The organism is Methylocystis sp. IM3 (genome assembly GCF_038070105.1).
In the GTDB taxonomy this organism is placed as follows: domain Bacteria; phylum Pseudomonadota; class Alphaproteobacteria; order Rhizobiales; family Beijerinckiaceae; genus Methylocystis.
Genome location: NZ_JBBPBZ010000002.1, coordinates 1,370,707 through 1,425,977, shown reverse-complemented (window position 1 = coordinate 1,425,977; position 55,271 = coordinate 1,370,707). Strand labels below are relative to the sequence as shown.

The following is a 55,271-nucleotide window of genomic DNA, read 5'->3' as shown; positions in this document are numbered from 1 at the left end:
CCTATGTCGACGGAACGCCCGTCGTCGTCGCCGGTCCCGGCGCGCTCGCCTCTGCGGGCGAGCTCCTGGCCGGCGGCGCTCTGCCCGGCGCGCACGTCTCAACATAAGAAGATCGTTTCATGAGCAAGAAGAACGTCGTCACGCCGCGCTGGGGATGGGCGCTCACGGGCTCCGGGCATTTCTTTACCGAATGTCTAGAGATGATCCGCTCGCTCGACCATTGCGACCTCTTCGTCAGCAAGGCGGCGGCCGAAGTCGTGCGGATGTACAAGCACGACCTCGATCTCCCCGACACGATCCGCATCTTCAAGGACACGACCGCGAGCGCGGCGCCGGTCGGCGGCTTCTACTACAACGTCTATCACACGCTGGTGGTGGCGCCGGCGACATCGAACACGGTCGCCAAGGCCGTCGTCGGCATTTCCGACAATCTGGCGACCAATGTCTTCGCCCAGGCCGGCAAATGCCGCGTGCCGACCATCGTTTTCGCCTGCGACACCGCCCCCGAACTCGAAACGCGCGCGCCAAAAGGCATGGTGATGGTCTATCCCCGTCGGATCGACCTCGAAAACACCGACAAGCTCAAATCCTTCGAGGCCACGCAGGTGGTCGAGAGCCTCGCGGCCCTTCAGGAGGCCGTGGAGCGGCGCAAGCGCGAACTGGCGGAGCACGTCTGAGCCGGGCGCCCGATGCGCCTGTCACATTTGACTAAGCTTTCCGCCGTCCCCTAGAGGGGTGGGCCGGCCACGGGCCGACACTTAAGTCACGTCATCCGGCCCTTTCACGAAAGCCCGAGCATGAGCGAGCGCCTTCTATTCCTCACCGGACATCTCGCCTATCCGCGGCTGGAGCGGATGGTGGCGAGCTTCGGCGAGGCGGCGCGCGACTGGCGCATCTTCGACATTGGCGTGAAGGTCGCGGCGCTGATGACGCAGGACATCATCCTGCGCCGCCTGCCCCGCCCGGTTGAAGCCGACCGCGTCATTCTGCCGGGCCGCTGCCGCGCCGATCTCGAAACGCTCAGCGATGAATTCGGCGTGCGCTTCGAGCGCGGACCGGAGGAGATCGCCGACCTTCCGGCCTATCTCGGACGCGGCGGCGTCGCGCCCGATCTCTCCCGCTACGACATGCGCATTTTCGCCGAGATCGTCGACGCCTCGAAGATGAGCGTGGCGGCGGTTCTGGACAAGGCGCGCGAACTGACCCGCGCCGGCGCCGATGTGATCGATTTGGGCTGCCTGCCCGACACGCCCTTCGAGCACATGGAAGAAACGATCGCCGCGCTGAAGGCGGAGGGGCTGAAGGTTTCGGTCGATTCGGCCAATGTCGAGGAATTGAAACGCGCGGTCGCGGCCGGCGCCGATCATCTCCTGAGCCTCGACGAAGATACGCTTGCGATATTGCCCGACAATTCGGCCCTCGTTCCGGTGCTGGTGCCCCGCCCGCATGGCGATCTCGACTCCCTCCAGCGCGCCGCCAGCATCGCCCGCGCGCGGGGAATCGACTTCATTCTCGATCCCATTCTCGACCCCATCCACTTTGGATTCGCGGCCTCCGTTGCGCGTTACGTGGAGCTGCGCGCGCGGGAGCCCGAGGCCGAGATCATGATGGGCACGGGCAATCTCACCGAACTCACGGACGCGGACACAGCCGGCATAACGGCGGCGATGCTCGGGATATGTTCGGAGCTTCATATCCGCCATCTGCTCACCGTGCAGGTCAGCCCGCACACCCGGCGCACGCTTCAGGAGCACGACGCCGCGCGACGTCTGATGTACGCCGCGCGCGCCGACCGCGCGCTGCCGAAGGGCTATAGCGACGCGCTGTTGCAGGTGCACGACAAGCGACCCTATGCCGCGACCCCGGCGGAAATCGCCGAGCTCGCCCGCGAATTGCGCGACGCCAATTTCCGCATCGAGACGACGCAGGACGGCGTGCACATTTTCGCCAAGCACTTCCACGCGGTGGAAAAGGACGCGATGGCTCTCTTTCCGCATCTCAATGTCGAGCAGGACGGCGCGCACGCCTTCTATCTCGGCGCGGAGCTGATGAAGGCCGAGCTCGCCTTCAAGCTCGGCAAGCGTTACCGCCAGGACGAACCGCTCGGCTTTGGCGTCGCCATGGACATCGACGAGGAAGAAGCGACCCGCTTCAAGGAAGCGGGGCACACCATGCGCAAGGCGGGCGAGGGAAAAGGAAATGCCTCTGATTCATGAGTGCGTCGTCACGACGCTGTCCCCGGACGGGCGCCCGCATGTGGCGCCGCTCGGCCTCATCGAGGAGGGCGCGCATTGGATCGCCGCCCCCTTCCGGCCCTCGACCACCCTGTTCAATCTCGAACATGGCAAGAAATTCACGGCGAGCTTTACGGATGATGCGCGCGTCTTCGCGGGCCTGGTGACGGGCGTGCGCAGCTTCCCGCTCACCGACATCGAAGGCTGGCCTGCGCCCCGCCTCTCCGGCGCCCTCGCCCATGCGGAGCTGGAAATCATCCGCGTCGAGGAGGACGAGACTCGCCCGCGCTTCTTCTGCCGCGTGAGACACACGGAATCGCACCGGCCGTTTCTCGGCATGAACCGCGCCCGCGCCGCCGTGCTGGAGGCGGCCATTCTCGCGACGCGGCTTGGGCGCCTGTCCCGCGAGAAGATCGAAAGCGAGCTCGCCTATCTCCAGATCGCAATCGAGAAGACCGCCGGCGACGCAGAGCGCGAAGCATGGGACGTGGTGATGAAGAAGATCGAATCTCATCTCGATAAAGAGGCGGGCTGACGTTTCACACTACGGCTCCGCCAGCTCCTGTGGAGAGGGGGCGCGAAGCCAGATGCGATTCTCGGGTTTGAGCCAGTTGAAAAGCTTCTCCCCATATATCCGATCGGGCCAGCACAGACGCGTTTCGACTTCGAGAGCCGCTTTTTGTGGACCGGCAGGGAAAAGCCAGGACGGGAAGGACTCCACGGCGGCGATATATGTCGGCAAATAGCGATCGTGGTTATGCTTGCGGTAAACGGTCAGCAAGTTGCAGTCGCTGATGGAGAATCGAGGCGTCGTCAGCGTGTCGTAGAGTTCGAGCGCGGGCGATATGGCGCTGATCAGGACAACGAGCGCGCCCGAGGCCAACGCCAGCCAAGCCCGCGACAAGAAACATTCAATCAGCAGCGCATTGTAGCCGAAGGCCAGGAGCGCCCGCGGCGCGATCGAAACCCGCTGCGTGACGTCATTCATATAGCCCATGCTGAAGAGCGGAATCAGCAACAGGAGAATGACCGAGATCGCAAGGACCGGCCGAAACCAGGCTCCGATCCTTTTCCAGAACAAGAAGACGACCGCGATCTGCGTCAGGCCGAAAATCACGAGCAGAAGATATTGATCCAGAAATCCTTCATCGAAGACCTGGAGGCGATGCGGCACATCCTCTGCGCCGGCCCGAAGATAGGCGAGGACCGGTAGAAACCCGGCCGCGCACATACAGGCGAGCGCGACTCGCGGCCGCGCGATCTCGCGAGGCGAGAGCAGCGCAAGGGGGATAAAGATCAGGACGCCGCCCATAAGGGCGAGCGGCGACCACAACAAAAGCGGCAAGCTCGCCGCCGCGAGAGCGGCGAGGTCGATCTCCCGGCGGACATAGAGTCCGGCGAGCGCCGCAAACCACCAGCCTGGCAACGCATGGGGCGGCGCCCAAAAAAACTGCGCGAGATTGGGCGGAAAATAGCCGATGTCGACCCAGAAGGCGGGGACACGCAAGAGCGACGCAGCCCCGGTTTTCAAGAGAACGGGAATGCTGTCGAGCCCGCTGAAACAGACAAACAAAAAGATGAAGGCCAGCCGGCCGCGCGGCCAGACGAGCGTGACGGCGTAAAAGAAAGTCGAGAGCAGGCCCGTGGTCTGCGCCGCCATCGCGAGATGCGCGGCCGGAAGGCCCGCGATCCTGCCGATTGCGGCTGGAAAGAGATACATGCCGAGCGGCGCGCGGAGTATGAAATCGCCGCCTTCGTGATGATAGAGGACAGGCATGGAACGGCCGACGAGGTCGGCGAGCACGGCGTCGCGCCCGAGCCAATCATCTTTCGAGAAGAACAGATGCCCCTCGCCGCCCAGCAGCGTCAGCAAGAGCGCGACGGCCGCGCAGGTCGCCAGCCAACGCCACTCCACCGGCCGTTGCAGCGCGGCCCCGAAATTGCCGCCGGCGAAGAGAATATTTACGGCGGCGACGCCTCCGAGAACGAGAAGCGCCGGCAAAAGCGAGAAGCTCGATGCGAGCAGCACAGAACTTGCCGAGGTGAAACAGACGGCGCTCGCGACGACATGCCAATTTTTCAACCGTTCCTCCACGAATCCGCGGAGAAACCTATGGCTTAGCCTTTAATGATCCGTTCAGGCGGCAAGAGAGCGAGCGACGCAGCCGCGGCGCAATTGCCGCTCGCCGCCGCCAAGGCATTCGGCGCCTCGAGGAAGTCAGCGAAATCGAGATATGCGCGATTTTGCAGATTTGCGAGCCGCGCAACGAGGGCGCGGCCAATCCCCGCGCCGACAAAGGGCGCTCCCGCAAAAACAGCGCCCTGCGACGCCTGTAGGGCGATCTGATCTTCGATCGCGCGTAATTGCGCTCGCGCGAAATAGTCGGCCAGGGCCTCGATCTGCGCCGACGACAGATCGAGCCCATCGCGGCCGACGAGACGGGCGAGTCGCGCGCGCGACGCGGCAATGGTCTTCGGCCGCCCGTCGGCGGTCGGCGACATGTCCGCGTCGCTCTCCCCTTCGGGCAGATCGCCGAGAACCCGCCGCACGTCCGCCATGGAGGCGAAGGCCTCGTTTACGAGCGGCGTCCAACACCCGTCGACGGGAGCGTGCTTCACATAGGCTTGCGGCGCGCCTCGCGAAAAGCCCGCATAGGCCAATTCGCCATGACAAAGCCGCTCGGCGTCGGAGTCGCCCAACGCGCTGACGCGGCCGTTGTGAATCGGAACGAGGTCCGTGGTCGTCGAGCCGATGTCGATGAACAGCGCCTCGCCGCACTGCCGCGCTACGAGTTCGGCGCTTGCCCGCCAATTGGCGGAAGCGATGGATCTGGCCGCGTCCGCGACGCGGGCTCGCGGCACCAATCCAAGGGCGCCAGCGTAGAAGAGTATATCGCCGCCTATTTCATGTGCGGCGATGGCGGCGACCGAGACGACCCCATGCGTTCGATCTTCGAAGGCGTCGGAAAGCTCCGCCGTCATGGTGATACGGTGCTGCGCCGCCGGGCCCAGGCTCGCGAGCGTCTCACGTATCGGCGCTTCCAGATGCGCAAGGCCGAGATGCGGCGCGCAGGCGCGCTGCGTGATGGCGACCAGCCGCCCGTTTTCCGCCCGCGCCGCTTTTACATGGGCGCCGCCAATGTCCCATCCGATGATCGCAGTCATGCGTCGATCTATGCCATTGAGCGCGACAAAACAAAAAGGGGAGCCGCAAGGGCTCCCCTTCGAATCGAGGCCTGCTCAACCCTTGGCCCGAAATCAGTTCGGAGCGAAGGGGTGCTTGGCTTCGTTGCGCTTGGCGACGACTTCGGAGGCCTTCGGCTCGCCGCGAACGGCGCGAGCGATGGCTTCCTTCGTGGCCTGATAGTTGTAGTCCTGGATCTTCTTGTCGTCGCTGGCGTCCCAGTGGATGAACACGCCGACCGAGATGAACAGGTCGTCGGCTTCCGAAACCGGGATCACGCCCTCGGCGACCGAATCCGCAACGGCCTTGGCGACGCCGTGCTGGGCCGGGCCGAACATCTGGACGGCCTGCTTGGCGCCCTTGATGGTGACCTTGTTGAAGAGGATCGTGTTCGGCTTGCAGAGCAGGTTCGGCGCAACGACCGCGAGCAGCGTCGTGAAGCCGTCCTTGTTGTTGACGAGCGCATTGGCGAAAGCCAGCTCGGCGGCCGAGCCGCGCGGACCCATGATGAGGTCGATGTGAGCGACTTCGTTGCCCTCGCCGACGAGCGACTCGCCGACCAGCATCTTGTTGATCAAAGCCATGTGCGTTTCCTTTCAGAGAAACCTGACAACCCCGCCGCAGGGCGGGCGTTTTTGGAAGAAACCGTGCGCGTGAGGCGCCGGCCTTGAGAAGCGCCGCAGTCTCTCCCGCGGCGCGCACTCAACCAGTTTCGTGCGCCGGCGCCAAGCTTGGCCGACGGCACGCGAGAATCAGACGAGCTGACGCGCCAACGCGAAGGCGTGGCGGAAATCGAGGCAGAGCGGCTTGTCCGAAGTGACCATCTGTTTGAAGAGGCCGGACTCCGTGCCGTATTTCACATTGCCGATCGCGAGCGCGCCAATGCCCAGCGCGCCATGCGCGGAGACGACGACGCCATTGTCGTGCAGGCCACAGCCCTCGACGCCGAGCGGCGGCACGGCGTTCACGTCGGCGGCGATCAGCAGGTCCTTGGCCGCCGAGAGGTCATCCTTTGAAAGCACCTGCACGCCCGCGCGGGCGGCGCAGAGCGCGATCTCATGCTTCATCAGCAACTCGCGCACCATTTCGTGGCTGCTGCCGTCCGCCGGCGTCACCTTGATGTTGAAACGCTTGTTCATTTCGTCGGCCTGCTTGGCGACGCGGTCGAGGCCGCTGTAGCCGACGATCGTCACCTCGGCGCCTTCCAGCGCCGCGATGACCGCAGAGGAATAGCCCACGACGCCGGTCGCGCCGTAAATGACGATCCGGGCTCCCTTCAGCTCGCGGTTCTTCTTCTCGCGCAGCACCTTCTCGGTGCAGGCGACCATCGCGCCGGCGGTGGTGAAGGAGCCATAGGGGTCGGCAAAGAGCGACACTTCGAAGGGCTTCAGCAGCGCCTTCTTGGCCGCCTCGAGCATGTCGAGGGCGAGCACCGCGTCGCGGCCCGCAAAGAAGATGCCGGTCTTGAGGGCGGCGGAGGGCGCGCGGGAGAACATGGCGTCCTGCACCAGCGCGGTGACCTCGTCGAGCGTCACATTTGTATAGGGAATCGCGGCGTCGTAGCCGGCGTCCAGGGCCATGTTCACGTCGAAGGGGCTCATATGCTTCAACGTGCTCAGCATATGGAGAATTGCTTTGGCCATAGGAATTTCCCCAACCTTTGTCATTTCGGCGCAGCGCCCCGGGCAATGTGGGAGCGTGGCGGGAGGACAGGCTTCGGCTCTGTCGATTTTCGATGATTCCGGGCGACTGAACGACGCGGGCGCGCCTGGACCCGCCCGGAGCGACGATGAGGCTTAGAGCCCAGAACGCCGCCAATGTCCAGAGGCCATCGCGCCGCAGCCCCGCTTTACCCCCGGCTCGCGTCAGTTCGGCCTTTCCGCCCGGTTGACGCTCGCGGCGCTTTGCTCTTATAAGGCTCGCGAACAGGGCTCGGCGCAGGACGGCGGGCCTTTTCTTGTCGTTTCCACCCATCCGCCGGCGACGTGCGGGCATTATGCTCTCCCGGCGTTTGGAAGCGCTACACTGGTTTGAAAGGAAGTTCCATGTCCCGGCGTTGCGAGCTGACTGGCAAGGGCGTGCAGACGGGCAATCTCGTCAGCCACTCCAATCGCAAGACGCGCACGCGTTTCCTGCCCAACCTCGTCAATGTGACGCTGGCCTCTGAGGCTCTGGCCCGCTCGGTGCGTCTGCGCATCTCGGCCGCCGCGCTGCGGTCGGTCGAGCATCGCGGCGGCCTCGACGCCTTCCTGGCCAAGGCCCGCGTCGATGAGCTGTCGCAGGGCGCTCGCGCGCTCAAGCGCGAGATCGAGAAGAAGCAGGCCGGCGCGACCGCCTGAGTCTCGTCTTCCGCACATAACGGTTGCAGCTCGCCCCGTCGCCAGTCTGGCGGCGGGGCTTTCTGCATTCACCCCCTGCGCCGCGACGCCGCCTGTTCATGAGCGCGCAGCCCCTTAGCTATCCGCGTGAGCGGCGGAGCGAGGAGCCTGCGATGGCCCATTTCATGTTCAGCACGGGGATAGAGAACAGCTGTCCGACGATCCAGCACGGCCGAAAGCGAATCGACGAGATGGAGCTTTGCGGGCATTACCGGCGCTGGCGCGAGGACTTCGAGCTGGTGCAGGACCTCGGCGTCAGAACGCTGCGCTACGGCCTGCCGCTGTGCCTCACCTGGCTCGGTCCCGACCGTTATGACTGGGAATTCGCCGATCTGACCTTCGGCGATCTCGAGCGGCGGGGAATCATTCCGATCGCGGACCTTTGCCATTTCGGCGTCCCGGACTTCATCGGCAATTTCCAGAACCCCGACTTCCCGCGTCTCTTCGCGCGCTACGCGCACGCCTTCGCCAAACGCTTTCCCGCGGTGCAGCTCTATACGCCGATCAACGAGATGTTCGTTTGCGCGACCTTCTCCGCCGCCTATGGCTGGTGGAACGAGCAGATGACGACCGACCGGGGCTTCGTCACGGCGCTCAAACACATCGTGAAGGCCAATGTACAGGCGATGCACACGATCCTCGCCGCGCGGCCCGACGCCATCTTCGTTCAAAGCGAATCGACGGAATATTTCCACGCCGAAAACCCCGCTGCGATCGGTCCGTCGGAGACGCTCAACGAGCGGCGATTCCTCTCGCTCGATCTCAACTATGGCCGTCCGGTCAATTCCGAGATGTTCCGGTTCCTGATGGACAACGGCATGAAGCTCGAGGAATACAAGTTCTTCATGCAGCGGCATCTCAAGAGCCATTGCATCATGGGCAATGATTACTACGGCGCCAATGAGCACAATGTCTCGGCGGATGGAAAGACGACGTCGTCCGGCGAGATTTTCGGCTACAACGAAATCACCCGCCAATATTACGAACGCTACCGCCTGCCGGTGATGCATACGGAGACGAATACGGCCGAGGGTCCGCGCGGCGACGAGGCGGTGCGCTGGCTACGCAAGGAATGGGCGAATGTGCTGCGCGTCAGAAACAGCGGCATGCCCATCGTCGGCTTCACCTGGTATTCGCTCACGGATCAGATCGACTGGGACGTTGCGCTTCGGGAGGCGCGCGGCAAGGTGTGCCCGCTCGGTCTTTACGATCTCGACCGCAAACCGCGCGCCGTCGGCCTCGCCTACAAGCAGCTCATCAAGGACTGGCGCGAGGTGCTGCCCGCGCAAAGCGTCTGTCTCACCGTGCCGCTCGCGCCCTATGGCCACAGGCAAGCGCCATGCCCCGCGCCCGCGCAGGCAACGGAACAGGCCCAGCCCCATTAAAATCGACCGGCTCCGGTTGCCCGCCGCCTGCCGCTTCTCGAATTAAAAGGCGGGCTGACTCTGTCTCCCGCAAACGAAGAGGGCGCGGATGCCGGCTTCCCTCGCACAACATGGCGAACCAGTCGTCGTCGTCACCGGCGCCTCCGCCGGCGTCGGACGCGCCGTCGCCGTCGCTTTCGCCCGGCGCGGCTGTCGCGTCGCCTTGCTCGCGCGGAGTCCCGAGGGCCTCGACGGAGCGGCGAAGGACGTCGCGGCGGCAGGCGGCGAAGCCTTCGAGCTTGTCGCCGACGTCTCCAATCCCGACGACGTTTTCGCGGCTGCCGACGCCGTCGTCGCCCGCTGGGGACGCATTCATGTGTGGGTGAACGACGCCATGGAGACGGTCGTCGGACCTGTGGACACGATCACGCCGCAGGAATTCCGACGGGTGACCGAAGTGACCTATCTCGGCGCGGTGCATGGCGCGCTCGCGGCTCTGCGTCACATGCGCGGGCGCGACGAGGGCCATATCATCCAGATCGGTTCGGCGCTTTCCTATCGCGCGATTCCGCTGCAATCGGCCTATTGCGCGGCGAAGTTCGCCATCCGGGGCTTTACGGATTCGCTGCGTGCCGAACTCCTGCACGACAGGAGCGGCATTCGCCTCACCATGGTTCAGCTGCCGGGCGTCAACACGCCGCAATTCGACTGGTCGCACATGCATTTCTCGCATCGTCACCAGCCGATCGGCTCCGTCTATGAGCCTGAGGCGGTGGCCGAGGCGGTCGTCGGCGCCGTCGAGGCGCGGCGCGCGCCGCGCGAACTCTGGCTCGGGGCGCCGACGGTCCAATCCATCATCGGACAAATGATCGCGCCCGGCTTTCTCGATCGCTATCTCGCGCGCAACGCCTATGAAAAGCAGATTTCCATCGACCCGGTGCGTCCCGGCGATCCCGACGAGCTCATCGCGCCCGACGACAGGGACCATGGCGCGCGCGGTCGCTTCACATGGCGGGCGAAAGATAGCCTGATCGCCGTCGACCCGGCTTATTTGCGTGGTGGCGGATTGCTTGCGGCGCTCGGCCTGCTGGCCGGCGCCTTTTTCTGGGGGAGGAAGACGGGCGGCTCAGCGAGAACGCGCCCCGCCCTCTCCCCATCCCTCCCCCGCATGGCGGGAGAGGGCTCGCGGTCGCGGGGGTTTTGAACTCACCCCCTGACGTCGGGCGGCGTGGCCTCTTGCGCGAGAAGTGTCAGCGCCTCGTCGATGCCGAGCTGGGTCTGCTGCTGCGAGCCGAGGCGGCGCATGGAAATCGTGCGCTCGGCCGCCTCCTTCTTGCCCGCGACGAGAAGCACCGGGACCTTGGCGTGCGAGTGTTCGCGCACCTTGTAGGTGATCTTCTCGTTGCGCGCGTCCACGTCGACATTCATCCCGAGCTTGCGCGCGGCGGCCGCCACCTCATAGGCGTAGTCGTCGGCCTCCTGCGTGATCGTGCAGACGACGATCTGGAGGGGCGACAGCCACAGCGGCAGATGGCCGGCGAAATGCTCGATCAATATGCCCGTAAAGCGTTCCAGCGAGCCGAACATGGCGCGGTGGATCATCACCGGCGTCTTCTTCTCGCTGTCCGCGCCGATGTAGAACGCGCCGAAACGGACCGGCAGGTTGAAGTCGACCTGGGTCGTGCCGCACTGCCACTCGCGGCCGATGGCGTCGCGCAATGTGTATTCGAGCTTCGGCCCGTAGAAGGCGCCCTCGCCTTCCTGCACGCTGGTCTTGAGCCCGCGCCGCGCGAGTTCCTCCAGAACGCGCCCGAGGGCGGCTTCCGCCTTGTCCCAGGCTTCGTCCGAGCCGACGCGCTTCTCGGGGCGCGTCGAGAGCTTCACGACGACATCCTCGAATCCGAAGTCCCTGTAGATCGTCAGGATGAGGTCGTTGATCTTCAGCGCCTCGTCCATGATCTGGTCTTCCGAACAGAAGATGTGCGCGTCGTCCTGGGTGAAGGCGCGCACGCGCATCATGCCGTGCAACGCACCCGAAGGCTCGTAGCGATGCACGATGCCGAACTCGGCGATCTTAACGGGCAGGTCGCGATAGGACTTCAGCCCGTTCTTGAAGATCTGCACATGTCCGGGGCAGTTCATCGGCTTGATCGCGAAGACGCGCTCGTCCTCCGTCTTGGTGACGAACATGTTCTCGCGATAGGTCTGCCAATGGCCCGAGGTTTCCCACAGGGCGCGGTCCAGCACCTGCGGCGTGTTCACCTCCGTATAGCCCGCGGCCTTCTGCTTGCGCCGCATGTAGGAGACGAGCGTCTGGAACAGCGTCCAGCCTTTCGGGTGCCAGAAGATCGCGCCCGGCCCTTCTTCCTGGAAATGGAAGAGATCCATCTCACGCCCAAGGCGCCGATGGTCGCGGCGCTCGGCTTCCTCCAGACGATGGAGATAGGCGTCGAGCTCTTCCTGTGTCGTCCAGGCCGTGCCGTAGATGCGGGAGAGCATGGGCTTGGTCGAGTCGCCGCGCCAATAGGCGCCCGCGACCTTCATCAGCTTGAAGGCGTTGCCGATCTTGCCGACCGACGGCAGATGCGGTCCGCGACAGAGATCGAGCCAGTGGCCCTGCTTGTAGACGCTCAGCGGCTCGTCCGACTTGATGCTGTCGATCAGTTCGCCCTTGAAGGTTTCGCCCTTGGCGACGAACCATGTCTTGGCGTGATCGCGGTCCCATTCCTCGCGGACGATCGGCGCGTCGCGTGCGATGATCTCGCGCATCTTCTTCTCGATCGCCGGGAGGTCCTCCGGCGTGAAGGGCTCGGCGCGATGGAAATCATAATAGAAGCCGTTCTCGATCACCGGGCCGATCGTCACCTGCGTGCCGGGATAAAGCTCCTGCACGGCCTCGGCCAGCACATGGGCGGCGTCGTGGCGGATGAGCTCCAGCGCGCGCGGATCGTCGCGCGAGACGAATTCGATTCTCGCGTCCGTGCGGACGGGCTTCATCAGATCGACGAGTTCGCCGTCGAGCGTCATGGCGACCGTGCGCTTGGCGAGGGACGGGGAAATGCTCTTGGCGATGTCGAAGCCCGTGACGCCGGGATCGAACTGACGGGACGCCCCGTCGGGGAATGTAACCGCAACCATGTATCGCTCCTGTCGCGCTCAATCGCCGACACGGATCGGCGTAAGTCGCTTGGCGGTGGGAAGGAGCGAGTTTTAACGCTTCGTCGGCGCCGACGCAATCAGCCGGGGACGCGGCGGAAGCGGCGTCCCCCGCGTCGTTGGATCAGTGGCTGCCCTCGAGATGGATGCCGTGATGGTGATGCGCGCCCCAATGGGCGCATCCCTTCTTCTCCTCAAGGCGGCCGTTCTTGTGCTTGGCGCGATCGTCCTTCATTCGGCAATGCGTGTGTGCGCCGGCCCCGATGTGACGGGCCGTGGCGGGACCCGCCCAGGCGAAGGCGCCAAGAGTCGCAAAAGCGATGAGAGCGTTGCGCATGTTTTGTCCTCAAAAGACTTCCGCCCAGCCGCCCAAAAGCCAAGCTTCATGAATTTTCGTATCGCTCTCGTGTGACAAATCTGCAAAACGCGCCGGCCCCCCTCTGGCCGACGTTGCGCGGACGGGGATTTATTCTTCCTCGTCCTCGCCTTCCCTGTGCGATTCGGAGACGGCCGAAGCGACGTCGGCGACGGACAGGAACTCATCCTTGTCGACATCCCTCAAAATGTCGCCCAGACGCTCGGAGCTTTCCTTCGTCCAGTGAACCTCCTCCTTGCCGTGCTGGCGGATCAGATCCTCCTTGGAGATCGGGAAGCTCGTCCCGTGCAGCGCCTGTGTCACCGACGCCACGCCGAAAGCGAAGCCCTTGGCGGGACCCTTGTGGCCGCTGCCGCGACCTTCGCCCGTGTTTTCGGTCGTTCGTGGCATGAGCCTTCTCCGCTTTAGTGCTTCTTGCCCTTGCCGGATGAGCCTTCGGCCTTCTTGCCTTCCTCAATGAGCTCCTTCACGCGCTGGCCGCCCTTGTGGCCGAGCTCGGAATAGCCCTCGGGCCCGAGTTCTTCCTTTCGGATCTCGCCACCCATCTTGCCGGCTTCCTTGACGGTCATCGGTCCCTTCGGCGCCGATTTTCCGCCCTGCGACCCTGTCTGTTTCTGCGGCATGACTTTTCCTTTCGCCGTTACGGCGAAACCATCTCGTTCAGGCTTCGCCGTCCTCCTCTTCTTCGTCCTGCGTGTTCTCGATGTCTTCGCCGGCGTCCTCGCGCTCGGCCTCCTTGCCCTCCCTGATCAACTCCTTCACGCGCTGCCCGCCCTTGTGGCCGCCGAGCCGTCCCGCCTCTTCGACGGTCATCTGACCGCGCCGTGTCGGGGGCTTTTCGGGTTCAGTGTGCTTTTGCGGCATGTTCGCCTCCTTGGGTGAGCGGGCGGCTCAGTGGCGTGACCTCGACTTGCCGCCCTTCCCGGCGCCGCCCGCGCCTTCCGTGCGCTTGCCTTCCTCGATGAGCTCCTTGACGCGCTCGCCGCCCTTCTTGCCGCCTCTTTCGCCGCCCAGATGGCCGGCCTGCTCGACAGTCATCTGTCCCTTGCCGGATTTTCCCGGCCTCTGCTCAGTCTGCCGCTGCGCCATGTCGCTCTCCGTTCCGCCAAGCATGTGGCCAAGTGCGCTTCGCCGAACGCCCGCTGTCAGTGGCGCGGTTTGCCGCGGGGCCTCTCCTCTTCGGATTCCTCCATCCCTTCGCCTTCGGCTTCGGCGCGCTTGCCCTCTTCGATGAGCTGCTTCACGCGCTGGCCGCCCTTGTGGCCGAGTTCCGAATAACCTTCCGGGCCAAGCTGCTCCTTGCGCGCCTCGCCGCCCATCTTGCCGAGTTCCGAATAGCCTTCGGGACCGAGTTGCTCCTTGCGCGCCTCGCCGCCCTTCTTGCCCATCTCGGAATAGCCTTCGTGCCCGAGCTGCTCCTTGCGCACCTCGCCGCCCATCTTGCCGATTTCCGAGTAGCCTTCGGGGCCGAGCTCTTCCTTGCGGACTTCGCCGCCCATGCGGCCGGCTTCCTGAACCGTCATCGTGCCCTTGGGCTTGTGCGCGCCCTTCTCGCCTTCCGTTCCATGTGTGCGGGCCATAGTAACCTCCCATTCGACATCGCGCTGGAGTTCTCGGGAACCTTGCGGGCCCCTGCCGAAACGAACGCCCGAGCGCATGTTCCGGGCCCCGAGGGCCGCCTGCCGGCCAGCGCCATTGTCCGTGCCGAGCGGCCTTTCGCCTGGGTGCTCGGACGCCGGCGTTCCAGCCTCTGAAACGCCGGTCATCCGTCGCCAGACCATCGAGGCGATCAGCCCTAGATCGTTTGCGCGCAGAGCATGGGAAGTACGTACGAACACCTAGAGGCACCCAAATCTACACTTTCAAGAAAAACATAGGCTTGGAGAAAAAGCAGACCCTCGCGCCGGCGTCGGAAAGCGACGGAAGCGCAGGCGCGTGAGCGACGATTTGCCGCTTGGGCCGGGCGCTATGTCCTACCTTCATCATTTCCTGTCGGGCGGACAGGGAAAACGGCCGCCGCGGACGGCGCGGCCCGCGACCTTTTGCCGATGTCGCGCGTTAAGGCGCCATGAGCCCCACCGACGCGCCGCGCCAGACGACCAAGCTCGGGGCGTACAGAAGAGCTTTCGCCTATTTCGCTCCTGATTGGCCCTGGATCGCGACGCTCGTGGCGCTCATCGGCGTCTCGGTTGGCGTCGGCCTGCTGGAAGCCTGGCCGCTCGCGATCCTCGTCGACACGGTGCTCGCCGAAGACCCGAAACGCGGCTGGCTGCACGGCTACTTTCTGGCCGTTCTGCCGAAGGACAGGATCGGCCAGCTCTTCGGCCTCGTCGTCATCGGCCTGGCGCTACAGGTCGTCGGCTATTCGGCCTGGATGGGCCGAATGATGATCAATTATTATCTCAACTACTGGGGAACGACGCGGGTTCGCGCCGATCTTTTCGGCAAGCTGCAACGGCTCGATCTCGGCTACCATCAGACGCGCCCGCAGGGCGACTCCATCTACCGGCTCACGACCGACGCCTTTGGCCCCTGGGGCATCGTCGACATCATCATCGGCACCTCGGTCGCCGCCGTCACGCTGACCGTGATGACGACGATACTTCTCTCGCGCAGCCCGCCGCTCACTTTCGCGGCCTACTCGGTCGCGCCGCTCATCCTGTGGAGCAACTGGCGCTTCGGCATGAAAATTCACAAGCGTGCGCTTGAGTCGAAGCAGGTGGACGCGGACCTCACCGCGCACATCCAGCAAGCGATCACGCGCGTGCCGCTGGCGCAGGCTTTCCGGCGCGAGCCATCCGAATTCGAGCGCTTCGAGCAGGCCGTCGCGCGCAGCGTGAAGGCGCTGCTGCGGCTCAATTGGCAGGAACAGCTTTATCCGCTGGCGCGCGACCTCATCCTGTCGCTCGGCAGCGCCATCATCCTCGGCTATGGCGGCTGGCTCGTCTACCGCGACCAGTTTCTTGCGCCCGTCGCCGGCGGCATGACCGTCGGCGCGCTGATGATCTTCATGGATTACCTGCGCAAGCTGTGGGACCCGCTGAAATGGCTCGCCGAGTTCTTCTCCAAGGTGCGCACGTTCGAAGCGGCCGCGCGTCGCGTCTTCTTCGTGCTGGACACGCCGGAGGCGATCCGGGACAGGCCGGACGCGGCGCCGCTGCCGCCCAAGCCGCGGCTTCTCACGCTCGACCACGTCACCTTCGGCTATCTGCCGGGCCGCGTCGTCCTCGACGACGTCACCGCGACCATCGCGCCGGGCGAGATGGCCGCCTTCGTCGGACCGAGCGGCACGGGCAAGAGTTCGCTCCTGAAGCTGATGCTGCGTTTCCACGATCCGTTGGGAGGCGCGCTACGCCTCGACGGGCAAGACATCCGCGACGTGAAGCTTGCCGACCTGCGCGCGCATTTCGCTTTCGTGACGCAGGAAAATCTCATGCTGCCGGCAAGCGTCGCCGAAAACATCGCCTATGGCCGGCCCGCAGCCAGCCGCGGCGACATCGAACGCGCCGCGGCGCTCGCGGGCGCGGCGGCGTTCATCGACGCCATGCCCCAGGGCTATGACGCCATCCTCAGCGAAGGCGGCGCCAATCTTTCCGGCGGCCAGCGTCAGAGGCTCGCCATCGCCAGAGCCCTGTTGAGCGAAGCCCCGTTCCTCGCGCTCGACGAGCCGACGAGCGCACTCGACCCGCAAAATGAGATGATGCTCGTGGGCACGCTGCACCGGCTGAAACGGCGTCGCACCATCCTTCTCGTCACGCACCGGCTGAACTCCGTGGTGGATTGCGACCGCGTTTTCGTGATGGACGCCGGCCGCATCGTCGAGCGGGGAACGCATGCCGAGCTACTGGCGCGAAACGGCGTCTATGCGTGCCTCTGGCGACAGGAATCGAGCGAGACGGCGCCCGAACCCCAACGGCCGTTCGCCGTCGCCGCCGCGCCCGGCCGCAAGGCAAAAAAGCGCGTCATCGAGCAATAAACGGGCCTTTTGCAGGGCGTTAACTTTCTTCACCCGCGACTTCTCGCATGGGTTGTATCTATACCTTGGCCATTTCTCGATGCCCGAGCGCGCCCTAGGGCGCATTGCCGACAATTTTACTTGTCCGGCTAAAGGTCTGGTGAGAGCTGCCGCGCTAACAATTCGGGCCAGGGGGTAAGTCCTCGATAACCACGCCGCAGCTTCATCCGCAGGATGGGAAAAGCGGCGAATTGCTCGGGCAGGAGCAGGATATGAAGCAGCAGGTCTCGAAAGAACTCCACGATTATTGGCGTAGCCTGAAAGGCGCCCGTCTCGCGCCGGAGCGCAATGACATAGAATTCGGCGCGATCCGTCGTCTGCTCGCCAATGTGTTCATTCTTCAGATCGACTGCTCAGGCCGGTTTCCATTGAAAATGTGCGGCACGCGCATCAACGCATTGTGGCTCGACGAGCAGAAGGAACGGTCCTTTCAGGAACTCTGGGATGAGCGCAACCGCGCGGCCATTGCCTCGACGCTCTCCGCCGTGACGGATGAAGCGCGCCCTGTCGTCATCGGCGCCCGCAACGGCGCCGGCGACAGGCCGCGGCTCGATCTGGAGATTTTGCTTCTGCCGCTGCGCCACTTCGGCAGAACGCATTCCCTTGTGCTGGGCTCGTTCGCCCTGGCCAATGAGCCGGACTGGCTCGGACGCATGCCGGTTGGCCCCTTGCAGATTCAGTCCTTGCGCGTCCTGGGGTCGGGGGAAACGTCGTTGAAGCTCCCTGCCCGCCGTCCCCGGCTCGTGCTGCATGAAGGCGGCAAGGCCGGAGACCTCTTCGCCTGACGCCAGCCGGGCGACGCGCGCAGCGAAAGGAGGCCCGAGGACGTCAATGCAGTCCGGGCGCCTCCTGTCCCGTGCGGGCCACATATTCGGTGTAGCCGCCTTCATATTTATGCAGCCCCTCGGGCGTCAGCTCGAGAACGCGGTTGGAGAGCGCCGCGAGAAAGCGCCGGTCGTGCGAGACGAAGAGCATGGCCCCTTCGTAGCCCGCGAGCGCGGTGATCAGCATCTCCTTCGTCGCAAGATCGAGATGGTTCGTCGGTTCGTCGAGGACAAGGAAATTCGGCGGGTCGTAGAGCATCTTCGCCATGACGAGCCGCGCCTTCTCGCCGCCCGAGAGCACGCGGCACTTCTTCTCCGAATCGTCGCCGGAGAAGCCGAAGCAGCCCGCGAGCGTGCGCAGCGACCCCTGCCCGGCTTGCGGAAACGCGTCCTCGAGCGTCTCGAAGACAGTGCGCTCGCCATCGAGCAACTCCATGGCGTGCTGCGCGAAATAGCCCATCTTCACGCTGGCGCCGATGGTCACGTCGCCAGCATCCGGCCGCGCGGCGCCCGCAATCAGTCTCAGCAGCGTCGATTTGCCAGCGCCATTGACGCCCATGACGCACCAGCGCTCGCGGCGCCGCACGGCGAAGTCGAGGCCCTCGTAGATGCGGCGCGCGCCATAGCCCTTGTGGACGTTCTTGAGAGTGGCCACGTCCTCCCCCGAGCGCGGCGCTGGCGGGAAATCGAAGAGGATCGTCTGCCGGCGCCGGGGCGGCTCCACCTTCTCGATCTTCTCGAGTTTCTTCACGCGGCTCTGAACCTGCGCCGCATGAGACGCGCGGGCCTTGAAGCGCTCGATGAACTTGATCTCCTTGGCCAGCATCGCCTGCTGGCGCTCGAACTGCGCCTGCTGCTGCTTGTTGGCAAGGGCGCGTTGCTGCTCGTAGAACTCGTAGTCTCCCGAATAGGTCGTGAGCGCGCCGCCGTCGATCTCCACGATCTTGTTGACGATGCGGTTCATGAATTCGCGATCGTGCGACGTCATGAGCAGCGCGCCCTCGTATCCTTTCAGAAATTCCTCGAGCCAGATGAGGCTTTCAATGTCGAGATGGTTGCTCGGCTCGTCGAGCAGCATGGCGTCCGGGCGCATCAGCAGGATTCGGGCGAGCGCCACGCGCATCTTCCAGCCCCCGGAGAGCGCGCCGACGTCGCCGTCCATCATCTCCTGCGTGAAGTTCAGGCCGGCGAGCACCTCCCGCGCGCGGCCCTCCAACGCATAGCCGTCGAGCTCCTCGAAGCGCGCCTGGACTTCGCCATAGCGCGCGATGATCTCGTCCATGTCGTCGGCCTGGTCGGGATCGGCCATCGCCGCCTCGAGCGCCTTCAGCTCGGCCGCGACCTCGCTTACGGGTCCGGCGCCGTCCATGGCCTCGGTCACGACGCTGCGGCCCGCCATTTCGCCGACATCCTGGCTGAAATAGCCGATCGTGAAGCCCCGCTCGGCCGAGACCTGCCCCTCGTCGGGAAGCTCCTGCCCCGTCATCATGCGGAAGAGAGTGGTTTTGCCAGCTCCGTTGGGACCGACGAGTCCGGCTTTTTCGCCTTTCAGAAGCGTCGCCGAGGCCTCGATGAAGAGAATTTGGGAGCCATTCTGTTTGCTGATGTTTTCGATACGGATCATCGGCCCTTCGCAGGACGGAGAAAAAGACTGACGGAGAGGCCGCCCTGCGCTGGGCATGCGGCGGCCGACAGGGACGAGGGCGCCCTGCCTCGCGCCCCCCAGGCGCGGCTCAGGCGGTAAATTCGTCGGAACCCTTGAAGTCCTCGATGGTCCAGCCGCGCTCGATCAGGACCGACTTCACCCATTGCGGCGGATGCGCGCCGCGGCCCGACCAGGTCTCGCCGCTGACGGCGTTCCTGTATTTGGCGGCGACAGCCTTTCCCGACCGCTCGGCGGGCTTCTTCTCCTTCACCGGCTTGCCGTCGATTTCAGGGAAGAGGTCGACAAGGTCGAGACCCGCGTTCTTCAGTTTCTGCTCGATGTCCGCCCGCAGATTTTCCCTGTGCGCCTCCCTGCGCCGCTCGAGCTCCTCATTGGCGCGATGGATCAGGGACAGAATCTCAAGGTCGGACAGGCTCGCGAACTCATCACTCATCTTCACAACTTTTCTATCGGTGGCTATTGAACCCTTCCTATTCGAGGCCGCCGGGAAATCAAGTTTTTCCGCCGGTCGAGACGCATATCCCGGTGGTTTTCGGCTTGCGGCGCCGCCCGCGCAACGCCGCGGCGCCATGAAGTTCGCCGGTGCGCCCTGAGCCCAAGGCCCGCGGCCCGAAATGGGCGGCCGCCCGTCTTTCCCCCTTGCAGCGCTTGCCCCCTTGCAGCCCTCGGTCCGGTCTCGCGGGCGGCGCTTGCCGACGCCTCTGCGCGAGACCATCTCCTGATCAACCAGGCAATCTGAAAAAAAGGGGCGCGGCCATGGCCGTTCTTCGCCGCATTCGCATCATCCTGATTGTTTTGACTGGCCTCGCCGCCGGCGTCTCGTGGGGCGCTCTCGAGCAAAGCCCGCAAACCCGCGAATGGCTCTCCGACCCTGGCTGATTCTGCGCCCCCGGGCGCCGAGAAAGGCCGCGCCGCACAGCTCGCAAAACCACCATGGCCCCTATTTGGTCCAAGACGCAGTTCCGCGCGGCGGGACTGGCCTTAATCAGCTAGGGAGGAGCCTCGATGCTTCGTAAACTTTCCCTTTGCGCGGCGCTGCTCGGCGGCGTCTTCATGCTTCCGAGCGCAGCGCCGGCGCATGAACACGGCGGCTGGCGGGACCGAGATCGCGATTACAGCATGCGCGATATGGACCGGGATCGGGATTGGAGTCGAGACAGGGACTGGAGTTACCGCCATGACCGCGGGCGGCATTATGGATGGGAGCGCGGCAACCACTATGGGTGGGGACGCGGCGAACGATCGTGGGATCGGGACCGGGATCTTGATCGCGACCGTAACTCCGGCCGAGAAGACAGAGACTACAGGGATTAACCGCCGCCGACCGGCGCCCTGGCTCGTCGCCTGAAACCGAGCAATCCGGAAAATCGCCAGGGGCCGGCCGCGGTCGGCGTCACTTTCTGCCGCAGCCGCCGGCTCCCTGGCGATAATCTCAGGCGGCGTCCTGCGACCGCGTCTTCAATTTTGCGCCCGCCGAGCGAAGCTGGGCGCTCGCCCAATGGGCCGAAGACACAGCGCGACCCTTGGCCGCCTCGAGATATTCTTCGAGATCTTTACGGACCCGGTCAAGCTCGATCTGCGCAAGCCGCGAGCGGGCCTTGCCCTCCAAAACGCGGAAGCCCATCCCGGCTTGCGCGAAAGCCGCCTCGCCCAGTTCGCCCAAATGGCGCCGGAGTTCGGGGTCGCTAAACTTTTTCGCCAGCAGGGCGAGAAGTTCAGCGGCCTTGCTCACGCCAGCTTGGCCATATGCCTTCGCCTCGGACGCCAATGCCCTTGCCTGGCTGCATGTCGCCTCCGACAACACATTGGCCCTGATCAGCGCATAGACGCGGGCGTTCGATCTCGTCAGCTCAGATTCGAGCCGCCAGACCGCGTATTCCTGCCGTTTGAGCTCACGAATGGCGTCGCCATGCAGCTCCCGAACGACCGCCAGTTCGCGCTCCATTTTCTCGATGTGACTTTTGATGGCGTCAACAGTGCGGAAAGAGAAACGACCGGCTTCGAGATTGGCCAAGGCGGCCTCAACTTGCATTTCATTGGACATGGGCACGCTCCACCGCTGGGAAAGAACATATTGCAGTGCACGCGGTTAAAGTTTTGCTTACTACGAACGGGAGGACGGTTGAGGTTGCGGCTCCGCTGAAGCCTCTCCGACCTCGAACGCCTCGTCGATCGGCACGCCAAGCGCCGTCACAAGTCGATTTGTCTCGGAAGCCATGCCGATAACGGCGAGCAACTCGTGGTATTCCGCGGCCGACATGCCCTTCGCTCGGGCGCCCGCTGTGTGGGAATGCACACAATATGGGCACCCATGAGCGACTGACACGGCGATATAGATCATCTCCTTCACTTTGGGATCGAGCGCGCCAGGCGCCATAATCGACTTCAGGCTTTCCCACGTCCGAGCGAGCGTCTGCGGATCGTGGGCCAGCGCACGCCAGAAATTGTTGACGAATTCGCTCTTTCGTGTTGCGCGAATGTCATCGAAAACCGCTTTCGCCTCCGGGGAGAGCTCTGAATCGGCGAGTAACTGTACTGTAGCCATGGTCGTCCTGATCGGATTGTTGGTCGGGCCCCCGATCATCGCCGCTTCGCCGCTGATCGCAAAGGCCCAAGGGGCTCACCTCAAGTGTCGCCCACCGGGCAGCAGCTCAACCGGCAAGGCGGAGCCTGTGACAGAAAGTCCCGCGATCACCAACTTTTTGCGCCCCCGAAGCGTTTCATACCCGGCCCTTTGAGCTACTTCAGCAGCGGAGTTCGGCGAATGGCGCGCTTCATGTTCAGCACAGGCATAGAAAACAGCAGCCCGACCATAGAAAACGGCCGAAAACGTATCGATGAGATGGCGGCTAGCAGGCACTATGAGTGCTGGCGGGAGGATTTCGCACTGGTTCAGGAGGACCTCGCGGTGCGAACCCTTCGATACGGACTCCCCCTCTATAAAGTATTCCTGGGTCCAGGCCGTTTCGACTGGGAGTTTTCCGACCTCACATTCGGCGACCTCAAAGCCAGGAAAATCATCCCAATTGCCGATCTGTGCCATTTCGGCGTTCCCGACTGGATCGGCAACTTCCAGAATCCTGATTTCCCGCATCTCTTCGCATCATATGCGAGAGCATTCGCGGAACGGTTCCCCTGGGTGCAGCTTTATACGCCCGTAAACGAGATGTACGTTTGCGCGACCTACTCAGCCGCCTATGGCTGGTGGAACGAGCAACTCCGCAGCGACCAAGGCTTCGTTACGTCCCTGAAAAACATCGTCAAGGCGAACATCCTTGCAATGCACTCGATTCTCGCCGTGAGACCCGACGCCATTTTCGTCCAGAGCGAGTCTTCGGAATATAATCACGCGGACAATCCGAAAGCCATTCCACCCGCGGAATATCTGAACGAACGCCGCTTTCTCTCACTGGACTTGAATTACGGAAACCACGTCAATTCCGAGATGTATCGTTTTCTGCGCGACAACGGGATGACCGACGAAGAATACAAATTCTTTATGAGCGAGCACCTGAAGAGCCACTGCATCATGGGGAACGATTATTATGAAAGGAACGAACACAGCGTCGACGAGCATGGCGTCACCGCCGCCGCCGGCGAAATTTTTGGGTACAACGAGATCACGCGCCAATATTACGAGCGCTACCGTTTGCCTGTCATGCATACAGAGACGAACACCTGCCAAGGCCCGCGGGGCGATGAAGCGGTTCGGTGGCTACGGAAAGAGTGGTCCAATGTTTTGAGAGTCCGCAACAGCGGCATGCCCATCGTTGGATTTACATGGTACTCCCTGACCGACCAAGTTGACTGGGACATCGCCTTGCGGGAAGACAGGGGGCGGGTCAATCCGCTTGGCCTCTATGATCTCGACCGGAAACCGCGACCGGTCGGACTGGCCTATAAGCAATTGATCAAGGACTGGCGAGAAGTCCTTCCTGCCCAGAGCGTTTGTCTGACAGTTCCGCTAGCGGATTATCCGCCTCCCACCAGGGTGAGCGAACAGCAGGAGCAGGCGGAGAGCCCATGACTGAACCAGAAATCCAGGCGCGAAGAGTGCGGGGTCTTGCCTACTCTGCCGGAACCGCCGCGCCCGACCAATCTTGCGCCTGCACGCATCCGAGCAGAAGCTGCGTGAGATAAATTTTCTGCTCCCAACCACCCTCCTCCCTGACGACAATATATCGCGACTCGTTTCTGGCTATCTCCACGAGCTGGTTTCGGAGAAAGGCTACGGCGACCTCCTCTGTGGCGAACCCCGCGTAGAGCTGTCGGACGCCGAGTTTGTTGTAGGAAGAGACGGGGTACACTGCCGACCGTCCTTATTGTCAAAGGCTGCACCCGCACGCCAAACCCGCTGACATTCAAAAGCAACCCCTATTCAGGTCTTCCTTCTTGCCTTTCTGACGCGCCACCGGCTTCAGTTCGCCCTCGGCGGTAACTTTGAACGCGATCCCACGCCAGTGTATCCAAGTCGCGCCGAAGCTTGCCCAATAAGCAATGCAGGAGAAGACCTCGCTAAAGGGGAGCAGACCGTAACGCTGACGGGGCAGCGAGAAAGATCGTTGAACTGCTATACAGAGAAGCGCCCGCAAACCGAGGGCGCACGCTGCCAACGCCAGAGCGTTCGGGCCATATGCGATCATCCCGACCAAGGCGAGAGGGAAGGGATGCGTAATAAAGGCTCCAGCATATCCGACAGGGTCAATGCATCTCACCGTCCTCGCCGCTCGCAGCTCTTTTGAGAGAACCGATCTGAAACTATTAGCGAAACAGTGATGTTTCACTGTGAATCCAGGTATGACGACCTCATACCCTGCCAGACGAATTGACCTCCCAACTTCGTAATCGTCGGCCAAATGCTTTCCGTAACGCTCAAATCCCCCGATCGTCTGTAATGTGCCCCTTCGAATGGCGATTGTTGATCCGCAACAGGGCTTCGCAAGGTCAAAGGTGACAGCAAAAATCATGTCGGGAAGAAAGTGACTATTTATAGCGAGAGCCTCGAAATCAGACCAGACGCCTCCTGAAGCCACGCCGTGATAAAGGCAGCTGACACACCCAATCTTACTTTCATGCAGATGAGACGTTACTCTCGACAGATAATCGATATCGACCTCTATATCGCTGTCCGATACGATCAGAATCTCATGCCGGGCCTGATCGACGATGTTCACAAGATTTGAAATTTTGCGGTTGGGTCCATGCTCCATGGCGTTCACGACCGTCTCTACTGACGTCCCCTTTTTTTTCCTGAGACGACGGACGTGGTCTAGGGCTGCATCTGTGTCTTCTCTGACACCGCAAATCATTTGTACAGCGCCGTGATAGTTTTGCTCGAAATAGCTGAGGAGCCTTTCCGCCAGGCCCGGTTCATCACCATGCAAAGGCTTGAGAATGCTGACTGGTTCCCCGAGCGCTGGGTACGGCCTCGGCTTAGTGGGAAACGCAATTACCGCAAGGAGTGAAATGACGAGGTACACGCAGCCAATGCATGCCCCAGATGCGCACACCATGGATAGAAGGCTGATCCACTCCCACATTCATGTTACCTGCGTATGAATCTGCTCCTGCAGTCCAACAGCCCACCAAGCGCCGCAACCGGATTTGCACCTACGCGCCGAACTTACGTTCCAGTGTTTGTCTCGATAGATATACGAGCGTGCGATCGCGCCATAATGTATCTGCTCTAATCGCACTTGGATTCCGTCTCATTACCAGGAACGTAACCAGGATGTTCTCCCCAAACCTGTGTAGCGTCTCCCCTGCGGACAGCGGCTTCTTTTGCGCCAGCGTTTCAAACCCGTATTTCGCAGCCATTCGAGCAAGCTGCTCTGAACGACGACTGGCTCCGAGACTCATGTTGCCGCGGATTGCCTTAACGTCAGAAAGATCATCATGCGATGCCAGATGGTGAGCGAGTTCGGATAAGGAAACATCGAGGCAGTGTTCGATTCGCCTGGCATAGGCGAGAGTGGGTCGGCCATCGGGAATCAATGGAACGTGCTCATTCCAAAAATGGAGATCAACGAGCCGCTCGCCGGCGCGTACCAGAGTTCCGTCCTCCAGCAGAAACTCCTCATCGTTCACAATGAGTTGCAATCGGAACAAACAATCCGGTGAACTGGAGTATTCAGTGACCTGCAATCGACGGCGCAAATGACGGTCCAGCGCATCAATCAGAGGGGCCAGAACGGCAAACCACCGATGTGCATCCCGCTTGGCCCTGATATCAGTCCTCAACGGCATGTCAGTCAGGATATATGCCCGACATATGTTCGCCATCCGTAATTACCGCAGGATGCGATTGCCCTGCGCTAAATCCAACTAGTAAAGATACTGATATGCGCGCGTCCACGGCCGAGGCGCTGGCCTGCCATCTTTTGGCTTCAAAGCCAGAATCTGCGCGACCGACAGCCAGCCACGTTCGAACGCATAAGCCATCCCGGGGAGATAAACCCGCCAGATCCGGTAGACTTCCGGCCCCGCGGCCTCGATCGCGCTTTCCTTGTGCCGTTCGAGCCTTTCTGACCAATCGAGAAGCGTCCGAACATAATGGGGACGAAGGTCTTCAATATCCAGAATTTCGAGTCCCGCGCTTGAAATCTCTCTTGCGAGAGTTGAAAGCGTCGACACCGAACCGCCCGGGAAAACATATCGCTCGATGAATTCCCCACCACTCGGCCCAGGCTGCCCACCCGTGCTGACTATGCCATGATTCAGGAAAACTCCACCCGGCTTGAGCAGCATCGCCATTTTGCTGAAATATGTAGGAAGCGCAGCTGCGCCGACGTGCTCGTACATCCCAACAGAAACCACTTTATCGAACAGGCTACATTCATCCAATTCCTTGAAATTTTTGATCGCCAGGTCGACCTTCCCGTCGAGATGGGCGAGTCTTATTTTGGCTTCCTCGAACTGGCGTTCGCTCAACGTGATTCCTGTTCCGATCGTTCCATGCCGCTCAGTCGCCCATTGCAAAAGCGCGCCCCACCCGCACCCTACATCTAACAGCTTTTCGCCAGGCTTGAGCATCAGCTTCCGACAAAGATGCGAGAGTTTCTGCTCTTGCGCCAAGTCGATGTCATCGTCGTCGTTCTGATAATAGGCGCATGAATAGACGAGCCGCTTGTCCAGCCAGAGTTTGTAAAACTCATTCGAAACGTCATAATGACGCCTGACATTGGCCGCTTCCTGCGCCATGGACATGCGGCGGGACGCAAATCTCGTCATGAATTTCATGAGTCCCGCCGCGCGAGATTTTTCCAGTTTTTCACAGAGACAGACGCCGACATTTATAATGTCACGGGGACGTCCCTCCACTGCAAGCGATCCATTTACATAAGCATCTCCGAGTTTTTCAAAGTCTCCCTGCATGAGCGCTCCCAAAACTCGCGGCGAAGTAATTCGGATAACAACTTCCGGCTGGCTCGAAAAATCAAAGAGATCCCCATCCCAAAATGCCAAACGCAGTGACGGCTGCGGGTCCGCAAACATTGTTCTGAGATAGGATAACGCTTGAACCTTTATAGACACAGATTGCACCTCCCGCCTGTTAGGGATAGACGCGACCTTTCCATTCAAACCGACGCCTGAAATGACGGAACAGACTATCGACCGCAATCAGAGCGCCGAGTGAATATCCAAGTGGAAACAGGAGTCCGTACCAAAGCGGAATAGCGAAAAAGCGCGCGCCCGCGAAATGAAGTCCGAAGGCGGCTCCCGAACTGGCAAGCGCAAGACCGAGTGCGCCACAGGCAAGTGGCGCCCCTCGAGCACATCCCCATGCGTCCAGGAGCGGTATGGCGATAGCAGCCCAGGCAAGGACGACAGCGCCAAATGCAATCCAGGTCGTGCGCAGCTTCCCCCCGAATGTTTCGACTAAGTTTTTCGCCAGGCCGATCTTCATAGAAGACCAATCGCGGTACATCCGACTCGAGAGAAGTTCGCGCCCGCCGAAAAGCGCAATGCGCCTCCCATGCTGCTTGAACTGTCGCGCCAACGCCAGGTCTTCGCAAATCGCGTCGGAAACAGCCCTGTGACCGCCAACTGCATAGTATGCTTCCGCGCGAACAAGTAAGAATTGCCCCGTGACGCTCGTGTCTCTGCATTCGTCTGTTCGTAACCTCTCAAAATCTTGGCAGAAGGAGAGGCAATAGAGTCCGCAGGGTAGGACAAGACGCTCCGTCCATGTTCCCAATATCTGCTTTGGGGCGAGCGAGAGCAGGTCGACCGACTGGGCCTCGGCGTGCTGCAAGGCGGCGGCAAGAAGCTCGGGCTCCGCCACGACATCTGCATCGATAAAGCATAACCACTCGGGCGGATCGTCAATATCTCGCGTCGCACCAACCCAGCAGGCATGGCATTTCCCTACCCAACGTGGGGGGAGCGGTGGACTGGCGACAACGCTGAAACCCGCGTGTGGCGAAGCTGCGGCGCGCGCAATCTGGGCAGTATCATCGTTTGAATGATCATCAACAATCCGAACCACACGTTTCCCGCTCGGATAAGTCTGACGAGTAAGCCCTTCGATGCACGCGGAAATGTTAAGTGATTCATTGCGTGCCGGCACTATTACGAGGATTCGCGCGGTTGGCGGGTCTGAATCCGAATCCACCGGCTGCACCTCTTCGAAAAGGTTGCGCTGGGCTATCGCTCGATGAATCAAAACAGCGACAGCCGCGGACCATAGGCAGGTGACGACAAGCTCCATCCGTTCCCCCGTCCTGCGAGGGAAAGGAACGATCTCCCCGTCAAATAGTTCCAGTCTCCAACACTCGTGAACACATCCCGCGCCGGACCCATTCTCGGCGTCAGCTACAGGGAAAATCGCTTCCTGGCCGATGCCCAATAGAACATAAAGAGGGGGCGAGAAGCATGACGAACGCGGATTTCGCGAAGAGATCTGCGATCTTTATTGCATTAGCTCTGACGCCGATACTCATCTGGTCTCTTTTCGACGTCATTCTCATCATCATTGGCGCTCTGTTGATCGCGACTTTGCTCGACATCGGAACCTATCCGTTTCGACGCATCCATGTGCCGCGACCACTGGCTCTGCTTGCGTCTGGCCTTCTTATCCTCGGCATATTGGGCGGCGCCGGATATCTGTTTGGCGCGAGCGTCTCCTCCGAGATGCAAGATATTTTGCAACGTATCGAGCAAGCAAGACAAAGCATCGAGAAGGAGGTGCATGCGTCGCCTATCGGAGAATTTCTGATCTCGCACATCAAGAGCTCTAATGTTCCAGTTGCCGAGCTGGTAGGCGGCCTTTTTCGAATAAGCGCAACCTTCGTTCTAGCAGTCCTGGTCACAATTTTCGCAGGGATATACCTCGCAGCCCAACCCGCGCTCTACCGTGACGGCGTGAGCATGCTTTTTCCCCTCAAGTCTCGGGAAGAAGTCAATGAGACTATCGATCATCTTGCCGACGGCTTGAGACTGTGGCTTCTGGGCCAGCTTTTTCAAATGGCGATTATTGGCGTGCTCTCTGGATTCGCTGTTTGGCTCATTGGCCTTCCCTCCCCCCTGGCGCTCGGCGTCATCGCGGGGGTAACTGAATTCGTTCCGTATCTGGGTCCTATCGTCGCCGCAATCCCGGCTGTCCTGGTCGCTGTGACTTTAAGCCCAACCGCCATTGCCTGGACGATCGCGGCTTATGTGTTGATTCACCAGACAGAGGGCCACCTCGTTACTCCTCTGATCCAAAGGCAGATGGTTTATATTCCGCCTGCCGTCATACTCTTCGGCATCGCTGCAATAAGTTCCCTCTTCGGCCTCGCGGGGACGATTTTTGCAGCGCCATTGACTGTCTCTCTGTTCGTATTGATCAAAAAGCTTTACGTACGGGATTCGCTGGGAGAAGCGACGGCGCTTCCTGGCGAGGAAGAAATTGGATCGTCCGATGGGAGCAGTTCTCTGCGCTGACCGAAGAAATCGCGGCATATTTTGACAGGCGCAAGGAGGATCCAGCCGTCATCGCCGTCATCGCCCTCATCTCGAGCCCAAGGGGCGATGTCACACAAAGTCAGACATCGGGAAAATTGCGCGTGAATGGGGGCTGCGGCAAGGCCCGTGCGCCGATTGCTGCGATATGTCGCGAGAAACATGGGAACAGAGATAATGGACATTGGCGTCGATGGGCGGGGGACCGGCGCTCCGGCTGGATATGAAGGGCGCGGGCTCGGCGGCATGGAGCCGGAGCGCCCACACGGCGCCTTCATGGCGGCTCTTCTGGCGATTGCGCTGACGACTTTCTTCGCGATACTGTCCGCTGCGGCGCTCTTCCTTGTCGGGGAGGCCGCCCTGGCCCTGATCAGGGGTATGGATGACCTGCGCCTGGACTGGCGTAACGGCGACACGATTGTGGCCGTGCTGGCCTTCACTGCAACCTATTTCGTCGTGGCGATCGGCAAGCTGCCTGGTTTCCAGCTCGACCGCGCCGGCGCGGCGCTCCTTGGCGCGAGCGTGATGGTGGGGGCCGGCGTGCTCTCGCTAGACGAAGCCTATCGAGCCATCGATCTCGATACGATCACGCTGCTTCTCGGTATGATGATCGTGGTCGCCAACCTCCGCCTTTCCGGCTTCTTCCGGCTGACGAGCGATTTTGTGGTGGCGCGCGCCAGGCATCCGCTGCTGCTTCTCGCGGCGATCGTGATGGTCTCCGGGGCGTTCTCGGCCTTCCTGGTCAATGACACGATCTGCCTCGTCATGGCGCCGGTCGTCCTCGACCTCGTCAGGCGGCTCGAACGCAACCCCGTTCCCTATGTGCTGGCCATCCCGATGGCCTCCAACGTCGGGAGCACGGCGACGATCACGGGCAACCCGCAGAACATGATGATCGGCTCCTTCTCGGGCATCTCTTATGGCGCCTTCGCCGGCGCCCTCTGGCCAGTGGCTCTCGTGGGGATGCTTTCGACGATCCTCCTAATCGCCCTCGCCTACCGCCGCGAATTTCTGACGCGAGACGCGCTGCCGGAAATCAGGCCGCCGCAGACCCGCTACCATGGACCCTTGATTTTGAAAGCCGTCGCCGTGACTGTGGCGATGATGGCTCTCTTTTTCGCCGGTCAGCCCGTGGCCAAGGTCGCCATCGTCGGCGGCGCGTTTCTGCTGCTCACGCGCAAGGTCAAATCCGACAAGGTCTACCGGGAGATAGACTGGCCCCTGCTGCTCATGTTCGTAGGTCTCTTCGTGGTCGTCGCAGGCCTGGAGAGAGTTGTCATCACTCCCGATCTCGTCGCCGCTGTCGGGCGGCTCGACCTCGGCGCGCCGGCGACCCTCGCGACGATCGCGGCGGTCCTGTCCAATGTCGTCAGCAATGTTCCCGCCGTCCTCGTCCTGAAGCCCTTCGTAGCAAGTTTGAGCGACCCCAAAAAAGCCTGGCTCGTGGTCGCCATGGCCTCTACGCTTGCCGGCAATTTCACGCTCGTCGGCTCCATCGCCAATCTGATCGTCGCACAGAAAGCCAAGGCGCAGGGGGTCGACCTTGGCTTCTGGGCCTATTTCAAAATTGGAGCGCCGTTGACGATTGCAACGCTCGGCTTCGGAGTGTGGTGGCTTTAGGCGCGGCCAAAGGCGTCCATGAATCCTCTCTGGTGGACGCCCCTTCATTTCGCAGAATTCATGGCCCTGACCGGAAAAATGCGCTAGAGCTTGCCTGGATCGCGGTGCGCTAAGGGAAAGGCGTCCTAATTGCAAAAGATTAAAGACGAGCTGCTACCTCTCACCAGCATACGTTTCGTGGCGGCTTTGTATGTCTTCGTATTTCACATACATATGAACTGGCCATTGACTGGCCCAGGCCATCTGAGCTCCGTTTTATTGCAAGGCGCTGTGGGAATGTCGATTTTCTTCATTCTCTCGGGCTTTATCCTGGCGCACCGATACAGCCAATCAGATTTTGGCCTGAGAGGCTACGCCCTGAGCCGCTTTGCCCGGATTTACCCAGTATATATTGCAGCTGCGGTTATAACGACGCCATGGCTGATCATATCATTGGCGCGCACCTCTCAGGACGCCGCACATTTTGGCTTGAAAAGCTTCTGCCTGTTGATCTCGAATGTCTTTCTGGTCCAGGCCTGGTTCCCGCAGATGTTTACCTACTGGAATGATGGAGGCAGCTGGTCAATTGCGACGGAAGCGTTTTTTTACACATTATTTCCCGCTGTTCTCTACGCGGTCAGGAGACTTGGAAAGAGAGAGATCACTTTTGTCGCCTTGGCCGCATATGTATTTTCCTCTTCGATAGCCCTCGTCTTTTTCTCTTTTGAAGAAAAGCCCGTTCCAGCGGTGCAGATTTTTTACGCCATGCCCATTTTCAGGTTTCCAGAGTTTCTAATTGGCGTTTGCGCGTATTTTTTAAGCAAGGATCTGGAATTGATCAAGAAAAGCGATGCTTATATTGTTGCATTGATAGCAGTGACAATTGCGTATCTGTCCTTTTTCCAGAACGCGACGCCTTTCTACATCACTCACAACTGGCTAGTTGTTCCGGTTATTGCCTGCCTCCTGGTTTTACTTGCCAAAGGACAAGGCGTCATCCCCAGGCTGATGAGCGCGAGGGCGTTCGTTTTCGGGGGGAGAGTCAGCTACTGCTTTTACTCCTTCCAGACGTTCATGATCCTGTTCTTGCTGAGTTGTCACGATTTTCTCGTTGCCAGGATCGGCGTGCTCGCGGACAATCGTATCCTGCTCTGCGTTGCCTTTATACTCCTGATGACGATCTCCATCCTCGGTTATTTCTACATTGAGGAGCCCGCGAGGATCGGCATTATCGCCGGATGGAAGGGAAGGTCTGCTTCTGTCATTTTCCGTGCGCTGAAATCTGTCCTGACTCGATTTATCCGCAGGACGCTAAAATCATGGGCGGCAATGCCCGGCGACGCCTCACGAAAAGGCGCGCGTTTATAATCGAGGCAGATAATGCCCGCTGATCTCAACATCTTGCGACGCGCTTGAAAAGCGCCAGCGAGCTCAGGCGCTTGGCGTGGCCCTGCCCGCTTCGCACGGATAAGGTTGTTGCGAAAACAAAAATAACATGCGAAAGTGTCGCGGACAAATAACGCGGAATGAACTAAGTGATCGACAAGTGCCAGATCATCAACTTCCCCATTATTACTGATGCGCGAGGCAATCTCACATTTATCGAGGGAGGAAAGAATCTTCCTTTCGAGATAAAGAGGGTTTATTATTTATATGATGTGCCGGGCGGAGCGGAAAGAGGAGGGCACGCTCACAAGGAGCTCCAGCAATTGATCATCTCGATGGCGGGAAGCTTCGATGTCCTGCTGGATGATGGCAAGGAAAGAAAAATGGTTTCCCTTAACCGGTCTTATCAAGGGCTTTATGTATGCCCCATGATTTGGCGAGAGTTGAGCAATTTTTCATCCGGATCCGTTTGCGTGGTCTTAGCGTCACAATATTATTCCGAAGCCGATTATTTCAGAGATTACGATGCTTTTCTGGCGGCTGTTTCCAGTGGAATAAGCGTTTAAGCGCCGAATGCCGGCAGCGAATTGCGCGGTGGCGGCAAAACCCGCTCACGATATCCGTGTCCGCCTGTCCTTCGGGCGTAAGCGCGCCGGGCCGGCTCTTTTGGACCGGCCCAAACGACGGGCTGATCGACGCCCACGCGACGTCAATGCCGGGCGCGCCCGTAATGATGGCGACCTGTCGCGCTGAGCTCACGATCGACCAGCGGGGCCATTCGCGCCGCGATATAGTCAGATCCCGCCTCATTGGGATGCTCCCCATCGCTCTCCATCAGGCGGGGATTGCCAAAGGCCCCTTCGAGGAAGAACGGATAGAGCGCCACTTTCTCTTGCGCAGCAAGCGTCGGATAGATGGCGTCGAAACGGGGCTTGTAGGTGGGGTCGCGCTTGGGCAGTGAAACCATCCCGGCGAGGATCACCCGCGCACCGACGCCCTTACTGTAACGTACGATCGTGCGAAGGTTTCTGTAGACGACGCCCGGATCGACGTTGGACAGCATATCGTTGCCGCCGAGCTCGACGATCACGACGTCGGCGCCGCGGCTGAAGGCCAGGGGGATGCGATCCAGAGCGACAGAAGTCTCGTCGCCCGCCCGCGAAGTTTTCAGGATCTGAAAGTCGTTGCGACCGCGCAAGTAGAGATGCCTGCGGAGGGCTGAGGCGTATCCTGTTCCCGGTTCCAGGTCGAATCCCGAAGTAAGACTATCCCCGAAGATCAGAACGCGCTTCGGCTGGGCCGACGCCATTTTGGGCGTGAGGCAAAAGAAGACGAAGAGAGACAGAAAGGCTGCAAGGAGACGCGCGGCGCCGCTCATCGAGTCATCCTCCATGGTGACAGGCGATTGCCCTGCAACGGAGGCTAGGGTCGCCTGCCTAGCCGGCAAGCTGGGCGGCGGGCCTGATTGCTCAAGCGCGCTGCAAAACCGCCCCCTCAACGGCATCGGCCATTGGGCGACGCATTTGCTTGCGCGGGGTCGAGAGTTGCGGGATTTCCATGGCGTCGCTCTGGCGCACAGCCCAGGCGACCTTGCTTTTATCGAATCAGACGTTTAAGGCCCTTCATGGCGGCCGCTGTCAGGCCGCTGACATAAAAACGCCCCGACGTATGCAAGCGCGGGGCGTTTTTGCTTTCAGCGCAGCTGTCGGAGCGTCGCCGGGCAGAGGCGACTAGCCTTGGAGTTGAGATGACTGAGATTGTGAGAGACAGCAACGGAACGGAGCTCAAGGATGGCGATTCCGTGACCTTGATAAAAGATTTGAAGGTGAAAGGGACTTCTGTCGTTCTGAAGCGGGGCACCCTCATCAAAAATATTCGTCTGACCGGCGATCCGGCCGAGGTCGAATGCCGCGCCGAGAAGGTCAAAGACCTGGTCTTGCGGACGGAGTTTCTGAAAAAGGCTTAGGCTCGGCTCCCTTACTAAACGCTCCCGCCGGGGCGTTTTTAATTCTGCGCGCACCAACCGCAGAGGCTGGCGGATTGGCCGCCATCACACGACGAGCGGAGGGGGCCTCAGAAATTGTTTGAGCCTTTTCCCGTAGCCCGGCGCCACGGGCGGCCTAGCGCAAGCTCGCGATGACGTCACGCTGCCTGAGTTCAGCAGGACTACCGCTCTCGTGCTTATGTGGCCCTCGCTCGCGTGTCTCGTCTGGCGCGCCCGGCACGATTCGAACGTGCGACCTCTGCCTTCGGAGGGCAGCACTCTATCCAGCTGAGCTACGGGCGCGTTCTTACGAGTCAGCTGTTCCCTTTTACAGGAAGCGGCGGCCGGCCGCAACGTCGGCGCCCTTTCTCACGCGGGAAAGCTCATGCTATCCCCACGCCCTCACGGGAGGACCCGGATGGGAAGCTTTGGAGCCTTGATCGAGGACTGGCTGGAGCGGCTGCGGGCGCGGCGCGACCGTCTGATCGCCGATCCGAATTTTCAACGCCGGTCGCTCGCCAATCCGCTGACGCGCCCGATCGCCCGCCGGCGCGCCCGCGCGGCGCTCGATCTCACGGCCGGCTTCGTTTATTCGCAGGTCCTCTTCGCCTGCGCGCGGCTGAGGCTCTTCGATGTTCTCGCCGCCGGCCCGCTCGCGATTCCGGAGCTTGCCGGCCGGCTCGGCCTGTCCGAGGCGGCGACGCGGCGCCTGCTCGACGCGGCGGCCTCGCTCGATCTCGCCGAGCGGCGCGGCGCTGAGCGCTATGGACTTGGCCAGCTTGGCGCGGCTTTCGCGGGCAATCGCGCCGCCTTGTCTCTCGTCGAGCACCAGCCCCTGCTCTATGCCGATCTTGCCGATCCGGTGGCGCTGCTCAAGGGCGAAAAACGAGCGACGCTCGCCGATTACTGGCCCTATTCCGACCTCGATCGACCCAAGGCGCTCGGGGCCGAGGAGGTCGCGCCCTACAGCGCGCTGATGGCGGCCTCGCAGCCGATGGTGGCGCAGGAAGCGCTCGACGCCTACGACATGACCCAGCACCGGCGCCTGATGGACGTCGGCGGCGGCGAGGGCGTCTTTCTCTGCGCGGCGGCGGCGCGCGCGCCCGATTTGCAGCTCACGCTCCTTGATCTCCCCGCCGTCGCGGAGCGCGGCCGCAGGCGGCTCGAGGCTGCCGGTCTCCTCGGGCGCGCGGAAATCCACGGCGGCGATTTTCTGCGCGATCCGCTGCCGCGCGGCGCCGATGTCGTCACTCTCATTCGCATCGTTCACGATCAGGACGACGAGCGGGCGCTGGCGCTTCTGCGCAATATTCGGCAGGCGCTGGAGCCCGGCGCGACGCTCCTCGTCATCGAGGCCATGTCGGGCGTCAAGGGCGCCGAACCGCTCGACGCCTATTACGGTTTCTATACGCTCGCCATGGGCCGCGGCGAGCCGCGCCGCGTCGAGGAGATCGAGGCGCTCATGCGGCAATCCGGCTTCGGCGGCTTCAAGCTTCTCGCCAATGCGTTGCCGACGCTCACGAGCATTCTGGTCGCCAAGGCGGTTTGATTCGCCCCGCTTCGGGAGAGCGGCGCGCTACGAATGCGCGCGCCGCCAGTCGATGAGCCCTGCCGTCGATCCGTCGAGGCCCGCCGTCGGCGCCGAGGCGTTCTCGACAATGGGCGCCAGCCTGTTCGCGAGCTCCTTGCCGAGCTCCACGCCCCATTGGTCGAAGGGATTGATGTCCCAGATCACGGATTGCACGAAGACCTTGTGCTCATAGAGCGCGACGAGGCGCCCGAGCGTGCGCGGATCGAGCCGGCGATAAAGTAAGACGCTCGACGGCCGGTCTCCCGAAAACACCTTATGCGGCGCGAGGCGCTCGACCTCTTCCTCGGCGAGCCCCTGCCCCCGCAATTGCGCCTTGGCCTCGTCGAGCGTGCGCCCGCGCATGAAGGCTTCGGATTGCGCGAGGCAGTTGGCGAAGAGCAGCGCGTGGTGATGCGCATCGGCGGCCGTCGGCTCGGCGGCGACGAGGAAGTCGATCGGCGTGACGTCCGTTCCCTGATGCAGCAACTGGAAAAAGGCGTGCTGGCCATTGGTGCCGGGCTCGCCGAAAATGACCGGTCCGGTTTCATGCGTGACGAGGCGTCCGTCACGCGTGACGGACTTGCCGTTCGACTCCATGTCGAGCTGTTGCAGATAGGCCGGGAAGCGCGCGAGGCGCTGATCGTACGGGATCACGGCATGGGCGCATCGTTTCATCATGTTGCGGTGCCAGACGCCGATGAGCCCCATCAGAACGGGTATGTTGCGATCGAGCGGCGCCGAACGGAAATGTTCGTCGATGTCGAAGCCGCCGCGCAAGAACTCGGTGAAATGATCCGGGCCGATCGCAATGGCGAGCGCCAGGCCGATCGACGACCAGAGCGAATAGCGGCCGCCCACCCAGTCCCAGAAACCGAAGACGCGCGCCGGATCGATCCCGAAGGCTGCGACCTTGTCGAGTTTGGTCGAGACGGCGGCGAAATGGCTCGCGACCGCTTCTTCGCCCAGCGCCGCGACGAGCCGCGCGCGGGCGCTCGCCGCGTTGGCCATGGTCTCCTGCGTGGTGAATGTCTTTGACGACACGATGAAGAGCGTGCGGGCGAGATCGAGGCCGGCGAGCGTATCGGCGAGATCCGCGCCGTCGACGTTGGAGACGAAATGCGCGCGCGGTCCGCCGTCTGAATAAGGCGAGAGCGCGCGCGCCGCCATGGCGGGGCCGAGGTCAGAACCGCCGATCCCGATGTTGACGACATCCGTGAACGTCTGGCCCGTCGCGCCTGTCGCGGCGCCGCTGCGGATGGCGCGGGCGAAGGCGAAGAGCTTCTCCCGCTCCGCCTCGATCGCGGGACGCATGTCCACGCCGCCGATGACGAGCGGCCGGGCCGAGAGGTCGCGCAGGGCCATATGCATGGCCGCGCGACGCTCGGTGTTGTTTGCCTCCTCGCCGCCAAAGAGCGCATCGCGCCGCGCCTCGAGAGCGCGCGCCTGCGCGAGCGCGACGAGAAGGCGGATCGTCTCGCGCGTGATCTTGTGCTTGGAGAAGTCGAAGAGAAAATCGTCGAGCGCCACGCTGAAATTCTGGAAGCGCGCCGGATCGCCGGCGAAAAGATCGAGCGTCCGCACGTCTTTCAACGTGGGCGCGTGCGTATCTAGCGCAAGAAAAGCAGCGGCGACGGCGTGGGACATCTGGCGTCTCAAATGAAGGCGCAGGCCGAATCGGCCAGGCTCGGGCCAGTAAGATTTAACGTAAAGCGGCGTTTGCCGCAGCGCTAAGAAACCTATCTTATTTTTGACTGTATTGTGACAGCGAGGTGTGGAATTCATCTCGTTCGAATGACGCTTTCATGACTGGAACGCCGATGAAGCACCACATTCCCTTCCTCGACCTGCGCGACGGCGGCCCGATTGCGCACGCCAGGGCGCGGACCGAGGCCGCGGCGGCGCTGCGCGACGCCTGCCTCGGCCGGGTGGCGCCTTTCGGTCGTTTGTGCCTCTCCCCGATCGACAAATTGGCCTCCAACTGGCTGCGCCGCTCCGCGTCGAAATATCGGACCGAGCTCGAGCATGTCGCGGAAATCCTGGGTTTCCCCGGCGCCGTGACGCTGAACATGGCCTATCTCTTCGCCTGCACGACCCAGGCCTATGAGGGGCCGGACGGCTTGCCGCGCATCCGCCGCACGCTCGACTGGCCCTTTCAGGGGCTGGGCCAGGCCGTGGAGATAGCCTGGCAATCCGGCCCGGCCGGCGATTTCTACAACGCCACCTGGCCGGGCGCGGTCGGCGTTCTCACCGCCATGGCGCCCGGCCGCTTCTGCGCCGTCATCAATCAGGCGCCGATGAAACGCCGCACGCGCGGCGCCCTCGGCTTCGCTCTGGACGCCGCGGTCAATCTGCGCGACGCGCTCGCCCTCGAAGGCGGCTGGCCCCCGGATCACCTGCTGCGCTACGCCTTCGAAAGCTGCGAGACATTCGAGGACGCGGTCGCGCTGATCGCGCGCGAGCCGCTGGGGCGCCCGACGCTCTTCACCCTTGCCGGCGTGCGGCCCGGCGAGATCGCGTTGATCGAGCGCACGGAGCGCGAGGCGCGCATTTTCCGCCGGCCGGTCATCGTCGCCAATGACTGGCAGGACCCCAAGCCCGGCTGGCAGGCTCGCATGAGCGAGGCCAATAATATCGCCCGCCGCGACGCGATGCAGGCGGTGGAGCCGGATGCGCCGCTCTTTTCCTGGGTGACCGAGCCGGTGCTGAACCGCCTGACCCGCCTCGCCGTGGAAATGTCGGCCGTGGGCGCCGGCGACTTCGTCGCGCGAGGCTACGAATGTCCCTCGCTCATCCGGGGCGAGCCGCGGGCCGTGACGCAGGATTTCCACCTGCGCGCGACGGCGCCGACGGCCCTCGCCGCCTGATCAGAGCTTCGGCGCCGCCGCGCGCCGAAGCCGGTCGTTGATCGCCTCGCCGAGCCCGCGCTCGGGAATATGCGCGACAGCGACCCGTTCGACGCCGCGCGCGTCGAGATCCCGCAGAAAGGCGAAGAGATTGGCCGCCGCCTCGACGAGATCGCTCTTTGGCGAGAGGTCGAGCACCGTCGCGCCGGGCGGCGCGTTCCCTGAGAGCCTCCCGCCGAAGTCGAGAGCGCCCTCTCCGTCGTAGAGCTCATGGGCTTCGAGCCGCAGCCGGGCGTTGGGGGCGTAGTGCGAGGCCGTCATGCCGGGCGCCGTCACCTCGGCATGCGCCGGGGCGGCGAGCTTCTGGCCGAGCAGCTTTTCGATCGTCTCGCGCGGGATCGCGCCCGGCCGCAGCAGAGCCGGCGTCGGACCGCAAAAGGAGACGATGGTCGACTCGAGCCCCGCCGCGGTGCGGCCGCCGTCGAGAATCATCTCCACCCGGCCCGCGAGGTCCTCGGCCACATGGCTGGCCGTCACCGGGCTGACATGGCCCGAACGATTGGCGGAGGGCGCGGCGATGGGTCGGCCGAGAGCCTCGATCAGCGCCCGCGCGACCGGATGGTCCGGCGCGCGCAGCGCGACACTCGGCAGCCCGGCCCGCGCCAGTTCGCACACCGAGCCCCCCGGCGCCGCCGGAGCGACGAGGGTGAGCGGCCCCGGCCAGAACGCCCGCGCGAGCGCCAGCGCCGCGTCGGGCAACAGCGCCTCCCGGCGCGCCGCCTCGAGATTTGCGACATGGGCGATCAGCGGATTGAAGGAGGGGCGTCCCTTGGCGTCGTAGATGCGCGCCACAGCCCAGCCGCTGGTCGCGTCGGCGCCGAGGCCATAGACCGTCTCGGTCGGAAAGGCGACAAGCCCGCCCTCCCGCAAGATCTCCGCCGCGCGCGCGATCGACGCCGGATCGGCCGGGGCGATCGCAGTCACGTCGCGCGGCCCCGATAGGGCGGCGCGGGGATCGCCATATGGGCGGCGCGCAACGCCTTGGACCAGCTTTCCCGCAGGTCACGGAAATAAGCGTCGCCGGCGTCGATGCGGGTCGAGACTTCGAGCTGGAGCGCGTCCCGCCGCAACAGCGCAATGTCGATCGGCATGCCGACAGAGAGATTGGAGCGGATGGTGGAATCCATCGAAATCAGGCCGATCTTCAACGCGTCATAGAGGTCGCTGTCGTAATTCACGGCCCGGTCGAGGATTGGCTTGCCGTATTTATGTTCGCCGATCTGCAGGTAATTGGTGTCCGGCGTGCATTCGATGCAGTTGCCGGCGGTGTAGATCATGAAGAGCCTCGGCGCGCCGCCGGCGATCTGGCCGCCGAGCAGCAGCGACACGTCGAAGCTGACGCCCGCCGACTGCTCGGCCGAACTGTAAACCTCCATGCGGGCGCGCCGCACCGCCCGCCCGACGAGCTGCGCCGCCTGGAGCATGGTCGGGGCCGTCATCGCGTTTTCGATTTCGCCCGTCTCGGGATTTTCGAACCCCTCGGAAAGGAAATTCACCACCCCCTGGGTGACGGAGAGATTGCCGGCCGTCGCCAGCAACAGCGCGCGCTCTCCGGGGCTTTCGAAGATATGGAGCTTGCGGAACGTCGCAATATTGTCGAGGCCGGCGTTGGTGCGCGTATCGGCGACCAGCACGAGGCCGTCGCGCACCAGAATGCCGCAGCAATAGGTCATGAAGGCTCCCCTGCCGGACGGCGTCCAGCCCGCCCCGTTCGGTTCCATGCGGGACCGCGCCCGCCCCGTTTACAAGTTCCGGGCCAAAAGGCACAAGTGCCAGGCCTCACCTTGCCCAGTGGCGAATCATGCGCATCGACGGTCACGACTACAGGACGATATGGCTCGACCCCGACGGCCGGCGAGTCCATGTCATCGACCAGACCCACCTGCCCCATCGCATCGAGATCGCGACGCTGGGCAGCATGGCGGACGCCGCCCGCGCCATCCGCGACATGATCGTGCGCGGCGCGCCGCTGATCGGCGTGACGGGCGCCTATGGGCTGGCGCTGACGGTGGCGACGGACGCGAGCGAGGGCGCCGTCGAGGCCGCCTGTGACACGCTGCTCGCGACGCGCCCGACAGCCGTCAATCTGCGCTGGGCGCTGGAGCGGGTCAAATCCCTGCTGCTCGCGGCGCCGAGCGCCGATCGGGCGGCGCTCGCCTATGCCGAAGCCGGACGGATCGCCGAGGAGGACGTTCTCTGCTGCGCGGCGATCGGCGACCACGGGGCGGCGCTGATCCGCGCGGCGGCGGAAAGAAATCCCGGCCGGCCGGTCAACGTCCTCACCCATTGCAACGCCGGCTGGCTCGCCACCGTCGACTGGGGAACCGCGTTGGCCCCCATTTACAAAGCGGCGCGGGCGGGCGTTCCCCTCCATGTCTGGGTCGACGAGACGCGCCCGCGCAATCAGGGCGCGAGCCTCACCGCCTTCGAGCTCTTGGGCGAGGGCGTGCCGCATACGGTGATCGCCGACAACGCCGGCGGCCATCTGATGCAGCACGGCCTGGTCGATCTCGTCATCGTCGGCACGGACCGCACGACGCGGAGCGGCGACGTGTGCAACAAGATCGGCACCTATCTCAAGGCGCTCGCCGCCCACGACAATGGCGTGCCCTTCTACGTCGCCTTGCCGAGCTCGACCATCGACTGGCGCCTCGCCGACGGCGTCGCCGATATTCCGATCGAAGAGCGCGGCGCCCGGGAGGTGACGCATATCGTCGGCCGCACGGCCGAGGGCGCGGTGACCGAGGTGCAAGTGACGCCCGACGGCTCGCCCGCGCGCAACTTCGCCTTCGACGTGACGCCCGCCCGCTATGTGACGGCGCTCGTCACCGAGCGCGGCGTCTGCCCGGCGACGGAGGACGGATTGCGCGCCCTGTTTCCCGATCTTTCGGTTCAGTCCTTGCGCGGCCCGTAGCTCTTGAAGCGTTCGACCGTGCGGAAGATTTCGTCGTCGGGCAGAATCACGGGCTCCCCCGCCAGGGCGGCGAGATAATAGACCTGCGCCAGCGCCTCGAGCTCCGCCGCCCGCCACAGGGCCTTGCCCAGCTCAGGTCCGACGACGATGGCGCCGTGATTGGCGAGCAGCGCGCCGTCCCGGTCCCGCAACCCCTCCACGACAAGGCGCGACAATTCCGGCGTGCCATATGAGGCGTAGCCGACGCAGGGGACATCCGGGCCGCCAAAGGCCGCGATCATATAATGCACGGCGGGAATGGGGCGCCTCAGCGTCGCCAGAACAGTGGCGTAGGTCGAGTGCATATGCGCGACGGCCCCCACATCCGGCCGCGCCCGATAGATGTCGAGGTGGAAGCGCCATTCGCTCGACGGTGGCAAAGGCCCCTCATAGGCGCCGGCCGTGTCGCCGAGCGGCATGCGGGCGATCATGTCCGGCCGCAACTTCCGGGGCGGAACCCCGCTCGGCGTGACGAGCGCCGCCTCGCCGACGCGAACGGACAGATTGCCCGCGGTTCCGCGATTGAGCCCCAGCCGCTCGAGCTCCAGGGCTCCCGCCACGATCTGCGCCCGCGCGTCGCCTTCCGTCATCTTCCCTCTCCCGGCCGGCGATATTGCCCCTCCGGCGGTTTGCTGTATAGGAAAGCCTGACCAATGCGCGAGGGCCGGTAGCTCAATTGGTTAGAGCCGTCCGCTCATAACGGACTGGTTGGGGGTTCAAGTCCCTCCCGGCCTACCAAAACATCAGCCGAACACGCGGTCGCCCGTGCAGACGCCTTCGCCCTCGATGCGCCGGCCGATCTTTCGGATTGGCGTTAGCTCACCCATTATTACATTCCGGCGCGGGACATTCGGCCCCGATGAGGCATGAGCGCCTGTCTTCGCAGCACAAATATTTGCACTCATCTTGCGACATGCCTTCGTCATAATAGGAACATCCGGCGAGGCATTGTCGGTAACTCCTGTCACAGGCTTGCGTCGTCGCAATAGAGCATGATTGCGCAAGCTGTTGCGTCCCCTCTGCTCGGCGTTCGGCGGCCGTGGGGCTCAAAGCCCCCAGAAGCACGGCAATCATTATTTGTGACCGCCCCATCGTCGCTCAACGCCCCGTTCGTCTAATGACGCCATCCTGTCCGGGCGTCTGCGTCTTTGCAAATCAACGTCAACGGCAGGGACATTTTGCCGCGCCGGGCCCAGCCGATCATGACATTGGATCCCTGTAAGACAATTGAGTAATTCGCCGAGAGCAACGCCATGCACGAACTCATCAAGGTGATGCTTGCCGAACTGAGACCGACCCAATGCGCCGTCGGCTATGAGGAAGTCGAGCTGAAGCGGCAAAGCTGGTCCAGCCGCACAACCGAGCAAAAATCCGATTACATCGCAAGCCGGCCTTTTCCGGCAGTTCTTGGACCCTGCAAAAGATACTTCATCATCGATGGCCACCATCTGGGACTGGCGCTCCTCAAAGAAGGGGTCGACTGGGTATGGGTCAGGCCGGTTGCAGATTTTTCGCGTCTGGGCGAGGACGATTTCTGGAAGCACATGGCGCAGAAGGGTTTTCTCTGCCCGTCCCCTGCGAATGCCGAGGAACAGCGCGCGGTTCCAGAACATCTGGAGGCGCTTGGCGACGATCCGTATCGCAGTCTAGTCGGCCGCCTGCGCCGCACCTGCGGATGTCCGAAGGACGGCTCCCCTTTCGCAGAATTCCGATGGGCCGATTTGCTGCGTCGTTACATAAGTCCCGAAAGCCTCCGCGCCCATCCGGATGCGACGCTCGCATCGGCGCGGGAGCTCGTGCGCAGAACGTTCTGTCCACATCTCTCCGCGCAGTGCCGCTGCGCCGATTGCGCATGAGGCTCATTCGCGAAACAATCCAGACACGATTACGCGCTTCTGCGGGCCGCCGCCAAAGGCCGGCTAGTTTTCGTCGACAACAAGTCGATTTCCATTTTTGCAATTTCAGACATCCCTTCCTCGGCGGGACTTGCCCGAAACGCAGACCGCTCAGACATCAAGGAGACATTTCCCAGCCGAGTCAGGGCGTTAATTTGGCGCTGCGCAGTTGCCGCAACTGCGTCAGCGCAGCGGCTCCGGGAACTCGCCGTTGCGGTGGGGCGGCTCATCGGCCACCGTATCGGCCTGGAGCCGCCCCCGCCTGACGGGCCCATCCACGGGTTCGACCTTCGGCTGGCGCCATGCCTTTGGCGGCGCGCGGCTCTTTATCATCCATTGGCGCAGGGCATGATCGCTCGCCTGGTTTTCGGCCGCGGGGAAGATCGTGCCAAAAGGTCTGAGCAGCGAAAGAATAGACTGCCCTTGTCCCCTCGATCCTCGATTTCCGCCAGAGGTCCAGTTCGACCTGTTGGTCGAAGGGTCGTCGCTCGACAAACTCGCGCGACAAGGCGATCTGATCCGCTGTGTGGACATCGAACGCAGCCGGGTGAGAATTGAAAACGGCGATATTGTCGTGATCGAGAGATCGAGAGGCGAGGCCCTGGAGCTATTGGGCAAGCGCGTGCTGAAACAATGCGACCAAGTTGAGCTCTGGTCGGAAAGCAACCACGAGTTCTGGCGCGAACCGGTCATTCGCAAGGATCAAGACAGCGGAATACGCATCGTCGCGAAAGTGCTATACGCCTATCGCAAACGATAGTGGCTCAGACGAATGCTCTTTTTAGATTTCCTGTGGTCTCAACGAGTGTAACGGCATAGCCACAACCCGTCCCTTTTCGTTTTTTCGGGAAGCTGGGCGGCGTCGCTTTCTTTCAGGTAGTTTATTGTAAAACATACCAGTTCCACCCATCCGATCGCCGCCCCCGTCCGGTTCCCCATATTGAAGTGGCGCCCCTGCCGCTGTAGCCATCGTCTGCTCCTCAATTCGAAGAAGATCAGATGGGCGGTTGCTGCGTCAGAGAGTTACCCGGAAAGCTGCGCGCCTTCCGCCCCGCCACCAAGGAGCAAAGTCTCGCAAAGCGCGCGTTTCGCCTGCACGCGCGCGCCCTTCTTCCGTTGCTGACGCTTGCCGCCTGCCCCTCGCTCGCATCCGAACCGCCGCGAAAAAGCGAGGAAACGACCGATCTGACGCGAGCATGGCTGGATGCGGTCACGGCGGACGGCTTCCTCGATGGCGGCGTCGTGATCAACCCCGCCCTGCCGGCAAACGGACTGAATTTCGGCCAGTTCTACACGGACCGGGCCAATACGCCCCAATTCAACCAGGGCGCCCTCATCATTCAGCGGCCGCTCGACCCAGATCGTAACAGCCTGAACTTCGGGTTCAAATTCGAAGGCGTCGTCGGCACGGATCTGCGCTATTCGACATTGATCGGCGAGACGGAATATCTTATCCGCGACCGCACGCAGTTCGGCGTTCTGGAGGCCAACGCGCTCATTCATCTGCCTATCCTCACAAGAGGAGGCGTCGATGTAAAGATCGGCCAGTTCTTCACCTACAATGGCGCCGAAGTTTTCAACGCCAAGGACAATATCTTCTACACGCATTCCTACAGTTATAATTTCGGTCCTTTTTTCCATACCGGAATAATGACCCAGACCGAGGTCAATGACTGGCTGAATGTCTATGTCGGCCTCACCACCGGCGTCGACACATCGATCGGCTGGCCCGGAGATAACAACAATTCGCCCTCACTTCATGGCGGGTTCTCAGCGGCGTTCCTCGATGGCCGCTTGACCCTCACCGCCATCACCCACGCAGGCCCGGAAAACCCGTCGACGAAGGACCCGCTGCTCGTGGGCTACCCCAATGGCGTGCCGGGCGGCATTCCGGCGGCATGCGTCTGCGCGCCGAGTTCGACCTGGCGCTATTACAACAATGTCGTCCTCCAATGGAAAGCGACGGAGGATGTGACATTCGGCGCGGACATCAGCTTTTATAGAGAAGACGGCTGGAACCCGATCTCCGTTACGGGCGCGCCCTTCAGCGCGTTGAACGCGCTCGGCGCCACTTTTGGATTCAATCCGGCGCTGATCCCCAAACGGGCGCAGGGTGCGAATGCGTATGGCGTCGCGGGCTATGGATCCTACAAACTGTCCGACCTCGTGAAGCTCAACACGCGCCTCGAGTTCTGGCGCGACAGCAACAATTTCTTTGCAGCCGCCTACCCCGGTTATTTCGATTACTCGAACGCCTTGCACGGCTTACCCGCGCCGTCCGTCGCGACGCAGCCTGCCGGTCAGGGCACGACCTATTATGAAATGACTTTCGGCGCGACGATCGCGCCAAAGATCGAGAACATTCCGTCTCTCTCGGAGCTCATCCTGCGGCCGGAGATCCGCTTCGATTTTGCGCCGACTGGCGCGCCGCCCTTTTTCGGGCCCAGTGACGGCGAGCGGCGGCGCTCGCAAACCCTCGTCTCATTCGACGTGATCCTGCCCTTCTCCCTGCGATAGCCGCGGCGAGTCCGGGGCCATTGACGTGCGTGCGGCCAAGATCGTCGCGCGCTGGCGCCATCCATCGCGACGCAACCGGCCACCTTGGATCGACGAAACTCGCCCTGTGTGGATCTAGGAGGTCCGGCGCATACGTGCTTAATTTTTGCTCATAATGATCATTATGTGATCAGTGATTTGCTTGCATATGAGGCAATCTGCCCATTGCATAGGACCTGCACCTTACGGGGAGGTGGCGCCATGAAGACGAGAAAAGCGTGTTTTCTCATGAGCCTCGGCGTCTCCGCTCTGCTTGGTCCGCTGACGGGGGCCGAAGCCGCATCGACGCGAATCCATCTGCATCATTCCGATTTCTATGCGCGCGCGCCTGAGAGCTTCGACGCCGACCGTCGTCCCGGCGGCGAGGGCGTCACGCCCGCCGGCGCCTGTTACGTCAGCCTGAGCGCGACCGAGGCGACGCGCGGCATCCGGCACTGGACGGGCAAATGCTGAACGAATTCTCGAAGGGGGAGAATACGATGAACCGTGGGAAAATCTTTCTTATCGCCCTGGCGATCGTTTCGGGCCTGTCGCCCGCCGCGCTCGCATCTCCGAAACATCATGCGCACGCCAGGGATTTTTACGCACGGGCGACCGATGACGTCGAGATCGCCCCGACGCTCGCCGTTCAAAAGGAAACGCATGGCGGCGGCGATTGCTTCAAGTCCCTCACGCCCGTGGAGCTCACGCGCGGAATTCGCCATTGGACAGGGAATTGCTGAGTCGCCAGCGGAGCGAGGGCAAAAGCCCTCATTCGCATTTCATCGCCGGTCCGATTCCCACTCTTTCCAGTTTCTTTCTCAGCGTGTTCCGGTTCAGGCCGAGAATTGCCGCCGCCTTCAGACGATTACCCCGCGTAGCGTCCAGAACCTTGCCGAATAACGGCTGTTCGATTTCCGCAAGGAGCTGATCGTAGAGGTTCTGGCTGCGGCCCTTGCCCGCGCCCAGATAGGCTTCGACGTAATTTTCGACTGCTCTCGCCAGCGCGCCTGCTTGCGCCGGCGTGGGCGCCTTTTCGGACTCGGACGGTAGTGCCTGGGCCCCGGAGACGCGGCGCGGCTCCTGCGCGAGCTCCGCCCTCACGCTGTCCTCGGTAATCGCGTCGCCGCCATACAAGAGGACGGCGCGGCGCAGAAAATTCCCCAGTTCGTGAATGTTGCCCGGCCAGTCGTGCTCCTTCATGCAGGCGAGCGCGTCGGCGCCGATGCGTTTTCGGGGCAGCCCTTCGCCCTCCGAGAGCATCAGGAAAGCCTCGGCGATTTCTGGCAAATCCTCGATCCTCTCCCTCAGCGGCGGCAGACGCAGCGGCGCGGCGCTCAGCCGATAAAACAAATCCTCGAGGAAAAGCCCTTCCTCGACCCGCCGCTGAAGGTTCTTGCGGGTGGAGGCGACGAGCCGCACATCGGCAGAGCCCGATTGCAGGAGCCACAGGAGTTGCGCCTGCGCGCGCGCCGAGAGATCCCCGACCTCTTCGAGATAAAGGACGCCGCCCCGCGCCTTCTCGAGCGGCCGATAGGATTGGCGATCTTCGGGCTCCTGCCATTCGAGAAAGGTCGCCATCCGATCATCCGACAAGGCGGAAACGTTGACGCCGACGAAGGAGCCCGCCTTGCGGCGGCCGGTTTTGTGCAGCGCCTCGGCGACGAGCTCGGCCCCCGCGCCCGCCTCGCCGATGATCAGAACCGGGCTGTCCGTCTCCGCGAGGCAGGAAAAGGCGCGCCGCAGCGCCTGTATCGCGGGAGATTTGCCGAGGAGTGGAACGCCTTCCTTCATGTCACCGATGTCGCGCGGTATTCCTGCATGATCCACCGCCTCCTGGCACAGCGCGACGAGCGCCTTCAGATCGAATGGCTTGTCGAGGCGAGCATGTATCTGAGGCGCATCGTCTCCTGGCCGCCGCAGAGACGACGACGGCGATTGCAACACAATGATCGGCAGATCCGGCCTCGACTTGCACAGCCGCCGCAGGAGATCGCTTCCCGCGTGGTCGAGAACGTCCTCGTCCGCGATGACGAGGTCGCCGCGGCTGTCCCGCGCCCAACCCCATAATTGTTCGGCCGCGTCAGTGGCGCGCGCCTCGAACCCAAAGCGCGTGAGCGCCTCGCCGACGATCGTTCTGATGGCTGCGCTTCTGTCCGCGACGAGCACGGTTCGTTTCACCAAGGGTTGTCTCATTCGTTTTCGCCGGAAGTTCGTCCGGACGCCAAGCAGAAATATTTCAGAAATATGTTATCTCAAGTTTCTCGTCTTGCAATGGTTCGGAGAGCAAAAAACATGACTGTATTCCCTGGAGCCAGATGAAATAATTATGGTGGACCCAAAAGTCGTCCTGGACCCAGCACTTCTCTGGATACTGACACCATCTCTCCAACGCCTCCGGCATATGACGTGAGACGATGAAAAGAGCTCGCGGTGGAGACGCTAACCTTTTTCGCTATCGAGATGCGCCATTTGGAGGGCCGGATAGCGCGTTCCGCAGACGGAACCCGAGAGGCGATCGAGGGCAACGATGTCTTGAGGTTCGATCGAGAGGCGTATCGCCGCAAGCGCGTCTGCGAGCTGATCGGGACGTCTTGCGCCAATAATCGGCACGATATCCGTCCCGCGTGACAGCGCCCAGGCGATGGCAATCTGCGCGACGGTGACGTGATGCGCCTCGGCGACCGTCCTGACCTCCACGAGCTGGAGATTCCTTTCCACATTCTCCGCGCGGAATCTCGGAATCAGCGCGCGATAATCGCCCGGCGAAGTCACGCGGTTCTTCGTCCAATGGCCGCCGAGGAGGCCGCGGCCCAGAACGCCGTAGGCCGTTATCGAGACCCCGAGCTCCCGGCAGGTCGGGAGGATGGATGTCTCTATATCTCGAGACAGCAATCCATATTCGATCTGCAAATCGACGATGGGGTGGACGGCGGCCGCGCGGCGCAGCGTGTCCGAGCCGGCTTCCGAGAGGCCGATGAAACGCACATAGCCGGCTCTGACCAGATCCGCGACGGCGCCGATGGTCTCCTCGATCGGAACGGCTGGATCGAGACGTGCCGGGCGGTAGATGTCGATGCAATCCACGCCGAGCCGCTTCAATGAATAGGCGAGGAAGTTCTTCACGGCCGCCGGACGCCCGTCGAAGCCGGTCCACGCGCCCGAAGGGTCGCGCAGGGCGCCGAATTTCACGCTCAGCAGGATCGACTCCCGCCGGTAGGGCTTTATCGCCTCGCCGACCAGAAGCTCATTATCGCCCATGCCGTAGAAATCGCCCGTATCGAAGAGGGTCACCCCCGCGTCGATCGCGGCCCGTATCGTCGCGACCCCCGCGGCACGATCCGAGGGGCCGTAAAGGTCGCTCATCCCCATGCAGCCCAAGCCGATTGCCGAGACCAGGGGGCCATTCGCGCCGAGTCTGCGCTGCAACATGAATTCTCTCCCTTCCGCTTCATCTAGGGCGAATCCCAGAAAGCTGAATAGGTCTAGCCTGATCGCAAAAGCCCGCATAAGTTGAAGTCAGCACGGACAAACATCCATCCTTTCGACGGGACTTGCGAATGAACGGCGAACATGAAGGTTTCAAGCGCAGTCTCGGCGTGCGCCAGATGCGTTTGCTCGCGCTCGGCTCCACGATCGGCGTGGGGCTTTTTCTCGGCTCCGCCTCGGCCATCAAGGTCGCCGGGCCGTCGATCATTCTGGCCTATCTCGTGGCCGGGGTGATGACCTTCTTCATCCTCCGCGCTCTGGGAGAGATGGCCATACATCACCCGGTAACGGGCTCCTTCGCCGCCTACGCCTCGCTCTATGTCAGCCCGTTTCTCGGTTATCTCGTCGGTTGGGGCTACTGGTTCTACTGGACCATCATCGCGATCGCGGAGGTCACCGCCGTCGGCATCTACATGCAATACTGGTTTCCGGGGTCCGGCCAATGGATATGGGCCTTTTCGGCGATCGCCATCATGGGGACCGTCAATCTTTTCACCGCCCGCGTTTTCGGCGAGTTCGAATTCTGGTTTGCGCTGATCAAGGTCGCGACCATTCTCATCATGATCGGGCTCGGTCTGTTCGTGATCCTGTTCGGCTTTCCCGGTGAATGGGCGCCTGTCGGCGTCTCCAATCTCACGAAGTTCGGCGGCTTCTTTCCGGCGGGGATCGCGGGATGTCTGCTCTCGATGCAGATGGTGGTCTATGCCTATGTCGGCGTGGAAATGATCGGCATCGCCGCCGGAGAAGCTGAAAAGCCGCAAACGACGATCCCCATGGCGATCAATTCCTTCGTCTGGCGCATCATCATCTTCTACGTCGGCGCGCTTTTCGTCATCCTCGCGATCTTCCCCTGGAACCGCATCGGTCTCGATGGCAGCCCCTTCGTGCAGGTCTTCCAGCGCATGGGCCTCGAGAGAGCGGCCGGACTCGTCAATTTCGTGGTCGTCACGGCGGCGCTTTCCTCCTGCAACGGCGGCATCTTCAGCAGCGGCAGGATTCTTTATACGCTCGCGGAGGCGCATCAGGCGCCCGCATGGTTCGGCCGCATCGCGCGAAACGGCATTCCGATCCGCGCCATGGTCATGACGGTCGCCTTCCTCTTCCTGGGCGCGGGGCTCAATTATTTCACGCCGGCGCAGGCTTTCGAATATCTCACCGCGGCCGTGACCTTCATCGGCATCCTGATCTGGCTCAGTATCCTCTACACGCATGTCTGCTTCCGCCGCCGCCTTGCCGAGGAGGGCCAATCCCTCCCCTCTTTCGCCGCGCCCTTTTGGCCCGTCTCGAGCCTGATCGCCGCTGCCTTTCTGATCGGCGTCGTCGGCATTCTGATCGTGGCGCCGGACACCCGCATCCCGGTGCTGATCGGCCTGCTGCTGCTCTGCCTGATCGCCGCGGCCTTCCGCTTCACGCCGGGGCAACGGGCGCAGGCGGCGCGGATCTCTGCGGCGCCGCCCTCCGCGCCGGTCTGACTGGGCCGCGAACTTGAAAGCCCTCTGGGTCGCCCAAGGTTTTAGACCACGACCCAGGGGTCCAAGTTGGACAGCGACCAGATCCTTCATCACCTCGGCGCACTGGCGGCCGCCTATCTGCTGGCCTTGCCGATCGGATGGGATCGCGAGCGCGCCGAGCGCAGCGCGGGCCTCCGGACGTTTCCGCTCGTCGCCATCGCCTCATGCGGATTCATTCAGGCCGCCGAGCCGCTGCTGCGAGACTCGCCGCAGGCGCTCGCGCGCGTGCTCGAGGGCATCGTCACCGGAATGGGCTTCATTGGCGGCGGCGCGATTTTGAAAACGGGCGAGATTGTCCATGGGACGGCGACCGCGGCGAGCCTTTGGGCCACGGGCGCAATGGGAGCCGCCGTCGCGCTCCGCGTCTACGACGTTGCAGTCATCATCGCCGTCACGACCTTTGCGACGCTCACGGCGATCAGGCCCTTCAAGCAGGAGGACGCGGGAGACAAAGGGGATCGGAAGCCGCCAGAGGCGACGCAAAATTAGCGCCGGCTCCGGCTCGCGCGATGGGGATGCGCGCCCTCCTCCGCATGGGTCGCGCCCGGCTGGCGGCGGCGGGAATGGAGTGAGATGACCGGCGGAATGCAGAACACATAACCGAGATAGAAGCACTCGCACATGACGTTCGAGATGTCCTCGAAATGCGCGGGCGACGCCTCGTCGTGATCGGGCGCGCACGAGAACACGTCGTAACCGCCGCCACGGCAAGCCGGCCCAAAGGATGAATATTGATAGCGCCAGCTGAACCGGCCTTCGCTTTCATCCAGCAGACGGGCGGCGATCAGGGAAAGCTGCGCCACGCCCATCTTGCGGAAAGTGCAATCGGCCCATTCGGGCGAGCAAGCGGCGAAGACTGCGGAGTCGCCCCGAACACGCTCGCCGCCATGGTCGACAAGCAGAAGGCGCATGAACCCGCTCCCAACGAAACGCAACACCTTTGGGGCAGGTTGTCATGTGTCGATATGAAGCAGCAATCAGTATAAATACGTACGAACGCGCGCGGCCGGTCGGCGCAGGATGACCAAGAGGCCACCCTGTCCGAAGGAGATCGCTGTTCAGGCTTAGTGCCGGAAGCCGATGGTGCGAACGGCCCCTTCGCAGGCCTCCTCGCAGCGTCGGCAAGCTTCCGCGCAAATCTTGCAGTGTCTGTGCTGAGACGCATGTCTCTCGCATTCTTCCGCGCAAAGGCGGCAGGCGACCGCGCATGTCTCCAGCATCGATCGAACGAGCTCCTCGTTCGAGCCGGTCCGCCGTGCGCCCGTCGCGCCGGTCGCAAAACAGACATCGGCGCAATCGAGGTTGAGACGGATGCACTGCTTCAACTGAGCCACATTGCTCTCGCCCAGACAGGCGTCAGCACAGGAGAGGCAAGACTGACCGCAATCGTAGCATTCCTCGATGCAGCGTATGAGGGCGTCGTTCACCTGGCCCTTCACGTCGGGGTGGGTGCTGATCATTTCCTGGACGTGCATGAGCGTCCCTCCCATCGTTGGAGACGAAAGGGATAACATCCACGTCTCAGGATTGTTTCGCCCCGGCGGAGGCGATCGGTCCTCGCCTGCTCCAAACCTGGCCTCCCGGCGAATAAAAAGGCAAGATTGGCGGGAACCGCGCTGGAGGAACGAGGCCGGCGTGGATTAAGCCATGATCATAGAAAGGAACAGCCATGCCAAAACAGGTCGGCACGATTCTCTACTGGGTTGGAATTGTCATGGCCACGCCATTCGTCCTGCTGATCGGCGTCTCGATCGCACGGATGTTTTCAGAAGGCGTTGAGCCCAAATATGTGAACTCCGCATTTCTGGGTCTGTTCGGCGCCATTTTCTCCTACGCCGTCGGATTCATGCTCAGGCACATGGTTACGCAGAACGCGGATCGGCGCTGAGCCCGCGCCTCCGGGCGATGCGCGCGGGAGCTCGGTCCCGCGCGATCCCCTAATCCTGCGCGAACAGATCGAAGTGCCGGTTGATCCCGGCCTGCACGAGATTGCCGTCGAATTTGGTGCGTGTCGCGAGGCCGTAATTATAGGCCACATTCGGCAGTCCGATATTGGCGCCGCTGAACCGCAGGGCGTTGTAGCCGGTCGCGGTAGCATTGCCGAGATTGTAGTAGAGATACTCCGCCTTGGCGCTCCAGTTCGGCATGAACATCCATTCGACGCCGCCGCCCGCCGTCCAGCCGATCAATGAATCCGCAAATTGCGCGCTCGACAGCGTCCAGTTCGACACGGTCGGATTGCCATTCGGCGCCGTGAACAAGGCGGTGTTGGAGATGACCCCGCCATAGGCGAGACCGCCCGTGCCATAGAGCTGCAGCGTCGCGGTCGGCAGATAGCCGAGCCGTCCGCGTATCGTGCCGAGATAATTCAGCGTCGTCGTGCGCTGTCCGTAATTGACATAGCGCGTCTTGCCCACGCCGATTACCGAGCCCTGCATCGTCGTGTCGGTATTGCCCGAGACGCCGCGCAGATCGGCTTCGAGGCCCGCGACGACGCCGGGATCGAAGCGCCAGTTCGCGCCCAGCTGGAGGCCGCCGACGAAGCCCGCGAGGCGGTTGCCGCCGTCAAGCAGCCGCGACGCCTGAGCAATCGGCTCGCTGGCCACAGTTGGCGAGACGGCCGCCGTCACTGTCTGGGTCGTCGGGTTCGACCAGGCGCCGCCGCCGTTCAGCCCCACGTAAATATCGCGCCAGCTCGGCGCCGGCGGCTTCCCGCCCGGCCCCACCGCGCCCCAAAGCTGCGTGACCGGGTCCTTGGTGATCGGCTGGCCGTCGCCGAAGGCGTTGGCCGTCGCTTCGAGATAGAAGAAGTCGGTCGGCTTCGAGGTCAGGCCCCAGGTCGTGCCGGTCTGCGTGACGCCAAAGGCCGCATTGGAATAAGGCGCCGGCCATTGCTGGAAGGCGACCGGCGGCGCGAAGCTCGACGTGAACGAACCTGGCCAGAAGCGCGCATAGCTCGCCGTGATGTTGACGAATTGCGACAGCTTGTAGCGGGCGCGAATATCGAACTCCGTGCCCAGAAACGAACCCCTGTTGCCGAGCGGCGCGAAAAGATTGGCGCGGTCCCAGGCGTTGGCGGGGCTTGCCAGCCAATAGGCGCTGAAGGCGGTGTCGATCTGCAGATTCTTCGCCGGCGTGAACTCAAGGCGGATCTTCGGGTCCTTGATGTTGTTCCAGGCGAAATAGTCGTTGCGCGAGAACGGCTGGTTGAAGCCGTAGAAAATATCGAAATTGCTGTTGGAATAGCTGAAGGGGCTGCCGCTGCCCGAGCCATAGGCATAGACCGTGCTGATGCGCGGTTTCCACGGATGGTCGGAGAAAGTGTAACCGAGCTCCAGGCCCCAGGCGAGCGCGTTGAAGGGCACGGTCACTTCGGCGCTGTTTTGCACGGTGACCTGCGCGATGGAGGTCGGAGTGAATTGAATGGCTGTGTTCGTGCCGAGATAAGGCGCCGCCGTTTGCAGGCGCCCGACGGCGCCGAACTGCTTGTTGATGTCGAAGTCGTAGTCGAAATTGCCGATCACGCCATACATGCGCAGGCCCGGCGCATAGGTCTCGCGATGCGTCTTCACCGCCGTCGAGGGATTGGACGGATCGCCATATTGAATGCGGCCGAGGTAATAGGGCTGGACCGTCACATACTCCGAGAAGCGGCGGAAGCTGAAGACGCTGCCGTAAACCCAGTTCTGCCAGTCGGGGCGGTCGAACTGATAGGGCAACCGAACGACCGGCCGCACGATGAAATTATCGAGGTCCCAGTCGTTGTCCTTCTTGCCGATCTTGACGCGGAAGCCGTCAAACGTATTCGTCGTGTTGCGAAACTCGTTTTCCGCGATCAGGCGGCGATCCAAAAGTTCGAAATGGAAGCGGCCGGCGCGCACGGTGAGCGGGCGGTCGTTGCCGCGCGGGTCCTTGCCGAAGGCGTCCTTGAAATAGAGCTCGCCATAGGCCGAGATCAGATCGGTCTGATTGATCTCTAGTCCCTGATATTGATAGATGCTGTTGAAGGCGCGGGAATCCTGAAACTCGACCACGGCCCGGAACGGGTCGAGAATGTTCTGGATGCCGAGATAGACCCTCGTGCGCGACAGCCAGAGCGAATTGGGAAAATATTTGCGCTGCGACGTCGGCGGCGAGGTCGTCGTGTCGGTCCACGGTCGATAATCATTCTGGCGATATTCGAAGCGCACGCGTGAATCGAGGCCGACATTGAGCCAATCGATTCCCTCGAACTGCGGATAGGTCTTGCCGAGATTGCGCACATAGGGCGGGATGTCCGGCTGCGGCTCGAGACGATATGCGCGCGT

57 protein-coding genes and 2 tRNA genes (2 of these 59 only partly in view) are annotated in these 55,271 nt (G+C 62.4%); 28 read left to right on the top strand and 31 right to left on the bottom strand.

What is annotated here, in order from left to right; all coding sequences use genetic code 11:
• The 4 genes from WOC76_RS08765 to WOC76_RS08750 all read left to right on the top strand — a co-directional run.
• On the top strand, positions 1–107 hold the final stretch of the coding sequence (locus tag WOC76_RS08765; RefSeq protein WP_341107531.1) for an amino acid kinase family protein. It extends 523 nt beyond the left edge of the window; only the last 107 of its 630 coding nucleotides appear in the window; its start codon lies off the left edge, out of view; the stop codon is at positions 105–107.
• A gap of 12 nt (positions 108–119) precedes the next feature.
• On the top strand, positions 120–677 hold the full coding sequence (locus tag WOC76_RS08760; protein WP_341107532.1) for a flavoprotein: 558 nt from the start codon (positions 120–122) through the stop codon (positions 675–677).
• Positions 678–797: 120 nt separating this feature from the next.
• Complete coding sequence (locus WOC76_RS08755; protein WP_341107534.1) at positions 798–2,216, top strand: DUF6513 domain-containing protein; 1,419 nt, start codon at positions 798–800, stop codon at positions 2,214–2,216.
• Positions 2,200–2,769, top strand: coding sequence for a DUF447 domain-containing protein (locus WOC76_RS08750; protein WP_341107535.1), 570 nt, complete (start codon positions 2,200–2,202; stop codon positions 2,767–2,769). Before WOC76_RS08755 ends, WOC76_RS08750 begins: the two co-directional genes overlap by 17 nt.
• Before the next feature lie 9 nt (positions 2,770–2,778).
• On the opposite strand, the gene WOC76_RS08745 is transcribed toward WOC76_RS08750, so the two are convergent.
• The 4 genes from WOC76_RS08745 to WOC76_RS08730 all read right to left on the bottom strand — a co-directional run bounded on the left by WOC76_RS08745 (position 2,779) and on the right by WOC76_RS08730 (position 7,061).
• Entirely contained in the window at positions 2,779–4,317 is a 1,539-nt protein-coding gene (locus tag WOC76_RS08745; RefSeq protein ID WP_341107537.1) for a hypothetical protein, read from the bottom strand.
• A 35-nt stretch (positions 4,318–4,352) separates the two neighbouring features.
• On the bottom strand, positions 4,353–5,399 hold the full coding sequence (locus tag WOC76_RS08740; RefSeq protein WP_341107538.1) for a hydantoinase/oxoprolinase family protein: 1,047 nt from the start codon (positions 5,397–5,399) through the stop codon (positions 4,353–4,355).
• Between the two features lie 93 nt (positions 5,400–5,492).
• A complete protein-coding gene (gene fae, locus WOC76_RS08735; protein WP_341107539.1) occupies positions 5,493–6,002 on the bottom strand; it encodes a formaldehyde-activating enzyme in 510 nt (169 codons plus the stop codon).
• Positions 6,003–6,170: 168 nt separating this feature from the next.
• The gene (locus WOC76_RS08730) at positions 6,171–7,061 is read right to left on the bottom strand and encodes an NAD(P)-dependent methylenetetrahydromethanopterin dehydrogenase (protein WP_341107540.1); all 891 of its coding nucleotides are present in this window, start codon (positions 7,059–7,061) and stop codon (positions 6,171–6,173) included.
• Positions 7,062–7,463: 402 nt separating this feature from the next.
• Between WOC76_RS08730 and rpmB the strand changes: the two genes are divergently transcribed.
• The 3 genes from rpmB to WOC76_RS08715 all read left to right on the top strand — a co-directional run bounded on the left by rpmB (position 7,464) and on the right by WOC76_RS08715 (position 10,364).
• Entirely contained in the window at positions 7,464–7,757 is a 294-nt protein-coding gene (gene rpmB / locus WOC76_RS08725) for a 50S ribosomal protein L28 (RefSeq protein WP_341107541.1), read from the top strand.
• 152 nt (positions 7,758–7,909) lie between these two features.
• Positions 7,910–9,181 (top strand): family 1 glycosylhydrolase, encoded by a 1,272-nt coding sequence (locus tag WOC76_RS08720; protein WP_341388009.1) that lies wholly within the window; start codon positions 7,910–7,912, stop codon positions 9,179–9,181.
• Positions 9,182–9,269: 88 nt separating this feature from the next.
• Positions 9,270–10,364: an SDR family oxidoreductase gene (locus tag WOC76_RS08715; RefSeq protein ID WP_341107543.1), complete on the top strand. Its 1,095-nt coding sequence runs from the start codon at positions 9,270–9,272 to the stop codon at positions 10,362–10,364.
• Positions 10,365–10,366: 2 nt separating this feature from the next.
• Here WOC76_RS08715 and thrS read toward each other — a convergent pair whose 3' ends face one another.
• The 7 genes from thrS to WOC76_RS08680 form a co-directional block, all read right to left on the bottom strand.
• Entirely contained in the window at positions 10,367–12,298 is a 1,932-nt protein-coding gene (gene thrS / locus WOC76_RS08710) for a threonine--tRNA ligase (protein ID WP_341107545.1), read from the bottom strand.
• A gap of 142 nt (positions 12,299–12,440) precedes the next feature.
• Entirely contained in the window at positions 12,441–12,653 is a 213-nt protein-coding gene (locus WOC76_RS08705; RefSeq protein ID WP_341107547.1) for a hypothetical protein, read from the bottom strand.
• Positions 12,654–12,782: 129 nt separating this feature from the next.
• The gene (locus tag WOC76_RS08700; RefSeq protein ID WP_341107549.1) at positions 12,783–13,082 is read right to left on the bottom strand and encodes a DUF5789 family protein; all 300 of its coding nucleotides are present in this window, start codon (positions 13,080–13,082) and stop codon (positions 12,783–12,785) included.
• A gap of 14 nt (positions 13,083–13,096) precedes the next feature.
• Complete coding sequence (locus WOC76_RS08695; protein WP_341107550.1) at positions 13,097–13,315, bottom strand: hypothetical protein; 219 nt, start codon at positions 13,313–13,315, stop codon at positions 13,097–13,099.
• Between the two features lie 37 nt (positions 13,316–13,352).
• Positions 13,353–13,556 (bottom strand): hypothetical protein, encoded by a 204-nt coding sequence (locus tag WOC76_RS08690; protein WP_341107552.1) that lies wholly within the window; start codon positions 13,554–13,556, stop codon positions 13,353–13,355.
• Positions 13,557–13,583: 27 nt separating this feature from the next.
• Complete coding sequence (locus tag WOC76_RS08685) at positions 13,584–13,781, bottom strand: hypothetical protein (RefSeq protein ID WP_341107554.1); 198 nt, start codon at positions 13,779–13,781, stop codon at positions 13,584–13,586.
• A gap of 56 nt (positions 13,782–13,837) precedes the next feature.
• Positions 13,838–14,272, bottom strand: coding sequence for a KGG domain-containing protein (locus WOC76_RS08680; RefSeq protein WP_341107555.1), 435 nt, complete (start codon positions 14,270–14,272; stop codon positions 13,838–13,840).
• A gap of 488 nt (positions 14,273–14,760) precedes the next feature.
• Here WOC76_RS08680 and WOC76_RS08675 point away from each other — a divergent pair, with 488 nt between their 5' ends.
• Positions 14,761–16,668, top strand: a complete 1,908-nt coding sequence (locus WOC76_RS08675) for an ABC transporter ATP-binding protein (RefSeq protein ID WP_341107557.1) — start codon at positions 14,761–14,763, stop codon at positions 16,666–16,668.
• A 251-nt stretch (positions 16,669–16,919) separates the two neighbouring features.
• Positions 16,920–17,492, top strand: a complete 573-nt coding sequence (locus WOC76_RS08670) for a PAS domain-containing protein (RefSeq protein WP_341107559.1) — start codon at positions 16,920–16,922, stop codon at positions 17,490–17,492.
• Positions 17,493–17,535: 43 nt separating this feature from the next.
• Here the strand turns inward: WOC76_RS08670 and WOC76_RS08665 are convergent, their stop codons facing one another.
• Both WOC76_RS08665 and WOC76_RS08660 read right to left on the bottom strand, forming a co-directional pair.
• A complete protein-coding gene (locus WOC76_RS08665) occupies positions 17,536–19,155 on the bottom strand; it encodes an ABC-F family ATP-binding cassette domain-containing protein (RefSeq protein WP_341431377.1) in 1,620 nt (539 codons plus the stop codon).
• Between the two features lie 109 nt (positions 19,156–19,264).
• Positions 19,265–19,630 carry an H-NS histone family protein gene (locus tag WOC76_RS08660; protein WP_341107561.1) on the bottom strand — a complete coding sequence of 122 codons (366 nt, stop codon included), beginning with the start codon at positions 19,628–19,630 and terminating at the stop codon, positions 19,265–19,267.
• 323 nt (positions 19,631–19,953) lie between these two features.
• Here WOC76_RS08660 and WOC76_RS08655 point away from each other — a divergent pair, with 323 nt between their 5' ends.
• Complete coding sequence (locus WOC76_RS08655; RefSeq protein WP_341107563.1) at positions 19,954–20,076, top strand: hypothetical protein; 123 nt, start codon at positions 19,954–19,956, stop codon at positions 20,074–20,076.
• A gap of 553 nt (positions 20,077–20,629) precedes the next feature.
• Here the strand turns inward: WOC76_RS08655 and WOC76_RS08650 are convergent.
• Both WOC76_RS08650 and WOC76_RS08645 read right to left on the bottom strand, forming a co-directional pair.
• Positions 20,630–21,241, bottom strand: coding sequence for a hypothetical protein (locus tag WOC76_RS08650; protein ID WP_341107567.1), 612 nt, complete (start codon positions 21,239–21,241; stop codon positions 20,630–20,632).
• A 60-nt stretch (positions 21,242–21,301) separates the two neighbouring features.
• Positions 21,302–21,742, bottom strand: coding sequence for a carboxymuconolactone decarboxylase family protein (locus tag WOC76_RS08645; RefSeq protein WP_341108813.1), 441 nt, complete (start codon positions 21,740–21,742; stop codon positions 21,302–21,304).
• A 219-nt stretch (positions 21,743–21,961) separates the two neighbouring features.
• On the opposite strand from WOC76_RS08645, the gene WOC76_RS08640 reads away from it, so the two are divergent.
• Positions 21,962–23,224, top strand: a complete 1,263-nt coding sequence (locus WOC76_RS08640; RefSeq protein ID WP_341107569.1) for a family 1 glycosylhydrolase — start codon at positions 21,962–21,964, stop codon at positions 23,222–23,224.
• A gap of 40 nt (positions 23,225–23,264) precedes the next feature.
• On the opposite strand, the gene WOC76_RS08635 is transcribed toward WOC76_RS08640, so the two are convergent.
• The 5 genes from WOC76_RS08635 to WOC76_RS08615 all read right to left on the bottom strand — a co-directional run bounded on the left by WOC76_RS08635 (position 23,265) and on the right by WOC76_RS08615 (position 27,907).
• Positions 23,265–23,504 (bottom strand): hypothetical protein, encoded by a 240-nt coding sequence (locus WOC76_RS08635; RefSeq protein WP_341431376.1) that lies wholly within the window; start codon positions 23,502–23,504, stop codon positions 23,265–23,267.
• Positions 23,505–23,558: 54 nt separating this feature from the next.
• Positions 23,559–24,710: a bacteriohopanetetrol glucosamine biosynthesis glycosyltransferase HpnI gene (gene hpnI / locus WOC76_RS08630; RefSeq protein ID WP_341431553.1), complete on the bottom strand. Its 1,152-nt coding sequence runs from the start codon at positions 24,708–24,710 to the stop codon at positions 23,559–23,561.
• 97 nt (positions 24,711–24,807) lie between these two features.
• Positions 24,808–25,437, bottom strand: coding sequence for a YkoP family protein (locus WOC76_RS08625; protein WP_341107572.1), 630 nt, complete (start codon positions 25,435–25,437; stop codon positions 24,808–24,810).
• A gap of 84 nt (positions 25,438–25,521) precedes the next feature.
• Positions 25,522–26,730, bottom strand: a complete 1,209-nt coding sequence (locus tag WOC76_RS08620) for a class I SAM-dependent methyltransferase (RefSeq protein WP_341107574.1) — start codon at positions 26,728–26,730, stop codon at positions 25,522–25,524.
• A gap of 19 nt (positions 26,731–26,749) precedes the next feature.
• Positions 26,750–27,907, bottom strand: a complete 1,158-nt coding sequence (locus tag WOC76_RS08615) for a glycosyltransferase (protein ID WP_341387993.1) — start codon at positions 27,905–27,907, stop codon at positions 26,750–26,752.
• Between the two features lie 164 nt (positions 27,908–28,071).
• Here WOC76_RS08615 and WOC76_RS08610 point away from each other — a divergent pair, with 164 nt between their 5' ends.
• The 4 genes from WOC76_RS08610 to WOC76_RS08595 all read left to right on the top strand — a co-directional run bounded on the left by WOC76_RS08610 (position 28,072) and on the right by WOC76_RS08595 (position 32,690).
• Complete coding sequence (locus WOC76_RS08610) at positions 28,072–29,121, top strand: AI-2E family transporter (RefSeq protein WP_341431375.1); 1,050 nt, start codon at positions 28,072–28,074, stop codon at positions 29,119–29,121.
• Between the two features lie 396 nt (positions 29,122–29,517).
• Positions 29,518–30,759: an anion transporter gene (locus tag WOC76_RS08605; RefSeq protein WP_445730675.1), complete on the top strand. Its 1,242-nt coding sequence runs from the start codon at positions 29,518–29,520 to the stop codon at positions 30,757–30,759.
• Between the two features lie 129 nt (positions 30,760–30,888).
• Positions 30,889–32,106: an acyltransferase family protein gene (locus tag WOC76_RS08600; protein ID WP_341431374.1), complete on the top strand. Its 1,218-nt coding sequence runs from the start codon at positions 30,889–30,891 to the stop codon at positions 32,104–32,106.
• Between the two features lie 167 nt (positions 32,107–32,273).
• Entirely contained in the window at positions 32,274–32,690 is a 417-nt protein-coding gene (locus tag WOC76_RS08595) for a sugar 3,4-ketoisomerase (protein ID WP_341107580.1), read from the top strand.
• A gap of 143 nt (positions 32,691–32,833) precedes the next feature.
• Here WOC76_RS08595 and WOC76_RS08590 read toward each other — a convergent pair whose 3' ends face one another.
• Positions 32,834–33,502 (bottom strand): arylesterase, encoded by a 669-nt coding sequence (locus WOC76_RS08590; RefSeq protein ID WP_341107583.1) that lies wholly within the window; start codon positions 33,500–33,502, stop codon positions 32,834–32,836.
• A gap of 369 nt (positions 33,503–33,871) precedes the next feature.
• Between WOC76_RS08590 and WOC76_RS08585 the strand changes: the two genes are divergently transcribed.
• Positions 33,872–34,090, top strand: coding sequence for an alkylphosphonate utilization protein (locus tag WOC76_RS08585; protein WP_341107584.1), 219 nt, complete (start codon positions 33,872–33,874; stop codon positions 34,088–34,090).
• 244 nt (positions 34,091–34,334) lie between these two features.
• Here WOC76_RS08585 and WOC76_RS08580 read toward each other — a convergent pair.
• A tRNA-Arg gene (locus WOC76_RS08580) sits at positions 34,335–34,411 on the bottom strand.
• A 115-nt stretch (positions 34,412–34,526) separates the two neighbouring features.
• Here WOC76_RS08580 and WOC76_RS08575 point away from each other — a divergent pair.
• Positions 34,527–35,657 (top strand): methyltransferase, encoded by a 1,131-nt coding sequence (locus WOC76_RS08575; protein ID WP_341107586.1) that lies wholly within the window; start codon positions 34,527–34,529, stop codon positions 35,655–35,657.
• Between the two features lie 27 nt (positions 35,658–35,684).
• On the opposite strand, the gene pgi is transcribed toward WOC76_RS08575, so the two are convergent.
• A complete protein-coding gene (gene pgi, locus WOC76_RS08570; RefSeq protein WP_341387985.1) occupies positions 35,685–37,322 on the bottom strand; it encodes a glucose-6-phosphate isomerase in 1,638 nt (545 codons plus the stop codon).
• Between the two features lie 158 nt (positions 37,323–37,480).
• Here pgi and WOC76_RS08565 point away from each other — a divergent pair, with 158 nt between their 5' ends.
• Positions 37,481–38,542, top strand: coding sequence for a hypothetical protein (locus tag WOC76_RS08565; protein ID WP_341107589.1), 1,062 nt, complete (start codon positions 37,481–37,483; stop codon positions 38,540–38,542).
• On the opposite strand, the gene WOC76_RS08560 is transcribed toward WOC76_RS08565, so the two are convergent.
• On the bottom strand, positions 38,543–39,505 hold the full coding sequence (locus WOC76_RS08560) for an L-threonylcarbamoyladenylate synthase (RefSeq protein WP_341387982.1): 963 nt from the start codon (positions 39,503–39,505) through the stop codon (positions 38,543–38,545).
• Complete coding sequence (locus WOC76_RS08555) at positions 39,502–40,254, bottom strand: peptidase (RefSeq protein ID WP_341108814.1); 753 nt, start codon at positions 40,252–40,254, stop codon at positions 39,502–39,504. Before WOC76_RS08555 ends, WOC76_RS08560 begins: the two co-directional genes overlap by 4 nt.
• 128 nt (positions 40,255–40,382) lie before the next feature.
• Between WOC76_RS08555 and mtnA the strand changes: the two genes are divergently transcribed.
• Positions 40,383–41,495, top strand: a complete 1,113-nt coding sequence (gene mtnA, locus WOC76_RS08550; protein WP_341107591.1) for an S-methyl-5-thioribose-1-phosphate isomerase — start codon at positions 40,383–40,385, stop codon at positions 41,493–41,495.
• On the opposite strand, the gene WOC76_RS08545 is transcribed toward mtnA, so the two are convergent.
• Positions 41,474–42,124, bottom strand: a complete 651-nt coding sequence (locus WOC76_RS08545; RefSeq protein WP_341107593.1) for a class II aldolase/adducin family protein — start codon at positions 42,122–42,124, stop codon at positions 41,474–41,476. The genes mtnA and WOC76_RS08545 overlap by 22 nt on opposite strands.
• A gap of 71 nt (positions 42,125–42,195) precedes the next feature.
• Between WOC76_RS08545 and WOC76_RS08540 the strand changes: the two genes are divergently transcribed.
• The 6 genes from WOC76_RS08540 (at position 42,196) to WOC76_RS08515 (ending at position 46,707) form a co-directional block, all read left to right on the top strand.
• Positions 42,196–42,272 (top strand) — tRNA-Ile (locus WOC76_RS08540).
• Between the two features lie 515 nt (positions 42,273–42,787).
• Positions 42,788–43,390, top strand: a complete 603-nt coding sequence (locus tag WOC76_RS08535) for a ParB-like protein (protein WP_341107595.1) — start codon at positions 42,788–42,790, stop codon at positions 43,388–43,390.
• A gap of 424 nt (positions 43,391–43,814) precedes the next feature.
• Positions 43,815–44,189: a S24 family peptidase gene (locus WOC76_RS08530; protein ID WP_341107597.1), complete on the top strand. Its 375-nt coding sequence runs from the start codon at positions 43,815–43,817 to the stop codon at positions 44,187–44,189.
• Positions 44,190–44,428: 239 nt separating this feature from the next.
• Positions 44,429–45,946 (top strand): outer membrane beta-barrel protein, encoded by a 1,518-nt coding sequence (locus tag WOC76_RS08525; RefSeq protein ID WP_341107598.1) that lies wholly within the window; start codon positions 44,429–44,431, stop codon positions 45,944–45,946.
• 240 nt (positions 45,947–46,186) lie between these two features.
• The gene (locus tag WOC76_RS08520) at positions 46,187–46,438 is read left to right on the top strand and encodes a hypothetical protein (RefSeq protein WP_341387978.1); all 252 of its coding nucleotides are present in this window, start codon (positions 46,187–46,189) and stop codon (positions 46,436–46,438) included.
• 26 nt (positions 46,439–46,464) lie between these two features.
• Positions 46,465–46,707, top strand: a complete 243-nt coding sequence (locus WOC76_RS08515) for a hypothetical protein (protein WP_341107600.1) — start codon at positions 46,465–46,467, stop codon at positions 46,705–46,707.
• A 28-nt stretch (positions 46,708–46,735) separates the two neighbouring features.
• Here the strand turns inward: WOC76_RS08515 and WOC76_RS08510 are convergent, their stop codons facing one another.
• Positions 46,736–48,160, bottom strand: coding sequence for a sigma-54-dependent transcriptional regulator (locus WOC76_RS08510; protein ID WP_341107602.1), 1,425 nt, complete (start codon positions 48,158–48,160; stop codon positions 46,736–46,738).
• A gap of 246 nt (positions 48,161–48,406) precedes the next feature.
• On the bottom strand, positions 48,407–49,396 hold the full coding sequence (locus tag WOC76_RS08505; RefSeq protein ID WP_341107605.1) for an aldo/keto reductase: 990 nt from the start codon (positions 49,394–49,396) through the stop codon (positions 48,407–48,409).
• Between the two features lie 128 nt (positions 49,397–49,524).
• Between WOC76_RS08505 and WOC76_RS08500 the strand changes: the two genes are divergently transcribed.
• Both WOC76_RS08500 and WOC76_RS08495 read left to right on the top strand, forming a co-directional pair.
• Entirely contained in the window at positions 49,525–50,925 is a 1,401-nt protein-coding gene (locus WOC76_RS08500) for an amino acid permease (RefSeq protein WP_341107607.1), read from the top strand.
• A 66-nt stretch (positions 50,926–50,991) separates the two neighbouring features.
• Positions 50,992–51,453, top strand: coding sequence for an MgtC/SapB family protein (locus tag WOC76_RS08495; protein ID WP_341107608.1), 462 nt, complete (start codon positions 50,992–50,994; stop codon positions 51,451–51,453).
• Here the strand turns inward: WOC76_RS08495 and WOC76_RS08490 are convergent.
• A complete protein-coding gene (locus WOC76_RS08490; protein WP_341107609.1) occupies positions 51,450–51,875 on the bottom strand; it encodes a hypothetical protein in 426 nt (141 codons plus the stop codon). The genes WOC76_RS08495 and WOC76_RS08490 overlap by 4 nt on opposite strands.
• 153 nt (positions 51,876–52,028) lie before the next feature.
• Positions 52,029–52,439 carry a four-helix bundle copper-binding protein gene (locus WOC76_RS08485; protein WP_341107610.1) on the bottom strand — a complete coding sequence of 137 codons (411 nt, stop codon included), beginning with the start codon at positions 52,437–52,439 and terminating at the stop codon, positions 52,029–52,031.
• A 194-nt stretch (positions 52,440–52,633) separates the two neighbouring features.
• On the opposite strand from WOC76_RS08485, the gene WOC76_RS08480 reads away from it, so the two are divergent.
• Positions 52,634–52,852 carry a hypothetical protein gene (locus tag WOC76_RS08480; RefSeq protein ID WP_341107611.1) on the top strand — a complete coding sequence of 73 codons (219 nt, stop codon included), beginning with the start codon at positions 52,634–52,636 and terminating at the stop codon, positions 52,850–52,852.
• A gap of 49 nt (positions 52,853–52,901) precedes the next feature.
• Here the strand turns inward: WOC76_RS08480 and WOC76_RS08475 are convergent, their stop codons facing one another.
• On the bottom strand, positions 52,902–55,271 hold the 3' portion of the coding sequence (locus tag WOC76_RS08475) for an alginate export family protein (RefSeq protein WP_341431373.1). 222 nt of this gene lie beyond the right edge of the window; 2,370 of the gene's 2,592 nt are visible here — the last part of the coding sequence; its start codon lies off the right edge, out of view; its stop codon occupies positions 52,902–52,904.

Bases quoted from the DNA above. Each gene is read 5' to 3' on its own strand.
- WOC76_RS08760 (WP_341107532.1), top strand. From the start codon at position 120: ATGAGCAAGAAGAACGTCGTCACGCCGCGCTGGGGATGGGCGCTCACG.
- WOC76_RS08680 (WP_341107555.1), bottom strand. From the start codon at position 14,272: ATGGCCCGCACACATGGAACGGAAGGCGAGAAGGGCGCGCACAAGCCC.
- WOC76_RS08700 (WP_341107549.1), bottom strand. From the start codon at position 13,082: ATGCCACGAACGACCGAAAACACGGGCGAAGGTCGCGGCAGCGGCCAC.
- WOC76_RS08575 (WP_341107586.1), top strand. From the start codon at position 34,527: ATGGGAAGCTTTGGAGCCTTGATCGAGGACTGGCTGGAGCGGCTGCGG.
- WOC76_RS08645 (WP_341108813.1), bottom strand. From the start codon at position 21,742: ATGGCTACAGTACAGTTACTCGCCGATTCAGAGCTCTCCCCGGAGGCG.
- WOC76_RS08615 (WP_341387993.1), bottom strand. From the start codon at position 27,907: ATGGAGCTTGTCGTCACCTGCCTATGGTCCGCGGCTGTCGCTGTTTTG.
- WOC76_RS08660 (WP_341107561.1), bottom strand. From the start codon at position 19,630: ATGAGTGATGAGTTCGCGAGCCTGTCCGACCTTGAGATTCTGTCCCTG.
- WOC76_RS08535 (WP_341107595.1), top strand. From the start codon at position 42,788: ATGCACGAACTCATCAAGGTGATGCTTGCCGAACTGAGACCGACCCAA.
- WOC76_RS08640 (WP_341107569.1), top strand. From the start codon at position 21,962: ATGGCGCGCTTCATGTTCAGCACAGGCATAGAAAACAGCAGCCCGACC.
- WOC76_RS08485 (WP_341107610.1), bottom strand. From the start codon at position 52,439: ATGCACGTCCAGGAAATGATCAGCACCCACCCCGACGTGAAGGGCCAG.
- WOC76_RS08500 (WP_341107607.1), top strand. From the start codon at position 49,525: ATGAACGGCGAACATGAAGGTTTCAAGCGCAGTCTCGGCGTGCGCCAG.
- WOC76_RS08715 (WP_341107543.1), top strand. From the start codon at position 9,270: ATGCCGGCTTCCCTCGCACAACATGGCGAACCAGTCGTCGTCGTCACC.
- WOC76_RS08670 (WP_341107559.1), top strand. From the start codon at position 16,920: ATGAAGCAGCAGGTCTCGAAAGAACTCCACGATTATTGGCGTAGCCTG.
- WOC76_RS08555 (WP_341108814.1), bottom strand. From the start codon at position 40,254: ATGACCTATTGCTGCGGCATTCTGGTGCGCGACGGCCTCGTGCTGGTC.
- WOC76_RS08480 (WP_341107611.1), top strand. From the start codon at position 52,634: ATGCCAAAACAGGTCGGCACGATTCTCTACTGGGTTGGAATTGTCATG.
- WOC76_RS08695 (WP_341107550.1), bottom strand. From the start codon at position 13,315: ATGCCGCAGAAACAGACAGGGTCGCAGGGCGGAAAATCGGCGCCGAAG.
- WOC76_RS08545 (WP_341107593.1), bottom strand. From the start codon at position 42,124: ATGACGGAAGGCGACGCGCGGGCGCAGATCGTGGCGGGAGCCCTGGAG.
- thrS (WP_341107545.1), bottom strand. From the start codon at position 12,298: ATGGTTGCGGTTACATTCCCCGACGGGGCGTCCCGTCAGTTCGATCCC.
- pgi (WP_341387985.1), bottom strand. From the start codon at position 37,322: ATGTCCCACGCCGTCGCCGCTGCTTTTCTTGCGCTAGATACGCACGCG.
- WOC76_RS08510 (WP_341107602.1), bottom strand. From the start codon at position 48,160: ATGAGACAACCCTTGGTGAAACGAACCGTGCTCGTCGCGGACAGAAGC.
- WOC76_RS08755 (WP_341107534.1), top strand. From the start codon at position 798: ATGAGCGAGCGCCTTCTATTCCTCACCGGACATCTCGCCTATCCGCGG.
- WOC76_RS08655 (WP_341107563.1), top strand. From the start codon at position 19,954: ATGGCCGTTCTTCGCCGCATTCGCATCATCCTGATTGTTTTGACTGGC.
- mtnA (WP_341107591.1), top strand. From the start codon at position 40,383: ATGCGCATCGACGGTCACGACTACAGGACGATATGGCTCGACCCCGAC.
- WOC76_RS08505 (WP_341107605.1), bottom strand. From the start codon at position 49,396: ATGTTGCAGCGCAGACTCGGCGCGAATGGCCCCCTGGTCTCGGCAATC.
- WOC76_RS08490 (WP_341107609.1), bottom strand. From the start codon at position 51,875: ATGCGCCTTCTGCTTGTCGACCATGGCGGCGAGCGTGTTCGGGGCGAC.
- rpmB (WP_341107541.1), top strand. From the start codon at position 7,464: ATGTCCCGGCGTTGCGAGCTGACTGGCAAGGGCGTGCAGACGGGCAAT.
- WOC76_RS08730 (WP_341107540.1), bottom strand. From the start codon at position 7,061: ATGGCCAAAGCAATTCTCCATATGCTGAGCACGTTGAAGCATATGAGC.
- WOC76_RS08610 (WP_341431375.1), top strand. From the start codon at position 28,072: ATGACGAACGCGGATTTCGCGAAGAGATCTGCGATCTTTATTGCATTA.
- WOC76_RS08720 (WP_341388009.1), top strand. From the start codon at position 7,910: ATGGCCCATTTCATGTTCAGCACGGGGATAGAGAACAGCTGTCCGACG.
- hpnI (WP_341431553.1), bottom strand. From the start codon at position 24,710: ATGGTGTGCGCATCTGGGGCATGCATTGGCTGCGTGTACCTCGTCATT.
- WOC76_RS08585 (WP_341107584.1), top strand. From the start codon at position 33,872: ATGACTGAGATTGTGAGAGACAGCAACGGAACGGAGCTCAAGGATGGC.
- fae (WP_341107539.1), bottom strand. From the start codon at position 6,002: ATGGCTTTGATCAACAAGATGCTGGTCGGCGAGTCGCTCGTCGGCGAG.
- WOC76_RS08690 (WP_341107552.1), bottom strand. From the start codon at position 13,556: ATGCCGCAAAAGCACACTGAACCCGAAAAGCCCCCGACACGGCGCGGT.
- WOC76_RS08565 (WP_341107589.1), top strand. From the start codon at position 37,481: ATGACTGGAACGCCGATGAAGCACCACATTCCCTTCCTCGACCTGCGC.
- WOC76_RS08525 (WP_341107598.1), top strand. From the start codon at position 44,429: ATGGGCGGTTGCTGCGTCAGAGAGTTACCCGGAAAGCTGCGCGCCTTC.
- WOC76_RS08515 (WP_341107600.1), top strand. From the start codon at position 46,465: ATGAACCGTGGGAAAATCTTTCTTATCGCCCTGGCGATCGTTTCGGGC.
- WOC76_RS08675 (WP_341107557.1), top strand. From the start codon at position 14,761: ATGAGCCCCACCGACGCGCCGCGCCAGACGACCAAGCTCGGGGCGTAC.
- WOC76_RS08650 (WP_341107567.1), bottom strand. From the start codon at position 21,241: ATGTCCAATGAAATGCAAGTTGAGGCCGCCTTGGCCAATCTCGAAGCC.
- WOC76_RS08605 (WP_445730675.1), top strand. From the start codon at position 29,518: ATGGATGACCTGCGCCTGGACTGGCGTAACGGCGACACGATTGTGGCC.
- WOC76_RS08665 (WP_341431377.1), bottom strand. From the start codon at position 19,155: ATGATCCGTATCGAAAACATCAGCAAACAGAATGGCTCCCAAATTCTC.
- WOC76_RS08520 (WP_341387978.1), top strand. From the start codon at position 46,187: ATGAAGACGAGAAAAGCGTGTTTTCTCATGAGCCTCGGCGTCTCCGCT.
- WOC76_RS08705 (WP_341107547.1), bottom strand. From the start codon at position 12,653: ATGCGCAACGCTCTCATCGCTTTTGCGACTCTTGGCGCCTTCGCCTGG.
- WOC76_RS08685 (WP_341107554.1), bottom strand. From the start codon at position 13,781: ATGGCGCAGCGGCAGACTGAGCAGAGGCCGGGAAAATCCGGCAAGGGA.
- WOC76_RS08740 (WP_341107538.1), bottom strand. From the start codon at position 5,399: ATGACTGCGATCATCGGATGGGACATTGGCGGCGCCCATGTAAAAGCG.
- WOC76_RS08750 (WP_341107535.1), top strand. From the start codon at position 2,200: ATGCCTCTGATTCATGAGTGCGTCGTCACGACGCTGTCCCCGGACGGG.
- WOC76_RS08590 (WP_341107583.1), bottom strand. From the start codon at position 33,502: ATGAGCGGCGCCGCGCGTCTCCTTGCAGCCTTTCTGTCTCTCTTCGTC.